The 57671-nt window shown below is 71.5% G+C and carries 49 protein-coding genes (2 of these 49 only partly in view); 30 read left to right on the top strand and 19 right to left on the bottom strand.

Features of this window, described 5'->3' with window-relative positions; translation table 11 throughout:
* Both ACZ6BG_RS01030 and ACZ6BG_RS01025 read right to left on the bottom strand, forming a co-directional pair.
* Nucleotides 1-623, bottom strand: the 5' portion of a protein-coding gene (locus ACZ6BG_RS01030) for a carbohydrate kinase family protein (protein WP_468997816.1). Its footprint begins 403 nt before the window's first position; 623 of the gene's 1026 nt are visible here — the first part of the coding sequence; it begins with the start codon at nt 621-623; its stop codon lies off the left edge, out of view.
* A gap of 98 nt (nt 624-721) precedes the next feature.
* Nucleotides 722-1663, bottom strand: coding sequence for a pseudouridine-5'-phosphate glycosidase (locus ACZ6BG_RS01025; protein WP_468994977.1), 942 nt, complete (start codon nt 1661-1663; stop codon nt 722-724).
* Nucleotides 1664-1709: 46 nt separating this feature from the next.
* Here ACZ6BG_RS01025 and ACZ6BG_RS01020 point away from each other — a divergent pair, with 46 nt between their 5' ends.
* Entirely contained in the window at nt 1710-2078 is a 369-nt protein-coding gene (locus ACZ6BG_RS01020; RefSeq protein ID WP_468994971.1) for a cupin domain-containing protein, read from the top strand.
* A 75-nt stretch (nt 2079-2153) separates the two neighbouring features.
* Here the strand turns inward: ACZ6BG_RS01020 and ACZ6BG_RS01015 are convergent, their stop codons facing one another.
* The 3 genes from ACZ6BG_RS01015 to ACZ6BG_RS01005 all read right to left on the bottom strand — a co-directional run bounded on the left by ACZ6BG_RS01015 (nt 2154) and on the right by ACZ6BG_RS01005 (nt 5346).
* Nucleotides 2154-3452, bottom strand: coding sequence for an MFS transporter (locus ACZ6BG_RS01015; protein WP_468994966.1), 1299 nt, complete (start codon nt 3450-3452; stop codon nt 2154-2156).
* 287 nt (nt 3453-3739) lie between these two features.
* Entirely contained in the window at nt 3740-4321 is a 582-nt protein-coding gene (locus ACZ6BG_RS01010) for a methylated-DNA--[protein]-cysteine S-methyltransferase (protein ID WP_468997814.1), read from the bottom strand.
* 125 nt (nt 4322-4446) lie between these two features.
* A complete protein-coding gene (locus tag ACZ6BG_RS01005; RefSeq protein WP_468994960.1) occupies nt 4447-5346 on the bottom strand; it encodes a glycerophosphodiester phosphodiesterase in 900 nt (299 codons plus the stop codon).
* A 273-nt stretch (nt 5347-5619) separates the two neighbouring features.
* Between ACZ6BG_RS01005 and ACZ6BG_RS01000 the strand changes: the two genes are divergently transcribed.
* From ACZ6BG_RS01000 to ACZ6BG_RS00975, 6 genes are all read left to right on the top strand, one after another.
* The gene (locus ACZ6BG_RS01000; RefSeq protein ID WP_468994954.1) at nt 5620-6510 is read left to right on the top strand and encodes an MHYT domain-containing protein; all 891 of its coding nucleotides are present in this window, start codon (nt 5620-5622) and stop codon (nt 6508-6510) included.
* Nucleotides 6511-6551: 41 nt separating this feature from the next.
* Entirely contained in the window at nt 6552-8720 is a 2169-nt protein-coding gene (gene uvrB, locus ACZ6BG_RS00995; RefSeq protein ID WP_468994951.1) for an excinuclease ABC subunit UvrB, read from the top strand.
* Nucleotides 8721-8845: 125 nt separating this feature from the next.
* On the top strand, nt 8846-9424 hold the full coding sequence (locus tag ACZ6BG_RS00990; RefSeq protein ID WP_030358780.1) for a TerD family protein: 579 nt from the start codon (nt 8846-8848) through the stop codon (nt 9422-9424).
* A 158-nt stretch (nt 9425-9582) separates the two neighbouring features.
* Nucleotides 9583-11583, top strand: a complete 2001-nt coding sequence (locus ACZ6BG_RS00985) for a TerD family protein (RefSeq protein ID WP_468994947.1) — start codon at nt 9583-9585, stop codon at nt 11581-11583.
* Between the two features lie 325 nt (nt 11584-11908).
* Complete coding sequence (locus ACZ6BG_RS00980) at nt 11909-12928, top strand: TerC family protein (protein WP_468994944.1); 1020 nt, start codon at nt 11909-11911, stop codon at nt 12926-12928.
* A 192-nt stretch (nt 12929-13120) separates the two neighbouring features.
* Nucleotides 13121-14221 carry a calcium:cation antiporter gene (locus tag ACZ6BG_RS00975; protein WP_468994941.1) on the top strand — a complete coding sequence of 367 codons (1101 nt, stop codon included), beginning with the start codon at nt 13121-13123 and terminating at the stop codon, nt 14219-14221.
* Between the two features lie 107 nt (nt 14222-14328).
* Here the strand turns inward: ACZ6BG_RS00975 and ACZ6BG_RS00970 are convergent, their stop codons facing one another.
* Both ACZ6BG_RS00970 and ACZ6BG_RS00965 read right to left on the bottom strand, forming a co-directional pair.
* A complete protein-coding gene (locus tag ACZ6BG_RS00970; RefSeq protein ID WP_468997811.1) occupies nt 14329-15597 on the bottom strand; it encodes an MFS transporter in 1269 nt (422 codons plus the stop codon).
* Between the two features lie 183 nt (nt 15598-15780).
* Nucleotides 15781-16815, bottom strand: coding sequence for a S66 family peptidase (locus ACZ6BG_RS00965; protein ID WP_468994938.1), 1035 nt, complete (start codon nt 16813-16815; stop codon nt 15781-15783).
* 83 nt (nt 16816-16898) lie between these two features.
* On the opposite strand from ACZ6BG_RS00965, the gene aroQ reads away from it, so the two are divergent.
* Entirely contained in the window at nt 16899-17360 is a 462-nt protein-coding gene (gene aroQ / locus ACZ6BG_RS00960) for a type II 3-dehydroquinate dehydratase (protein ID WP_468994933.1), read from the top strand.
* 17 nt (nt 17361-17377) lie between these two features.
* Here the strand turns inward: aroQ and ACZ6BG_RS00955 are convergent, their stop codons facing one another.
* Together ACZ6BG_RS00955 and ACZ6BG_RS00950 are read right to left on the bottom strand one after the other, a co-directional pair.
* Entirely contained in the window at nt 17378-18034 is a 657-nt protein-coding gene (locus ACZ6BG_RS00955) for an MBL fold metallo-hydrolase (protein WP_468994930.1), read from the bottom strand.
* Nucleotides 18035-18044: 10 nt separating this feature from the next.
* Nucleotides 18045-18770, bottom strand: a complete 726-nt coding sequence (locus tag ACZ6BG_RS00950; RefSeq protein WP_468994928.1) for a maleylpyruvate isomerase family mycothiol-dependent enzyme — start codon at nt 18768-18770, stop codon at nt 18045-18047.
* A 238-nt stretch (nt 18771-19008) separates the two neighbouring features.
* On the opposite strand from ACZ6BG_RS00950, the gene uvrA reads away from it, so the two are divergent.
* Both uvrA and ACZ6BG_RS00940 read left to right on the top strand, forming a co-directional pair.
* Nucleotides 19009-22092: an excinuclease ABC subunit UvrA gene (gene uvrA / locus ACZ6BG_RS00945; protein WP_468994926.1), complete on the top strand. Its 3084-nt coding sequence runs from the start codon at nt 19009-19011 to the stop codon at nt 22090-22092.
* Nucleotides 22093-22242: 150 nt separating this feature from the next.
* Nucleotides 22243-23034: a crotonase/enoyl-CoA hydratase family protein gene (locus ACZ6BG_RS00940; protein WP_468994923.1), complete on the top strand. Its 792-nt coding sequence runs from the start codon at nt 22243-22245 to the stop codon at nt 23032-23034.
* A 19-nt stretch (nt 23035-23053) separates the two neighbouring features.
* Here the strand turns inward: ACZ6BG_RS00940 and ACZ6BG_RS00935 are convergent, their stop codons facing one another.
* The gene (locus ACZ6BG_RS00935) at nt 23054-23620 is read right to left on the bottom strand and encodes a YceI family protein (protein ID WP_468994920.1); all 567 of its coding nucleotides are present in this window, start codon (nt 23618-23620) and stop codon (nt 23054-23056) included.
* Nucleotides 23621-23733: 113 nt separating this feature from the next.
* On the opposite strand from ACZ6BG_RS00935, the gene ACZ6BG_RS00930 reads away from it, so the two are divergent.
* A complete protein-coding gene (locus ACZ6BG_RS00930; RefSeq protein ID WP_468994917.1) occupies nt 23734-24594 on the top strand; it encodes a helix-turn-helix transcriptional regulator in 861 nt (286 codons plus the stop codon).
* Nucleotides 24595-24697: 103 nt separating this feature from the next.
* Here ACZ6BG_RS00930 and ACZ6BG_RS00925 read toward each other — a convergent pair whose 3' ends face one another.
* Nucleotides 24698-25603 (bottom strand): carbohydrate kinase family protein, encoded by a 906-nt coding sequence (locus ACZ6BG_RS00925; protein WP_468997808.1) that lies wholly within the window; start codon nt 25601-25603, stop codon nt 24698-24700.
* Between the two features lie 399 nt (nt 25604-26002).
* Between ACZ6BG_RS00925 and ACZ6BG_RS00920 the strand changes: the two genes are divergently transcribed.
* Entirely contained in the window at nt 26003-26422 is a 420-nt protein-coding gene (locus ACZ6BG_RS00920; RefSeq protein WP_468994913.1) for a Rieske (2Fe-2S) protein, read from the top strand.
* Between the two features lie 4 nt (nt 26423-26426).
* Here ACZ6BG_RS00920 and ACZ6BG_RS00915 read toward each other — a convergent pair whose 3' ends face one another.
* Entirely contained in the window at nt 26427-27398 is a 972-nt protein-coding gene (locus tag ACZ6BG_RS00915) for a hypothetical protein (protein ID WP_468994909.1), read from the bottom strand.
* 231 nt (nt 27399-27629) lie between these two features.
* Here ACZ6BG_RS00915 and ACZ6BG_RS00910 point away from each other — a divergent pair, with 231 nt between their 5' ends.
* From ACZ6BG_RS00910 to ACZ6BG_RS00840, 15 genes are all read left to right on the top strand, one after another.
* Nucleotides 27630-28277 carry a papain-like cysteine protease family protein gene (locus ACZ6BG_RS00910; RefSeq protein ID WP_385710989.1) on the top strand — a complete coding sequence of 216 codons (648 nt, stop codon included), beginning with the start codon at nt 27630-27632 and terminating at the stop codon, nt 28275-28277.
* Nucleotides 28278-28363: 86 nt separating this feature from the next.
* The gene (locus tag ACZ6BG_RS00905; RefSeq protein WP_468997806.1) at nt 28364-29206 is read left to right on the top strand and encodes a hypothetical protein; all 843 of its coding nucleotides are present in this window, start codon (nt 28364-28366) and stop codon (nt 29204-29206) included.
* A gap of 188 nt (nt 29207-29394) precedes the next feature.
* The gene (uvrC, locus tag ACZ6BG_RS00900) at nt 29395-31551 is read left to right on the top strand and encodes an excinuclease ABC subunit UvrC (RefSeq protein WP_468994906.1); all 2157 of its coding nucleotides are present in this window, start codon (nt 29395-29397) and stop codon (nt 31549-31551) included.
* Entirely contained in the window at nt 31548-32483 is a 936-nt protein-coding gene (gene rapZ, locus ACZ6BG_RS00895) for an RNase adapter RapZ (protein ID WP_468994901.1), read from the top strand. Before uvrC ends, rapZ begins: the two co-directional genes overlap by 4 nt.
* The gene (locus tag ACZ6BG_RS00890) at nt 32480-33496 is read left to right on the top strand and encodes a gluconeogenesis factor YvcK family protein (protein WP_380851383.1); all 1017 of its coding nucleotides are present in this window, start codon (nt 32480-32482) and stop codon (nt 33494-33496) included. Before rapZ ends, ACZ6BG_RS00890 begins: the two co-directional genes overlap by 4 nt.
* Nucleotides 33487-34476 carry a DNA-binding protein WhiA gene (gene whiA, locus ACZ6BG_RS00885; RefSeq protein WP_468448733.1) on the top strand — a complete coding sequence of 330 codons (990 nt, stop codon included), beginning with the start codon at nt 33487-33489 and terminating at the stop codon, nt 34474-34476. The genes ACZ6BG_RS00890 and whiA overlap by 10 nt, the downstream gene beginning before the upstream one ends.
* A gap of 237 nt (nt 34477-34713) precedes the next feature.
* Nucleotides 34714-37674 carry a M14 family metallopeptidase gene (locus ACZ6BG_RS00880; RefSeq protein WP_468994896.1) on the top strand — a complete coding sequence of 987 codons (2961 nt, stop codon included), beginning with the start codon at nt 34714-34716 and terminating at the stop codon, nt 37672-37674.
* 188 nt (nt 37675-37862) lie between these two features.
* Nucleotides 37863-38873 carry a type I glyceraldehyde-3-phosphate dehydrogenase gene (gene gap / locus ACZ6BG_RS00875; RefSeq protein WP_468448729.1) on the top strand — a complete coding sequence of 337 codons (1011 nt, stop codon included), beginning with the start codon at nt 37863-37865 and terminating at the stop codon, nt 38871-38873.
* Nucleotides 38874-38999: 126 nt separating this feature from the next.
* Nucleotides 39000-40211, top strand: a complete 1212-nt coding sequence (locus ACZ6BG_RS00870; RefSeq protein WP_468994892.1) for a phosphoglycerate kinase — start codon at nt 39000-39002, stop codon at nt 40209-40211.
* An 8-nt stretch (nt 40212-40219) separates the two neighbouring features.
* Nucleotides 40220-41005: a triose-phosphate isomerase gene (gene tpiA / locus ACZ6BG_RS00865; RefSeq protein ID WP_468448725.1), complete on the top strand. Its 786-nt coding sequence runs from the start codon at nt 40220-40222 to the stop codon at nt 41003-41005.
* A 141-nt stretch (nt 41006-41146) separates the two neighbouring features.
* On the top strand, nt 41147-41377 hold the full coding sequence (gene secG / locus ACZ6BG_RS00860) for a preprotein translocase subunit SecG (protein WP_030358806.1): 231 nt from the start codon (nt 41147-41149) through the stop codon (nt 41375-41377).
* A gap of 250 nt (nt 41378-41627) precedes the next feature.
* Entirely contained in the window at nt 41628-41963 is a 336-nt protein-coding gene (locus ACZ6BG_RS00855) for an RNA polymerase-binding protein RbpA (RefSeq protein WP_003957010.1), read from the top strand.
* A 222-nt stretch (nt 41964-42185) separates the two neighbouring features.
* Nucleotides 42186-43442: an MFS transporter gene (locus tag ACZ6BG_RS00850; protein WP_468994886.1), complete on the top strand. Its 1257-nt coding sequence runs from the start codon at nt 42186-42188 to the stop codon at nt 43440-43442.
* Between the two features lie 132 nt (nt 43443-43574).
* The gene (gene pgi, locus ACZ6BG_RS00845; protein WP_468994883.1) at nt 43575-45218 is read left to right on the top strand and encodes a glucose-6-phosphate isomerase; all 1644 of its coding nucleotides are present in this window, start codon (nt 43575-43577) and stop codon (nt 45216-45218) included.
* Between the two features lie 136 nt (nt 45219-45354).
* The gene (locus tag ACZ6BG_RS00840) at nt 45355-45492 is read left to right on the top strand and encodes a hypothetical protein (protein ID WP_468994879.1); all 138 of its coding nucleotides are present in this window, start codon (nt 45355-45357) and stop codon (nt 45490-45492) included.
* 64 nt (nt 45493-45556) lie between these two features.
* Here the strand turns inward: ACZ6BG_RS00840 and pgl are convergent, their stop codons facing one another.
* Genes pgl through tkt form a run of 5 tightly spaced genes read right to left on the bottom strand, consistent with a single transcriptional unit; the run spans nt 45557 to nt 52201 of the window.
* A complete protein-coding gene (gene pgl, locus ACZ6BG_RS00835; RefSeq protein WP_468994875.1) occupies nt 45557-46357 on the bottom strand; it encodes a 6-phosphogluconolactonase in 801 nt (266 codons plus the stop codon).
* A complete protein-coding gene (gene opcA, locus ACZ6BG_RS00830) occupies nt 46354-47415 on the bottom strand; it encodes a glucose-6-phosphate dehydrogenase assembly protein OpcA (protein ID WP_468994872.1) in 1062 nt (353 codons plus the stop codon). Before opcA ends, pgl begins: the two co-directional genes overlap by 4 nt.
* A complete protein-coding gene (gene zwf / locus ACZ6BG_RS00825) occupies nt 47412-48935 on the bottom strand; it encodes a glucose-6-phosphate dehydrogenase (RefSeq protein WP_380851358.1) in 1524 nt (507 codons plus the stop codon). Before zwf ends, opcA begins: the two co-directional genes overlap by 4 nt.
* Before the next feature lie 4 nt (nt 48936-48939).
* The gene (gene tal / locus ACZ6BG_RS00820; protein ID WP_468994869.1) at nt 48940-50058 is read right to left on the bottom strand and encodes a transaldolase; all 1119 of its coding nucleotides are present in this window, start codon (nt 50056-50058) and stop codon (nt 48940-48942) included.
* Between the two features lie 34 nt (nt 50059-50092).
* Nucleotides 50093-52201 (bottom strand): transketolase, encoded by a 2109-nt coding sequence (gene tkt, locus ACZ6BG_RS00815; protein ID WP_468994866.1) that lies wholly within the window; start codon nt 52199-52201, stop codon nt 50093-50095.
* A gap of 391 nt (nt 52202-52592) precedes the next feature.
* Here tkt and ACZ6BG_RS00810 point away from each other — a divergent pair, with 391 nt between their 5' ends.
* Nucleotides 52593-53546, top strand: coding sequence for a heme o synthase (locus ACZ6BG_RS00810; RefSeq protein WP_468994863.1), 954 nt, complete (start codon nt 52593-52595; stop codon nt 53544-53546).
* A 69-nt stretch (nt 53547-53615) separates the two neighbouring features.
* Here the strand turns inward: ACZ6BG_RS00810 and ACZ6BG_RS00805 are convergent, their stop codons facing one another.
* Nucleotides 53616-54932, bottom strand: a complete 1317-nt coding sequence (locus ACZ6BG_RS00805; protein WP_468994860.1) for an AMP-binding protein — start codon at nt 54930-54932, stop codon at nt 53616-53618.
* Between the two features lie 126 nt (nt 54933-55058).
* On the opposite strand from ACZ6BG_RS00805, the gene ACZ6BG_RS00800 reads away from it, so the two are divergent.
* Both ACZ6BG_RS00800 and ACZ6BG_RS00795 read left to right on the top strand, forming a co-directional pair.
* Nucleotides 55059-55460 carry a hypothetical protein gene (locus ACZ6BG_RS00800; RefSeq protein WP_468994859.1) on the top strand — a complete coding sequence of 134 codons (402 nt, stop codon included), beginning with the start codon at nt 55059-55061 and terminating at the stop codon, nt 55458-55460.
* 101 nt (nt 55461-55561) lie between these two features.
* Nucleotides 55562-56650, top strand: a complete 1089-nt coding sequence (locus ACZ6BG_RS00795) for an amidohydrolase family protein (RefSeq protein ID WP_468994856.1) — start codon at nt 55562-55564, stop codon at nt 56648-56650.
* A gap of 40 nt (nt 56651-56690) precedes the next feature.
* Here the strand turns inward: ACZ6BG_RS00795 and ACZ6BG_RS00790 are convergent, their stop codons facing one another.
* On the bottom strand, nt 56691-57671 hold the 3' portion of the coding sequence (locus ACZ6BG_RS00790; RefSeq protein ID WP_468994851.1) for a COX15/CtaA family protein. Its footprint extends 42 nt past the window's final position; 981 of the gene's 1023 nt are visible here — the last part of the coding sequence; its start codon lies off the right edge, out of view — the gene reads right to left on this strand; the stop codon is at nt 56691-56693.

The following is a 57671-nucleotide window of genomic DNA, read 5'->3' as shown; positions in this document are numbered from 1 at the left end:
AGTACGTCCACCCCGGCCGCGTCGGCCAGGAAGCGGTCCACCCCGTGCCGGAGGAGGAACCCCGTGGACGCCGGGTCCACGCTCACCGTCACCCCACGCGCGCGTGCCGACGCCAACGCCGCCCGCGCCGCCGCGCGGCTCGACTCGGCGAAGAACAGGTACCCGGACAGGTGGAGCCAGGTCACGCCGTCGAGCAGGGACGGCGTCCAGTCGGCGGGGGACAGGCGCAGGGACGCGCCGCTGTCCGTGAGGAACGTCCGCTCCGCCGTCGCACCCGCCGCGTCGACCAGGCAGATCACCGTGCCCGTGGGCGCTTCGGGGTCGACTGCGATATGAGGGCGTACCGAGGCGCGGCGCAGCGTCTCCTCGTGCCACGCGGCCGCGTCGGCACCGGCCCGCCCGAGGAAACGCACGTCGCGACAGCCCCAGTGGGCCGCCCAGCAGGCGACGTTGGCGCCCGCGCCGCCCGGCACGGTACGGATCGCCGCGGCCGTGTCGGTGCCGGGTGCGAGGGGCGCCCGGTGCCGGGCGACGATGTCCGTGACGACGTCACCCACGACCAGGAGGGCGCCGGTTCCGTTCGGGGAGAGTGCCGAGGGGTGCTCCGGCCCGCCGGGAGCCACGGCGCCGGAGTCCGACGGCTCGCTGGGGGCCGTGGGGTCGGAGTCCGGTGGCTGGCCGGGGGCCGTGGGGTCGGAGTCCGGTGGTTCGCCCGAAGCCGTCACGTTGTCCGCGTCCACGCCGCCGCGATCCGCGCCGCGAGCCGCACGTTCCCGCGCACCGCCGCGAGGTTGGCCTCCAGGGAGGCCCCTTCGGTGTGCCGCATCAGGTGGTCGAGGAGGAACGGGGTCACCGCCTGGCCCTGCACTCCGCGCGCGGCGCACTCCCGCAGCGCCTCGTCGAGTACGCGCGCGTGGAGGGCGGGTTCGAGCTGTTCGGCCTCCGGCACCGGGTTGGCCACGACGAGCGCCGACTCCGGCCCGGCCAGCGCGTCCTGGGCGCGCATGACCGCGGCGACCTCGTCCGGTGTCCGCAGCGTCCAGTCCACGTCGTGTCCGGAGTCGGAGAGGTAGAAGCCGGGAAAGCGGGACGTGCCGTAGCCCGCCACCGCCACGCCCAGGGTCTCCAGGCGCTGGAGCGTCGCGGCCACGTCCAGGATCGACTTCACGCCCGCGCACACGACCGTGATCCGGGTCCGCGCGAGCAGCCCCAGGTCGGCCGACTCGTCCTGGGTACGGGTCCACTCCCGGTGCACTCCGCCGAGCCCGCCCGTGGCGAACACCCGCAGCCCGGCGCGGGCGGCGAGCAGGGCCGTCGCGGACACCGTCGTCGCCCCGCTCGCACCCGCCGCGACGGCGAGCGGCAGGTCCCGGTGGCCCAGCTTGCGGATGCCTTCCTCCCCGGCGACCCGCTCCAACTGGTCCTTGTCCAGGCCGACATGGGGGCGCCCGTCGAGGACGGCGATCGTGGCGGGCACGGCGCCCTCGTCGCGTACGGCCTGCTCCAGTTCGAGGGCGACACGCAGATTGCGGGGCCGCGGCAGCCCGTGCGCGATGATCGTGGACTCCAGGGCCACGACGGGGCGCCGTCGCGCGCGAGCCGCCTGTACCTCGTCGGACACCACCAACACGGTCAGCCTCCTGCCAGTCGGGTCTTCCTTCATCCCTGGCGGGCGGTGCCCCGCGGCAAACCCATTAAGGTGACCGGCCATGACCACGAATGATCAGAACGCGCCCTCTTTTGCCGTGCACATTCCGGACGTCGAGCTGGAGGAGGAGCCGCTCGACCCGCAGCAGATCGTCTCCGGAGAGCCCGTCGTCACCGGCAAGGTCCTCTGGGAGTCCGCCGACGGCAAGCAACTGCGCGGCATCTGGCAGATCACCCCGGGCGTGGTGACCGACACCGAGGCCAACGAGCTCTTCGTGGTCGTCAGCGGCCGCGCCACCATCGAGGTGGAGGGCGGCGACGTCCTGGAGGTCGGCCCCGGCGACGCGGCCGTGCTGCGCGAAGGCGACCGTACGACGTGGACCGTGCACGAGACGCTGCGCAAGGCATACCACATCACCCTCGGCGGCTGAACGCCCGCCGCGGCGGCGGACGTCCGATTCGTGCGGTGCGCCGGGTCAGTCCTGCGGTACGGCGGCGACCCGGCGTCAGTCCTCCGGTGCGGCGGCAGCCCCGGTGTCCGTACGGCCGGGCCCGCGCGTGAACAGGGCGAACGCCGCGAGCGGCAGCAGCAGGAGCGCCGCGATCAGGTTGAGCCAGCCGTAGCTCGCCCGCGCGACCACCAGGCCCGCCACCGCGCCGCCGACGCCCGCCGCCGTGTTCATGGTCAGGTCCGAGAGGCCCTGGGCGGCGGCGCGCGCGGCCTGCGGCACGGAGTCGGTGAGCAGCGCGGACCCCGCCACGAGCCCCGCCGACCAGCCGAGGCCGAGCACGAACAGGCCCGCCGCCGTCTGCCCGTGGTTGCTCCCGGCCGTCCCCGCGAGCAGCGCCGCGCAGGCAAGCAGGCTCACCGACAGGGCGATGACGGCGAGCCGCCCGATCCGGTCCGCGAGCCGCCCCATCACCGGCGAGAACGCGTACATGCCCGCGATGTGCCCGCTGATGACCAGGCCGATCAGATCGATGCTCGCTCCGTGGTGACCGAGGTCGACCGGGGTCATCGACATGATCGACACCATGGCGGTGTGCGCGATGGCGACCGTCACCAGCGCGAGCCGCGCCTGCTGGGACGCGGCCACGGCGGCGAACCCGGCCCGCAGCGATCGGCCCGCCGCCGTCTGGTCACCGCCGGGCTCCAGGGCGCGGGCGGTGAGCAGTGGGTCGGGGCGCAGCAGCAGCGCCACCACGACCGCTGAGATCAGGAAGATCCCGGCCGCCCAGACGAAGGGCCCCGCCTCCTTCGGAATGCCGAGCCCGGAGACGCTGCGGCCCGCGGGCGCCGCGATGTTGGGCCCGAGGACCGCGCCGATCGTCGTGGCCCACACGACGTTGGAGATGGCGCGCGCCCTGGCCCCGGGCTCGGCCAGGTCGGCCGCCGCGAACCGCGCCTGCAGGTTGGCCGACGACGCCGCGCCGAACCCGGCCATGCCCACCAGGAGCAGCGGGAAGTTCCCGACGGCCGCGGCCACGACCACCACTCCCGCGCCCAACGCGCCGATGAGATACGCGAGGACGAGACCGGGGCGGCGGCCCCGCGCGGTCATCAGCGCCGCCAGCGGCACCGAGAGCAGCGCGGTCCCGGCGACGGTCGCGGTGGGCGCGAGCCCGGACAGCGACTCCGTGCCGCTGACCTCCTTCGCGAGCACGGCGGCCAGCGCGATCCCGGTGGCCACACCGAGCCCGCCGAGGATCTGGCTCGCGACCAGGACCGCCGTGATCCGCCGTCGCAGCGCGGGCAGTTCCTCGACGGCGACGGGTGCGAGGGTCGCGTCCCCGGTCGTGCTCATCGGGGACATCGCGGGCTACGGGGGCACCGGGCGGGCGTAGCGGCTACGAGGTCCGCGGCGGCTGCGGGGGACGACGAAGGCGAGGGCGCAGGGGACGGCGAGGGCGAGGGGGATATGGCCACGTCGGAAGTGTGTCAGGACAGGTGCCGTTCATGTACATGCAGTGCGGAACGAAGCCGGTTGCATGCCGTGCGGAACGAAGTCGGTGCCGAGGGCGCGGCGCACGAGGACGCCCTCGCCCCCGGACGCCCCGCCCATGCACGCCGCCGCAGGTCCGAGCCGCCTGGTCAGAACAGCGGCTCGGGAAGCACCCCCTCCAGCGCGAGCAACCGCCGCTTCGTCTCCAGGCCGCCGCCGAACCCGCCGATGCCGCCGTCGCGTTCCACCACCCGGTGGCAGGGCACCACGACCGGCAGGGGGTTGGCGCCCATCGCCATGCCCACGGCCTGGGCCGCGCCGGGCTGGCCGACGCGGCGGGCCAGGTCTCCGTAGCCCACGACCGTTCCGAACGGCACGCCCGCCGCGAGCTCGCGCAGCACCTGGCGGTTGAAGCCGGAGATCAGCGACCAGTCCAGCGGCAGCTCGAAGTCGCGCCGCTGTCCGGCGAAGTACGCCCGCAGCTGGCGTATGGGCTCGGTGAGCAGCGGTGAGCCGGGATCCTCGACCGGCTCGGCGCCCAGGCGGGAGCCAAGGCGCTCCAGGGCCTTGTCGCGCACGTCGTCCGTGGCGTGGAAGACGACCGCGACCAGGCCTACGTCGGTCGCGGCCAGCAGCAGCGGGCCGATGTCGCTTGCGACGACGGCCCACACGGCGCCGGACCGCGCGTCCGGCGCCCGACGCTCGTCCCGGTCCTGCTCGTTGTGCCCCATGGCGTTCATGGAAACCACGGTACGTCCGGGCACTGACAACGCCGCGGGACGAGTCGTCCCGCGGCGCTCGGCAGGCAGGAGACCTGCTGTCGGTCGAGCCGTCGGCCGTGTGGCCGGCCGTCGCGTCAGTCGTTGATCGCCCTGCGTACCACGTCGGGCTTGTTGGTGATGATGCCGTTCACACCGAAGGCCGCCGCCCGCCGCGCCGCGGCGCTCTCGTCCACGGTCCAGGTGAAGATCTCCAGGCGCTTGCCGTGCGCGCCCTTGAGCCGGTGGATCGCGGAGACGTAGCCCGCGGAGATGGACGTGTGCGTCGAGTTGATCTGGTCCGCGAACTTCGCGTACGCCGGGAGGTCGGCGGTCGCGGGCGTACCCAGGAAGCCGGTCTTGATGTCGGGCCGCTGGGCGTGCACCTTCTTGATGCTGTCCGCGCTGAAGCTCTGGACGACCAGCTTGTTCTTGACGTGGTCGCGGTCCAGCCAGCCGGTCTTGCGCAGCACCCGCAGGGTGTCCCGCTCGATTCCCGGGTAGAGCTCGGGCTTCTTGATCTCCAGGACGAGGCTCTGGTGGTTGCGCGAGACACGGTTCATGTACTGCGTGAGCGTCGGCACGCGCGCGCCCTTGTACTGCGCCCCGAACCAGCTGCCCGCGTCCAGCGTGGCGATCTCCGCCGCGGTGAAGTCCTTCACCTTCCAGGGGGAGCGGTGGGGGAAGACCTGCTCGACGTTGGTCGTCCGCTTCAGGGTGTCGTCGTGGACGATCACGAGGACGCCGTCCTTGGTGCGCTGGACGTCGTTCTCGACCCAGCGGAAGCCCATCCGGGCGGCCTTGTCGATCGCGGCGAGCGTGTTCTCGGGGACGTAGGCGGAGGCTCCGCGATGGGCCACGACTGTGGGGGTCCTGTGTGCGGCGGAGGCGGTGACGGCGGTGTCGGCGGGGGCCTCGGCGCTGGCGGTGGAGGGGAGGACGAGTGCTCCTGTTCCCAGGAGAGCGGCGGTCGTGGCGGCTGCGGCGCGTGCGTGCACGGGTTCTCCTCGCGTCATGAGCTCACGGTTCGATTGAGAATGACAGTCCACGGCCAACTACAGACAGGTACAGGATGACCACACGTTGAACACCGGTCTCCCAAGTGGGGACCCCAGGCGCGGAACCCGTGTTTCTTTGCCGGAAAATCGGTCGTGCGTTCACGGCTGAGCCCTACTCTCACCTCAGCCGACGGCCCGTCACCTGGCCGTCGGTCGAGGGCAGACGGGGCGTTCCGGGACATCCAGGTACGACAGGCGGAAGGGCTACCGCTCATGGAGGGCACGGTCGACGGCTTCAGCTACGGATTCGTCACGCCGGTGGTCGCCTATCTGATGGCCTGCCTGGGCGGCGCGCTCGGCCTGCGCTGCACCACGCGGTCGCTCCTGGTCGCGCACTCCTGGCGGCCCGGCTGGCTCGCGCTCGGCTCGGCCGCCATCGGGTCCGGCATCTGGACCATGCACTTCATCGCGATGATGGGCTTCAGCGTCGAAGGGACGCCGGTCCACTACGACCGGGCGACGACCTTCGCGAGCCTGGCCGTCGCCATCGTCATGGTCGGCGTCGGGATCTTCATCGTGGGCTACCGCGGAGCCAGCGGAGCGGCGCTCTTCACCGGAGGCACCATCACGGGCCTCGGCATCGCCTCGATGCACTACCTGGGGATGGCCGGGATGCGCCTCGGCGGCAGGCTCCAGTACAACACCCTGACCGTCGCCGCCTCCGTGGTGATCGCCGTCGTCGCCGCCATCGCCGCCCTGTGGGCCGCGGGCCAGATCAGGGGCTTCCTGTGGAGCCTCGGTGCCAGCCTCGTCATGGGCCTCGCCGTCAGCGGCATGCACTACACCGGGATGGCCGCCGTCACCGTCCATCTGCACGGCCGCTCCACCGCGCCGCCCGGCGACTCGTCCCCCGAGATCCTCGCGCCCCTCATGGTCGGCCCGCTCACCTTCCTGCTGCTGGCGGGCGTCATCGTGATGTTCGACCCGCTGATGATGCTGGGCAAGGCCGACCTGAAGGCCGCGGCGGCCCGCCCGCGCACCGCCACCTACCCCGTGCCCCGCTCCGGCGACCGCCAGACCGGGCGCGTCAGCCGCCGGCCCGCGACGCGCCCCGGCCGCAGGACCCGCCGCAGAACGGGGGCGCGGGCACCGCAGAAGTGGTGAGCGCGGCGGCGTTGTCAGTGGGGGGTCGTACGGTGGGTTCCATGCGGCCCGTATCGAAGATCGAACGCACGGTGGCACCTTTCGAGGTCGTCAGCCCGTACCAGCCCAGTGGCGACCAGCCGACGGCCATCGCCGACCTGGAGAAGCGCATCCGCGCGGGCGAGAAGGACGTCGTCCTGCTCGGCGCCACCGGCACCGGCAAGTCGGCCACCACCGCGTGGATGATCGAGAAGCTCCAGCGCCCCACGCTCGTGATGGCGCCGAACAAAACCCTGGCCGCCCAGCTGGCCAACGAGTTCCGCGAGCTGCTGCCGAACAACGCCGTCGAGTACTTCGTCTCGTACTACGACTACTACCAGCCCGAGGCGTACGTCCCCCAGTCGGACACGTACATCGAGAAGGACTCCTCGATCAACGAGGAGGTCGAGCGCCTGCGCCACTCCGCGACGAACTCGCTGCTCACCCGCCGCGACGTCATCGTGGTCGCCTCCGTCTCCTGCATCTACGGCCTCGGCACCCCGCAGGAGTACGTGGACCGGATGGTCCCGCTCAAGGTCGGCGACGAGATCGACCGCGACCAGCTCCTTCGCCGCTTCGTCGACATCCAGTACACCCGCAACGACCTCGCCTTCACCCGCGGCACCTTCCGGGTCCGCGGCGACACCATCGAGATCTTCCCGGTGTACGAGGAACTGGCCGTGCGCATCGAGATGTTCGGCGACGAGATCGAGGCGCTCTCCACGCTGCACCCGCTGACCGGCGAGGTCATCAGCGACGACGACCACCTGTACGTCTTCCCGGCGTCCCACTACGTAGCGGGTCCCGAGCGCATGGAGAAGGCGATCAACGGCATCGAGAAGGAGCTCGCCGAGCGCCTCGCGGAGCTGGAGAAGCAGGGCAAGATGCTGGAGGCCCAGCGGCTGCGCATGCGCACGACGTACGACCTGGAGATGCTCCGCCAGATCGGCTCCTGCTCCGGCGTCGAGAACTACTCGATGCACTTCGACGACCGCGGCCCCGGCACCCCGCCGCACACCCTCCTCGACTACTTCCCGGACGACTTCCTGCTCGTCCTCGACGAGTCGCACGTCACGGTCCCGCAGATCGGCGCGATGTACGAGGGCGACGCCTCCCGCAAGCGCACCCTCGTGGACCACGGCTTCCGGCTGCCCTCCGCGCTCGACAACCGCCCGCTGAAGTGGGAGGAGTTCCAGCAGCGCATCGGCCAGACCGTCTACCTGTCGGCGACCCCGGGGGCGTACGAACTCTCCCGCTCCGACGGCGCCGTGGAGCAGATCATCCGCCCCACCGGCCTCGTCGACCCCGAAGTCGTCGTCAAGCCCACCGAGGGCCAGATCGACGACCTGGTGCACGAGATCCGCAAGCGCACCGAGAAGGACGAGCGCGTCCTGGTCACCACGCTCACCAAGAAGATGGCCGAGGACCTCACGGACTACTTCCTCGAACTGGGCATCCAGGTCCGCTATCTGCACAGCGACGTCGACACCCTGCGCCGCGTCGAGCTCCTGCGCGAGCTGCGCGCCGGTGAGTACGACGTCCTGGTGGGCATCAACCTCCTCCGGGAGGGCCTCGACCTGCCCGAGGTCTCCCTGGTGGCGATCCTCGACGCCGACAAGGAGGGCTTCCTGCGCTCCGGCACGTCCCTCATCCAGACGATCGGCCGCGCGGCGCGCAACGTCTCGGGGCAGGTCCATATGTACGCCGACAAGATCACCCCGGCGATGGAGAAGGCCATCGAGGAGACCAACCGCCGCCGGGAGAAGCAGATCGCGTACAACAAGGAGAAGGGCATCGACCCGCAGCCCCTCCGTAAGAAGATCAACGACATCGTCTCGGCCATCGCGCGCGAAGAGGTCGACACGGAACAACTCCTCGGCACCGACTACCGCAAGGCGAAGGACGGCAAGAACGCCAAGGCCCCGGTGCCGTCGCTCGGCACGGCGGGCGGCGCGGCAGCCGCCAAGGGCACCAAGGCGGGGACGACGGGCAAGGCCGCCAAGGGCAAGGCCGGGCAGACGGTGCCCACGGACCGGCCCGCCGCCGAACTCGCCGAGCAGATCGAGGAGATGACCGCGCGGATGCGCGCCGCCGCCGCGGACCTGCAGTTCGAGATCGCCGCACGGCTGCGCGACGAGGTGTCGGAGATGAAGAAGGAACTGCGGCAGATGAAGGAGGCAGGCCAGGCGTAGCGCAGTGTTGCAACACCGACACAAAGTGCCCGGCAGGGTGCGGCGCGGTGGACAGGGCTGCATAGGGTGATGGGCAACCGCCGCAACGGGCGGTTGCCCAGGGCAGTTCGAGAAGGGGACAGCGCGTGACGGTCAACATGACCAAGGGCCAGGCCATCAGCCTGCAGAAGGACGACGGGGGCGCTCTGACGTCGGTGCGCATGGGACTGGGCTGGCAGGCGGCCCCGCGGCGCGGCCTGTTCGGCACGCGCACGCGGGAGATCGACCTCGACGCGTCGGCCGTCCTGTTCGCCGACAAGCAGCCCGTCGACGTGGTGTTCTTCCGGCACCTCGTCAGCGACGACGGCTCCGTGCGGCACACCGGCGACAACCTGGTCGGCGGCGTCGGCCAGGGCGGCGACGACGAGGCCATCCTCGTCGACCTGCAGCGCGTCCCGGTCCACATCGACCAGATCGTCTTCACGGTGAACTCCTTCACCGGCCAGACCTTCCAGGAGGTGCAGAACGCGTTCTGCCGCCTGGTCGACGAGACCAACGGCCAGGAACTGGCCCGCTACACCCTCGACGGCGGCGGCCAGTACACCGCCCAGATCATGGCCAAGGTCAACCGCGCGGGCTCCGGCTGGCAGATGACGGCCCTCGGCAACCCCGCCAACGGCCGCACCTTCCAGGACCTGATGCCGTCGATCCTGCCGCACCTCTGAGCACCACCGCACCACTGAGCGGTACCACCCGCTGAACGGCATCGCGTCGCGGCGGCACGGCACCGCTCAGCACCACTGCCCGGCCGAGCACCACCGTCCAGACGGCAGTCCGCACGCAGGCCCGGTGAGGGGGCCGACACCAAGGGGGAACGAACGCGATGACCGCCGAGCTGGTCAGGGGGCAGAACCATCCGGTTCCCGGCACCCGCCTCGAGATCCGGGTGTCGGCCGGCAAGCCGATCATCGCCGGTGCCACCCTCTGCGACGACCACCGCAAGGTGCGCGACACCTCCTGGGTGGCCCACCCCGGCGCTCCCACCCTGCCCGGACTCGAAGTGTCCCGGCAGGCGGCCGCCGACCACCGCCTCGCCGTCGACCTGGGCGCGCTGCCGGACGGCGCGCACCAGGTCAACGTGCTGCTCGCGCTGCCCGTCGGCGTCGCGGGCCCGGTCACCTTCGGCGCCGTCGCCGCGCCCTTCGTGGCCGTCACCGGACTCGACGGCGCCGAGATCGCCAGCTACACGATCACGGACCTGTCCGCCGAGTCCGCCGTCGTCGCCCTGGAGCTGTATCGCAAGCAGGGCGTCTGGAAGGTCCGCGCCGTCGGCCAGGGCTACGCGGGCGGCCTCGCCGACATGCTCACCGACCAGGGCCTGCCCGAGGCCCAGGAACTGGCGACCGCCATCAACGACGCGGTGGCGCGCGGCCTCGCCCGCTCGGTGGCCGCACCCCCGCCCCGCCCCGCGGACGAGACCCGCGTGCGCGCCGCCGCCCAGGGCCACACGAGCCCCGGCCGACAGCCCTCAGCACCCGAGCCGGGCCCCGACGCCGCCCCGCAGCCCGTCACCCCCTCGCCCGCGCCCGGCGAGGGCGGCCAGCCCCCGCAGCCCGTCACGCCCGCGTCCGGGGACGCCACCCCGCCCGCGCAGCCCGGCGACGGCGGCCCCGTGAACTACACCCACCCGCGCCGCCAGACCAGCGCGCCCCCGCCGCCCCCGCCCACCGCGCCGCCCGCCGCACCCGGGCAGCCCGCCCGCCCCGTCGCGGGCGACGCCACGGGCTGGTCCATGGAGGAGCGGCTGTACAACCAGGTGTGGGGCATGTTCGAGGACCTGGCCCGCTCCGCGTCGGCGTACCGCAGCGCGGTGGACTTCGCCGACTCCCGCATGGAGCAGGAGCTGGACAAGGTCCTCTCCGACCCGCGCAGCCGCATCGGCGGCACCGGTGACACCGCGCGCGAGGCCGCCCGCGCCCGCCACGGCGACCTCGTCGACCAGGCCAGGGCCGCCCTCGACCGGGACCTGGCCCAGCTCGCCGCCGAGGCGGAGGTCGTCGAGCCCGCCCTGCCCCCGGCGTTCGCCGACTGGTCGAGCCCGGTCTGGCAGGGCTATCGCGCGCCCATGGAGATCCCGATGGCCCTGCGCCTCGGCGGCCTCCATCTGCCCGAGCGCCCCGACCTGCGCATCCCCATGCTGGTCCGGCTGCCCCTGGAGCGCGGCCTGTGGATCGACAGCGGCCGCTCCGGCACGGACTCCCTCGTGGACGCCGACCAGCTGCGCCGCCTCGCCCTGGACAGCGCCGTCGCGCACGCCGCGCGGCTGCTCGCCTCGTATCCGCCCGGCGCGTTCACCGTGCACGTCATCGACGCCGCCGGCAGCGGTGCGAGCGCGTTCGCCCCGCTGGTGAGCGCCGGGGTCCTGGACGAGCCGCCCGCGACCGGCGCCGCGGGCGCCGCCGCCGTGCTCACCCGGCTCACCCAGCGCGTGGACCTCGTGCAGATGGCGGTCCGCGGCGGCATGGCCGACGCGCTGCCGCAGGACCTGGACACCGGCGAGCACCTGCTGATCGTCAACGACTTCCCGCACGGCTTCGACGACCGCGCGGTGACCCGGCTGCGCTATCTCGCGGACGAGGGCCCCGCCGTCGGCGTGCACCTGATGATGGTCGCCGACCGCGAGGACGCCGCGGAGTACGGCCCGCTCCTCGACCCGCTGTGGCGGGCCCTGCTGCGCCTCACGCCGGTGCCGGAGGACCACCTCGCGGACCCGTGGGTGGGCCACGCGTGGACGTACGAGCCCTCGCTCGCCCCGCCCGGCAGCCAGGTCCTCAGCCACGTCCTGGACCGCGTGGGCGCGGCCCGCCGCACCGGAAGCCGCTGAGCCGCCGGCCCCGCATCGCCAAGTCGACATGTGCCCCACCCACCCCTCGCGTACCGGCGCCGCCAAGTCGACCTAGAGACCGTCAAGCGCCCGCACACCCTTTTGAGCTGGGCATTTGGCGCCCGTTTGCCGGTCCCTTTACCTAACCTTGGTCTTTCGCGTACTCTTCTCAGTGCGGAGGGGAGTACTCCCAGACGCGACGTGCCCGTCAATACGGACCGCCATCGGTCCCGGGGCGTCGGACCGGGGCGCGCGCAGCGCCCGGGTGGAAGAGACCTCCGGCAGCGACGACGCTGATCAGTAGCCGTACGACGCCGGAGGCGCAGTGGACGTTTCTATGACCGTGTGGGTGACGACCGTTCTCGGTCTGTGTGCCCTGATCGCAGTCGACTTCTTCATCGGGCGCAAGCCCCATGACGTGTCGATCAAGGAAGCCGGAATCTGGACCATCGTCTGGATCGTCCTGGCCGCGCTCTTCGGCGTCGGCCTGCTGCTCGCGGGCGAGAGCCAGGCGTCCGGCGAGTTCTTCGCGGGCTTCATCACCGAGAAGTCGCTCTCCGTCGACAACCTCTTCGTCTTCATCCTGATCATGGCGAAGTTCTCGGTGCCCTCCCACCTCCAGCAGCGCGTGCTGCTGTTCGGTGTCCTGATCGCCCTGGTCCTGCGAGCGATCTTCATCGCCGCCGGCGCCGCGGTCATCGCCAACTTCTCGTGGGTCTTCTACATCTTCGGCGCGTTCCTGATCTACACCGCCTGGAAGCTCATCCAGGAGGCGCGTGCCGACGAGGAGGAAGAGGACTGGGAGGAGAACCGCCTCCTGAAGTCGATCGAGAAGAAGTTCGGCGTCTCCGACCGGTACGAGGGCACGAAGCTCTTCATCCGGAAGAACGGCAAGAAGATCATGACGCCCCTCATGGTCGTCATGCTCGCCATCGGTACCACCGACGTCCTGTTCGCCATGGACTCCATCCCGGCGATCTTCGGCCTCACCCAGGACCCGTACATCGTCTTCACCGCCAACGCCTTCGCCCTCATGGGCCTGCGGCAGCTGTACTTCCTCATCGGCGGACTGCTCAGGAAGCTGGTCCACCTCAGCTACGGCCTGTCGGTGATCCTCGGCTTCATCGGCGTGAAGCTGGTCCTGCACGCCCTGCACGAGAACGGCGTACACGTCCCCGAGATCTCCATCCCGGTCTCGCTCGGCGTCATCTGCGGCGTCCTGATCATCACGACGATCACCAGCCTCATGGCCTCCAAGAAGCAGGCGGAGCGCGAGGCGGCCGAGGCCGGCGGCGACGGCCGGTCCGGCAAGGACGACGCCCAGAAGGACAGCATCGAGGCCTGACGGCAGACGTGGGACAGCTCTACGTAGAGCCGGCTCGAAGGCACCACCGGTGAGAACCGGCACGGACCGGCGGGAACCGGCTGTGTGAGAACCACCCCGGAGCGGTGCACGGTCGTCGACCGTGCACCGCTTCCGCATGGAAAGGAACCTATGAAGTCGCGGCCCTCCCGTGAGCGGGGCAGCATCGAAAACATGATCCCTGAGCTCCGGGCACTCGCCGCACGGTGGACAGCCGCCGTGCCCGTGCTCGGAATCGTTCTCCTCGCCCTCACCTGGGGGCGCTCCCTGTCGGGCGTGGTCGTCGCCCTGGTGACGGCGGTACTGGCCGGGGCGGTGCTCGCCGCGGTCCACCACGCCGAGGTCATCGCGCACCGCGTCGGTGAACCCTTCGGCTCGCTCGTCCTCGCCGTCGCGGTCACCATCATCGAGGTCGCCCTCATCGTCACCCTCATGGCCGACGGCGGCGACAAGAGCTCCACCCTGGCCCGCGACACGGTCTTCGCCGCCGTGATGATCACCTGCAACGGCATACTCGGCCTCTGTCTGCTGACCGGCGCCCTGCGCCACCGCGTCGCCGTCTTCAACTCCGAGGGCACCGGCGCCGCGCTCGCGACCGTCGCCACCCTGGCCACGCTCAGCCTGGTCCTGCCGACCTTCACGACCTCCAAGCCGGGACCGGAGTTCTCCACGGCGCAGCTCACGTTCGCCGCCCTGTCGTCCATCGTCCTGTACGGCCTGTTCGTCGCGACGCAGACCGTCCGGCACCGCGACTACTTCCTGCCGGTCACCAAGGAGGGCGAGGTCGTCGACGCCGACGACCACGCCGAAGGCCCCTCCGCCCGCACCGCCCTGATCAGCCTCGGCCTGCTCGCGCTCGCCCTCATCGGGGTCGTCGGGCTCGCCAAGGGCGTGTCGCCCACCATCGAGTCGGGCGTCGAGTCGGCCGGTCTGCCGCACGCTGTCGTCGGCGTGATCATCGCGCTGCTCGTGCTGCTCCCGGAGACCATCGCGGCCGTGCGCGCGGCCCGCCGCGACCGCGTCCAGACCAGCCTGAACCTGGCCCTGGGCTCGGCGATGGCCAGCATCGGCCTGACCATCCCCGCCGTCGCCATCGCCTCCGTGTGGCTGTCCGGGCCGCTCGTGCTCGGCCTCAGCTCGACCCACATGGTGCTGCTCGTGCTGACCGTCCTCGTCGGCACCCTCACGGTCGTGCCCGGCCGTGCCACGCCCCTCCAGGGCGGCGTGCACCTGGTGCTGTTCGCGGCGTACCTGGAGCTCGCGGTCAATCCGTGAGGCGTCGTGTCCGGCCGGGCCGCACTCCGGCCGGACACGACGCCCCAGCGGTCGTACGCGCTGCCGCACCGGCCGTCGTACGGGGACACCCGAGCCCGCCGCCCGCCTCACCCCGTGACCGGCACCACCGCCTTCTCCCGCACGGGCCGCGTCTCCGGAAGCAGCGCGAAGCACCCGAGGCTCAGCACCGCCATGGCCGTCAGATACGCGGCCACACCCCACGGAGTGCCCTCGCCGCGCGCCGCCGCGGTCGCCACCATCGGCGTGAGCGCCCCGCCGAGGACCCCCGCCAGGTTGTAGCCCACCGCCGCCCCCGTGCAGCGCACCCGCGGCTCGTACAGCTCCGGCAGATACGCGGCGACCACGGAGAACATCGCGACGAACGCGAGCAGCGCCACCAGGAAGCCCAGGAACATCAGGAACGGCTCACCCGTGGCCAGAAGGGCGACCATCGGGAACATCCACAAGGCGACCCCCGCACACCCCACCAGACACATCGGCCGCCGCCCGTACCGGTCGCCCAGGAAGGCCGCCACGGGCGTCAGCGCGCCCTTGACGACGACGGCGGCCATGATGCAGGCCAGCATGACGGTACGGCTCACACCAAGGCGCTCCACGCCGTACGAGAGCGACCACGTCGTGACGGCGTAGAACACGGCGTACCCGACGGCGAGCGCGCCCGCCGTGAGCAGCACGAGCCGCCAGTGCCCGCGCGCCACCTCGACGAGCGGTACGCGCGCGTGCTCGCGCACCTGGAGGAAGTCCGGGCTCTCCGTGAGCGAGGCGCGCAGCGCGATCCCGGCAAGGGCGAGCACCCCCGCTCCCCAGAACGGAATCCGCCACCCCCAGGAGGCGAACTGCGCCTCCGTGAGGGTCGCGGACAGCGCCAGCGTCACGCCGTTGGCCAGCAGGAACCCGATCGCGGGCCCGACCTGCGGGAAGCTCGCCCACAGCGCGCGCCGCTCGGGCGGCGCGTGCTCGGCCGTCAGCAGCACCGCCCCGCCCCACTCGCCGCCGAGCCCCACGCCCTGCACGAAACGCAGCACGAGCAGCAGTACCGGCGCGGCCACACCGATCGTCTCGTACGTCGGTACGCAGCCCACGGCGACGGTGGCGAGGCCCGTCAGGAGCAGCGAGATCACCAGAACGGGCCGTCGGCCGCGCCGGTCACCGAGGTGTCCGAAGAGCACGGAGCCGAGCGGCCGGGCCACGAAGCCCACTCCGAATGTCGCGAACGCCGCGAGAGTTCCCGCCAGCGGGGAGAACGTCGGGAAGAACAGCGGCCCGAGCACGAGGGCCGCCGCGGTGCCGTAGATGAAGAAGTCGTAGAACTCGATGGCCGTCCCTGCGAGCGACGCGGCGGCGAGCCGGGGCAGCGAAGGGGCCGTGGAGTGGGGCGGGGTCTGGGCTGCGGGCCGGGATCCTGACGGAGAGTCACTGTTGTGCACGGTGCGTCAACTACCCGGTGTGACAGGCGGTTACGGGGGCGCGCGGAGGTCCGCGGGCGCGCCGGAACGGCCAGGGGCGCGCCCCACCCGCGGGTCCCGTACGCGCGCGTGTCAGTACGTGACCGTGATCCGCCGCTCGTCCCCGTCCACCCGTACGGTGCCGCCGTAGGGGATCACATACTGCGGTTCCGTGTGCCCGAGGTCCACGTCGAAGACGGCCATGGTGGCGGGAGCGTACGCGGAGAGTGCCGCGAGCACGGCTTCGCGCTGCTCGTGGGCGTAACGGGCGCGCTCCTCGGGACCGTTGCGCCGGTCGAGGCTCCAACGCTTGGCGCGGCCCATGAGCAGCGCGGCGAAGCGCGCGAGCAGTCCGCGCTCGCCCAGGGCGCGCAGGATCCGGAAGACCTCGGTGGGGGAGGGGAGTTCCTCCGTCGTCTCCAGGAACAGCACGTGCCCGTCGTAGGCGGCGGGGTCGGCGACCTCGCGGTCGGCCATCAGGAGCCCGGCAAGGACTTCCAGGCAGCCGCCCCAGGAGCGCCCTTCCACGACCCGCTTGGCGCCCTCCGGCAGATGCCAGCTCCAGCCTCTGCCCGGCTCCGTAGGCGGCTCGGCGGCGAGGGATGCCGGGTCGTCCCAGGGGACGTCGATGTCACGGAAGCGCTCGGCGGGGCGCAGCGAGTCGGCGGTCGGGGCGGCCATGGCCCCCGGTCGCCCCAGCTCGCACATCACCGACGCCCCGTGGAAGCTGACGACGCCGGTCTGCCACAGGAAGGCGTGCAGGTTGGTGTTGTCGCTGAACCCGAAGAACGGCTTGGGGTGCGCCCGGATCAACTCCCGGTCCAGGAACGGCAGCACGGTGATCTGGTCGTCGCCGCCGATGCTCGCCATGATCGCCTTGATCCGCGGATCGGCGAACGCGGTGTGCAGGTCGTCGGCCCGCTCCCGCGCCGAGGCGCCCATCCTGCGCGTCGTCGGATACTCCACCGGCTCCAGGAGGAAGTCCGTCCGCAGCCGCCGAAGGCCCAGCTCGTAGGGGAGGGGGAAGAGCTCCGGCAGTCCGGCCGCGGGCGACACGACGGCGATGCGGTCGCCCGGGGCGGGCTTCGGCGGATACCGCGGCGGGTGCGGGCGACCGGGTGGTGTCATGCCCGGCAGCGTACGGCCCGGCTCGGCGCGCCCGCACCGTGATAGACCGGCAGTGAGCAGCAGTCCGACGCACGGAGGTCCCTGTGCCCCACACCCTCGCCACCGCCCCGGTCCTGATCCTGAACGGGCCCAACCTGAACCTCCTGGGCCGTCGTCAGCCGGAGATCTACGGCACCGACACGCTCGCCGACGTCGAGGCGATGTGCGCCAAGGCGGCCGCGGCGCACGGCGGGACGGTCGACCTGCGGCAGTCCAACCACGAGGGCGAGCTGGTCGACTGGATCCACGAGGCACGCGAGCACCACGCGGGCATCGTCATCAACCCGGCCGCGTACTCGCACACGTCGATCGCCCTCCTGGACGCGCTCAACACGTGCGACGGCATGCCGGTGGTGGAGGTCCACATCTCCAACATCCACCAGCGTGAGCCGTTCCGGCACCACTCGTACGTCTCGCAGCGCGCCGACGGCGTCATCGCGGGCTGCGGTGTGCAGGGGTACGTGTTCGGGGTGGAGCGCGTGGCGGCGCTGCTGGGGCGGGGCTAGGCCCGCCCCAGCGGGGGTCACCAGCCGCGGGCGCGCCACTCCGCGACGTGCGGGCGCTCCGCGCCCAGCGTGGTGTCCTTGCCGTGGCCCGGGTAGACCCACGTCTCGTCCGGGAGCGTGCCGAAGATCTTCGTCTCGACGTCCTGGATGAGGCTCGCGAACCGCTCCGGGTCCTTCCAGGTGTTGCCGACGCCCCCGGGGAAGAGGCAGTCCCCGGTGAAGACGTGCGGGTGGCCGTGCGGGTCGTCGTAGACGAGCGCGATCGAGCCCGGGGTGTGGCCCACCAGGTGCCGGGCGGTGAGCGAGATCCGGCCGAAGGTGATGGTGTCGCCGTCGTCCACGAGGACGTCCGTCGGCGTCGGGATGCCCTCGGCGTCCTCGCGGCCCGCGTACGTGCGCGCGCCGGTCGCCGCGACGACCTCCGCGAGGGCCTGCCAGTGGTCGCCGTGCTGGTGGGTGGTCACGACGGCCTTGATGCCGTCGTCACCGATGAGCCGCAGCACCGTCTGCGGCTCGTTGGCCGCGTCGATCAGCAACTGCTCGTCGGTGGCCCGGCAGCGCAGCAGGTAGGCGTTGTTGTCCATCGGGCCGACCGCGACCTTCGAGATCATCAGGTCCTGCAGCTCGTGCACGTCCGCGGCCCCGCCGACCTTCACCACTCCGCTGTACGTCATGCGACTCAGCCTATAGCGGGGGGAGGGCGGGCAGGGGGCCGCCGTCGACGGTCAGCGCGGCCCCGTCGCGGCGCCCGGCGAGCCAGCCCAGGAGGTCCGCCTGACGGCCGCTGACCGTGACGTCGGCCGTGCGCTCGTGGCCCTGCTCGATCTGCTCCGCGGTGACGGCGTCGACGGCGCCCGTGGCGAGCACGCGGCCGTCGTCCTGCCGGATGTCCACGGCGGGCAGGCCCGGGTGGTTCCGGAAGCGCCCGACGAGGAAGTTGATCTCCCGCTGGGTGAACTCCGTGGAGAGGTCCTCCAGCTCATAGCCGACGCCGAGGTCCACGTGGTGCAGCTCCACCTCGATCCAGCGCCGGAAGGGCACGTTGGCGGCCGCGTCCTTGACGCCGTTGCGCAGCTCCACGGTGCGGGACCAGTCCGCGGGGGCCGCGCCCTCGTCCTGGAAGCGGGCCGCGGACTCCCGCAGGTCGGCGAGCTGAACGTCCAGCGGTCGCGGAGCGTCCCGCTCGATGTCGGCGTCCCGTGCCTCCCCGCTCACATACATGGGCCGCCCGGCCAGCACGTTCACCAGGGCGTCGGCGTTCCGCGCGACGTGCGCGAGGACGTGTCCGCGCGTCCAGCCGGGAAGCCGTGACGGCTCGGCCGTCGAAACGTTGTCCAATGCGGTGGCTGCGGCGAGCAGCCGGTCGGTCGCGTCACGTACAGACGCCAGGTCGCGCACATGATCAATCATGGGCCCGACGATAGCTCCGCCACACGTTCGGGTGAAGGCGGTGGACCAGCCCCGCAAATCGAATGTCCGTGCTATAAGGTCGGTTGCGGCATCGGGCATTCTTGGTGGTCCGGGTTTCATCGACCTCCGGGTCCCGCGAACCAGGGAATCCGACCCGGCGTTGTCAGTGGGTCGCCCTAGTCTGTGAACGACGGGGGCCCCGCCCCTGTCACTTCTCTCAAGAAAGGTGCGGACCGGCGTGGCCGACCGTCTCATCGTCCGTGGCGCGCGCGAGCACAATCTCAAGAACGTCTCGCTCGACCTCCCGCGTGACTCCCTCATCGTCTTCACCGGTCTGTCCGGGTCCGGCAAGTCCTCGCTCGCGTTCGACACGATCTTCGCCGAGGGCCAGCGTCGCTACGTCGAGTCCCTGTCGTCGTACGCCCGCCAGTTCCTCGGTCAGATGGACAAGCCGGACGTCGACTTCATCGAGGGACTGTCGCCCGCGGTCTCCATCGACCAGAAGTCGACCTCGCGCAACCCGCGCTCCACGGTCGGCACCATCACCGAGGTGTACGACTACCTGCGCCTGCTGTTCGCGCGCATCGGCAAGCCGCACTGCCCCGAGTGCCGCCGCCCGATCTCCCGCCAGTCCCCGCAGGCCATCGTCGACAAGGTCCTCGAACTGCCCGAGGGCAGCCGCTTCCAGGTCCTCTCGCCGCTGGTGCGCGAGCGCAAGGGCGAGTTCGTCGACCTCTTCGCCGACCTCCAGACCAAGGGGTACAGCCGCGCCCGGGTGGACGGCGCGACCATCCAGCTCTCCGAGCCGCCCACGCTGAAGAAGCAGGAGAAGCACACCATCGAGGTGGTCGTCGACCGCCTCACGGTGAAGGACTCCGCCAAGCGCCGCCTGACCGACTCGGTGGAGACCGCCCTCGGCCTCTCCGGCGGCATGGTCGTCCTGGACTTCGTCGACCTCCCCGAGGACGACCCCGAGCGCGAGCGGATGTACTCGGAGCACCTCTACTGCCCGTACGACGACCTGTCCTTCGAGGAGCTCGAGCCCCGCTCCTTCTCCTTCAACTCGCCCTTCGGCGCCTGCCCCGACTGCACCGGCATCGGCACGCGCATGGAGGTCGACCCCGAGCTGATCGTCCCGGACGAGGACAAGTCGCTCGACGAGGGCGCCATCCACCCCTGGTCCCACGGCCACACCAAGGACTACTTCGGCCGCCTGGTCGGCGCCCTCGCCGACGCGCTCGGCTTCTCCACCGACATGCCCTGGGCGGGCCTGCCCCAGCGCGCCAAGAAGGCCCTGCTGCACGGCCACAAGACCCAGATCGAAGTGCGCTACCGCAACAGGTACGGCAGGGAGCGGGTCTACACCACCGCCTTCGAAGGCGCCGTCCCCTTCGTCAAGCGGCGGCACAGCGAGGCCGAGAGCGACGCCAGCCGCGAGCGCTTCGAGGGCTATATGCGCGAGGTGCCCTGCCCCACCTGTGAGGGCACCCGCCTCAAGCCGATCGTCCTCGCCGTCACGGTCATGGGCAGGTCCATCGCCGAGGTCTCCGCGATGTCGATCAGCGACTGCGCGGACTTCCTCGCCGAGCTGCGGCTCGACGCCCGCGACAAGAAGATCGCCGAGCGGGTCCTGAAGGAGGTCAACGAACGACTGCGCTTCCTGGTCGACGTCGGCCTCGACTACCTCTCGCTCAACCGCGCCGCGGGCACCCTCTCCGGCGGCGAGGCCCAGCGCATCCGCCTGGCCACCCAGATCGGCTCCGGCCTGGTCGGCGTGTTGTACGTCCTGGACGAGCCGTCCATCGGCCTGCACCAGCGCGACAACCACCGCCTCATCGAGACGCTGGTCCGGCTGCGCGACATGGGCAACACCCTGATCGTCGTCGAGCACGACGAGGACACCATCAAGGTCGCCGACTGGGTCGTGGACATCGGCCCCGGCGCGGGTGAGCACGGCGGCAAGGTCGTGCACAGCGGCTCCCTGAAGGAACTGCTCGGCAACGACAAGTCGGTCACCGGTCAGTACCTCTCGGGCAAGAAGGCCATCCCCGTCCCCGACGTCCGCCGCCCCGCCGACCCCACCCGCCGCCTCACGGTGCACGGCGCCCGCGAGAACAACCTCCAGGACATCGACGTCTCCTTCCCGCTGGGCGTCCTCACGGCCGTCACCGGCGTGTCCGGGTCCGGAAAGTCCACGCTGGTCAACGACATCCTCTACACCCACCTGGCCCGCGAGCTGAACGGCGCCAGGTCCGTCCCCGGACGGCACACGCGCGTGGAGGGCGACGACCTCGTCGACAAGGTCGTGCACGTCGACCAGTCGCCCATCGGCCGCACCCCCCGGTCGAACCCGGCGACGTACACCGGAGTCTTCGACCACGTCCGCAAGCTCTTCGCGGAGACCACGGAGGCGAAGGTCAGGGGCTATCTCCCCGGGCGCTTCTCCTTCAACGTCAAGGGCGGCCGCTGCGAGAACTGCTCCGGCGACGGCACCATCAAGATCGAGATGAACTTCCTCCCGGATGTGTACGTCCCCTGCGAGGTCTGCCACGGCGCGCGGTACAACCGCGAGACCCTGGACGTGCACTACAAGGGCAAGTCCATCGCCGAGGTCCTCGACATGCCCATCGAGGAGGCGCTCGACTTCTTCGAAGCGGTGCCCGGCATCGCCCGGCATCTGAGGACCCTCCACGACGTGGGCCTCGGCTATGTCCGGCTCGGCCAGTCCGCGCCCACGCTCTCCGGCGGCGAGGCCCAGCGCGTGAAGCTGGCCAGCGAGCTCCAGAAGCGCTCCACGGGCCGCACGGTCTACGTCCTCGACGAGCCGACCACCGGTCTGCACTTCGAAGACATCAGCAAGCTGATCACGGTCCTGTCGGGCCTGGTCGACAAGGGCAACACGGTCATCGTCATCGAGCACAACCTCGACGTGATCAAGACCGCCGACTGGGTCGTCGACATGGGCCCGGAGGGCGGCAGCGGCGGCGGCCTCGTCATCGCCGAGGGCACCCCCGAGCAGGTCGCCGGGGTGCCGGCCAGCCACACCGGCAAGTTCCTGCGCGACATCATCGCCGCGGACCGCATCAGCGACGCGGCGGTGCCCCCGGCCCGCCGCAGCACGAAGAAGACCACCGCCAAGAAGACGGTGGCCTCGAAGTCGGCTCCCACGAAGACAGCCGTCACCAAGTCGACGGCCACCAAGTCGGAGCCCAAGAAGCCGTCGGCCACGAAGTCGTCGGCCACGAAGAAGACGGCGACCAAGAAGGCGCCAGCCAAGAAGGCGCCCGCGAAGAAGACGGCCACGCGGACGCGCAAGGCCTGAGGCCAAGCGCCCGTCCGGCCGCCGACCCAGTCACGCAGCGCGCCACCTCGCACAGGGGTGGCGCGCTGACGTCTCTTCCGCCGCCCAACTGGCGTACCGTCCCACGCATCCACCGCCCGACGCACCACCGCGACCCAGGAGGCGCCCGAGATGTCAGCCGCAGCCGTCCCGTCCGTGCGGAGCGAACGGAAGGGGGCCGTCACCACTGTCGTTCTGGCGCGGCCCGATGTGCGCAACGCCGTCGACGGCCCCACCGCGCGGGCCCTCGCTGAGGCATTTCGGGACTTCGAGGCCGATCCGGAGGCGTCGGTCGCCGTGCTGTGGGGGGAAGGGGGCACCTTCTGCGCGGGTGCCGATCTGAAGGCGCTGGGGACGCCGGAGGGGAACGAGGTCGCCGAGGTCGACGGGGAGAACGACGGGCCGATGGGGCCCACGCGCCTCAGCCTGTCCAAGCCCGTCATCGCCGCGATCTCCGGGCACGCCGTCGCGGGCGGTCTGGAACTCGCCCTCTGGTGCGACCTCAGGGTCGCCGAGGACGACGCCGTGCTCGGGGTGTTCTGCCGCCGCTGGGGCGTGCCGCTCATCGACGGCGGGACGGTGCGGCTGCCCCGGATCATCGGGGAGGGGCGCGCCCTGGACCTCATCCTCACCGGCCGCCCGGTCGACGCGGCGGAGGCGCTGGGCATGGGCCTGGTCAACCGGGTCGTGGCGAAGGGCAGCGCCCGCGCGGCGGCCGAGCAACTCGCCGCCGAGATCGCCGCGTTCCCCCAGACCTGCCTGCGGCACGACCGGCTCTCCGCCCGCGAACAGCACGGGCTGCCCGAACAGCAGGCGCTCGCGGGAGAGTTGGCCCACGGCCTGCACGCCCTCGGCGAAGCAGCCGAAGGCGCCGCGCGGTTCGCCGCCGGAGCGGGACGGCACGGCGCCTTCGGGACGAGCTGAACCTCCCCGGCCCGGGGCCCTACGCCTCGCCCTTGCCCGGCTCCAGGAACTGCATGTCCAGCTGGATCTTCACGGCCTCGCCGAGCATGCCGGGGGCGAACGTCAGGCCGTACTCGCTGCGGCGGATCTCACCCGTCGCCTCGAAACCGGCGTGGCGGGTGTCGCCGAACTCGCCGAGGCCGCCGAACTCCACGGCCAGCGTCACCGGGCGGGTGACATCGCCGATGGTCAGCTCGCCCGCCATCGTCCAGTCCTCACCGGCACCGGAGATCCCGGCGGAGCGGAACACCATCGTCGGGCGCTTCTCCACGTCGAGCAGGTCGGAGGCGCGGACGTGCGCGTCCCGGTCCGGGTTGCCGGTGTCGATCGACGCGAGGGCGATGGTGGCGCTCACCGCCGTGTCGTCGAGGGTCTCGCCCACCACCAGCTCCGCGTCGAACTCGGTGAAACGGCCACGCACCTTGGAGATGCCCAGGTGGCGGATGGTGAAGTTCACGGCGGAGTGCAGCGGGTCCAGCGCCCAGCGGCCCGCCGGCAGCGGCAGGGCGGTGGTGGCAGCGTCAGTGGTGTTGGTCTCGGTGGTCATGCCGTCCACTCTGGGGCGGCCGCCGGACCCGAGGAAGGCCGGGCGGAGACTGGTAGTGGCAGGGCCACGATCAGGGGCGGCGGCCCCAGGAGCCGCCCTGGTACGTTCGAACGGTGAGCGAGAACGAGCTGGGAGCCTTCCTCCGTGCCCGCCGCGAGGCCATCACCCCCACCGAGGTGGGCCTGCCCGGCGGCCCGCGCCGCCGCACCCCCGGACTGCGCCGCTCCGAAGTCGCCACCCTCGCCGGCATCAGCGTCGAGTACCTCACCCGCCTGGAACAGGGCCGCGACCGCAACCCCTCGCCGTCCGTGCTCGGTTCGCTCGCCGACACCCTGCGCCTGACCGTGGAGGAGCGCGTCCACCTGCGCCGCCTGGAGAAGGCGAGCAACGGCGCCGACAACCCCTGCTGCTCCGCCGCCCCGCCCCCGGCGCTCTCCGTGCGGCCCACCGTGCGCGCCCTGGTCGACCGCCTCGAACCCACCCCGGCCGTGCTGCTCAACCGGCTCAGCGACGTCCTGATGTACACGACGGGATACGAACAGCTCGCCCGCCCCCTCGGCCTGCTCGACGGCGACCGGCCCAACCTGCTGCGGTTCGTCTTCACCGATGAGCGGGCCCGTACCGTCTTCCCCGAGTGGGACCGCGTCGCCGACGAGCAGATCGCGCACCTCAGAAACGAATCGCCGATGATCGACCCCCATGCGATGCAGTTCGTCGACGAGTTGACGGTGCTCGCCGGGGCGCCGTTCGCCGACCGCGTCGAGGCCGTGCCCGGCCTGCCGCGCCGCAGCGGCGTGGAGCGCCTCGCGCACCCGCAGGTGGGCGCGCTGCGACTGTCGTACGAGACGCTGGCGCTGCCCGACGTCGACGGCCAGCGCCTCCTCGTCCACCTCCCGGCCGACGACGCCACCTCGGCGGCGCTCGACCAGCTCAACGGCCGCCAGCCGGGCGGTCTGCGCGCGGTCAGCGGCTAGGGCCCGCCCAAGTAGTCCAGAGGCCAGAGTCCAGAGGCCCGTGGGGCCCCGAGAAGTCCCGAGGTCCGTATGGGGCGGCCCCGGCGCTCCCGAGAGGTCTGCCCTAGCGATCCGTCCCCGCGCCCCCGGTCAACTCCCGTGCGTACGGCGGCTCAGCCCCCGCCCGCGAGCAGGTGATCGCCGCCGCGCGGGCCGCGAACCGCAGCACCTCGGCCCAGGCGTCCCCGCCGAGCCCCGCCGCCGCCCGCGCGGACAGGGCGTCCCGCGCGGCCAGGGAGTGCAGCAGCGCCGCGTTCACGGTGTCGCCCGCGCCGATCGTGTCCACGACGTCGACCGGAACGCCGGGCACCGAGACCTCGCCGCCCTCGTGTGTGAAGACGGACAGGCCGTCGCCGCCCCGCGTCACCACCACGGCCGCCGGGCCCGACGCCAGCCACTCCTCGGGCGTGCCGCCCAGCCAGCGGGCGTCCTCCTCGGACAGCTTCAGGAGCGCCACCGACGGCAGCCAGCTCTTGAACCGGGCACGGTAGGCGTCCGCGTCGGCGATGAGGCCGGGGCGGATGTTGGGGTCGAGCGCTGTGAAGACGCCGCGGGCCGCCTCGCGCCGCATCAGCTCCTCGTACGCGCTCGCGCCCGGCTCCAGGACGAGCGAGCAGGTCCCGAAGGACATCGCGCGCACGCCGTCCGGGACCCGGCGCGGCACGGCGAAGAGACGGTCGGCGGTGCCGTCCACGTAGAAGGAGTACTCGGCCGAGCCGTCGGCGTCGATCGAGGTGACGGCCAGGGTCGTCGGCTCGGCGCCGCGCTGGACGTACGACACGTCGACGCCGGCCGCCCGCAGGCCCGCGAGCAGCGCCTCGCCGAACGCGTCGAGCGAGACCCGGGAGCAGAAGGCGGCGGGGGAGCCGAGGCGGCCGAGCGCGACCGCCGTGTTGTACGGCCCGCCGCCGAGGCGCGGCGCGAGGGCGGGCAGCGCGGGGGCGGGGGAGCCCTCGGCGGCGCTGCTCACGGCGGTTCCGCCGCTGTGCGGCGCGTCCCGGTGGGTGCCCTCCCGCGCGTCCTCCTGCGTGCCTTCCCGAACGTCCCGCGTGCCTTCCCGCGAGTCCTCCCGCGCGCCCCGCGAGTCCCGCAGCGCCTCCTGCGGCACCAGGTCGATGAGGGCCTCACCTGCGACGACTATCACTGACGGTTCCTTCCCGGCGTACGGCTCCGGCGGTCGGGCGGCTGGGCGTTCCGGCGTCCCGACATCCTGGAGCCCCGGCCTCCGCCTGCGGACAGGCTAAAGCCAGAACCGGCGGACGCGACCGATGCGGGCGGCACTCGGGCACCCCGGTGCCCCACCCGGTCACGCGACCTCCCACCGGTAAGGTCGATTCGTCGCCGAACCAGCCTGACCTGTGGAGACTTCATGCCCGGCACGTCCCCCGCCCGCCGCACCGTGCTGCGCGCGGCCGCCCTCGCCCCGGCCGTCGGGCTCGGGCTCACCGCCTGCTCCTCCGGCGGCAACGGCAACCGCTCCGCGCCGACCGAGCCGGTGGACCTGGGCGCGGCCGACGAGGTGCCGGTGGGCGGATCGAAGCTCTACACGGACAAGAACGTGGTGGTCAGCCGGATAGCCGACGACGAGTACAAGGCGTTCAGCAGCATCTGCACGCACGCCCGGTGCCCCATCAAGAACCTTCAGGGCGCCAAGCTGACCTGCCAGTGCCACGGCAGCCAGTTCGACGCGAGGAACGGCAAGGTGCTGCGCGAGCCCGCCGTAGCACCCCTGGAGGAACTGCCGGTGAAGGTCGCGGGCGGCAAGATCGTGGCGGGCCCGGGGGCCTGAGAGGTCACTCCCAGTCCCATCCGATCCCGATGATCCCGGCCCGCACCTGCGGCTCCACGAGGTGCACCGACCGATGGCTGCCGCTCAGCGTCAGCTCCCGCAGGCCGAGGCGTGGCGCGGCCGCCGACCGCTGTGTGAAGCGGTGGCAGCGCACGGGCAGGGTGCCCTCGGCGAAGCGGACCTGGAGGGCGTACTGGCCGCCGGTGAAGCTGAAGCCGCGTACGTACTCGGCGCTCGCCCCGGCCGTGCCGTCCTCGAAGCCGTAGCAGAACAGATGGGTGTCGCCCGCGCGCAGCCGGGCGTCGAACAGCAGCTCCGCGACCAGGACACCGGTGTCGTGGTGCCAGCGCACCCGCCCGGTGCGGCAGTTCTCCAGGGCCCGCACCTCCATCCGCTCCGGGGCGCAGCCGGGGTCCCCGTGGTGGATGGCCAGATAGCGGTCGATCCCGTCCGTGTGGGCGCGGACGACATGCTGGGAATCGCGGCCAAGCAGCTCACGGTCCGCGCCGATGCGTATGCGCTCATGGTGGCCGACGGTGTGCAGGCCGCCGTCGAGGGGGGACTCCAGGTCGGCGAGGAGCGACTGCAGGACGTCGGACGCCTCCACCAGGGAACGGTACGAACGGGCGGCGGGGCGTTCGGCGTTGATACGCTCCTCTGCCTGGGCGAGCAGCCGGATGAGTGATTCCTCCGGCAGCCGCAGGATCTCCTCCAGGGCGCGTACGGCCCGTAGCGACTCGGCGCGCTGGGGGCGGCGCGCACCCTGCTGCCAGTAGCTCAGACTGGTCACGCCGACGTGGACGCCCGCGCGTGCGAGATGGTGGCGCACCCGTTGCAGGGGCAGGCGCCGGGCGGCGATGGCGGCGCGCAGGGCGACGTGGAACGGGCCGGTGCGCAGGGCGGTGGCGAGGTCCGCCGGGGTGTCGTCCGCGAGGGGCGTCGCGTGGGGCGGTGTGTGGGGGGTGACGTTCCGCACCGCAGGTCCTTTCTGTGAACGTTCACTCCGGCCGCGCGGGTATACGCCCCGGTCGAAGCGGGTGGCCAGGTGAGCGTGCGACCGGCGTTCACAGACGTACGCCGTTGTTCACGCTTCAAACCATGCCGCATTGAAGCGTGTTGACCTGCACCGGACAACACCTGATGCTCAATCGCAGCGTCCGGACGCGCTCCTCCACATCCCACCCCCACTCCGCTCGGGAGGAACGCGATGCACCACTCCACCCGCGGGTTGAGCCGTCGCAGACGGCTGTCCGCACTGGCCGTCGCCGCGGCGGCCTTCCTCGCCGTACCGGCGGCCACCGCCGCCGCGGCGCCGCACGACACGTCGTCGACCGTCGCTCCGGCCGCCTCGGGAGCGGCCGACCCGTCGGTCCTCGCCGCCAAGCGCCTGAACATCACGATGCAGGCACAGCAGAAGACCAACTGGTGCTGGGCCGCGGCGGGCAACACCATCGCCACGTACCTCGGCAAGAACTACAGCCAGAACCAGTTCTGCAACGCCGCCTTCGGCCGCAACCAGAACACCGAGTGCCCCAACAACCAGGCCACCCTGGGCAACGTCCAGACCGGCCTCAGATGGGCGGGCATCAACTCCGGCTCGTACGTCACCGGCTGGCTGCGCTACCCCACCGTGCAGTCCGAGATCAACGCGAACCGGCCCGTCGAGACCCGCATCCAGTGGTCCAACGGCGGCGGCCACATGCACGTCATCTACGGCTACGACACGGCCAACAGCTGGGTGTACTGGGGCGACCCATGGCCCTCCAGCGACCGCTACAACTGGGCGTCCCACGACTGGTACGTCAACAACAACACCTTCTCCTGGACCCACTCGCTGTACCGGATAGGGGCGTGAGAGCGATGACCCGTCCCATTCCTTCCGCTTCCTCCGTGTCTCGTGCCTCCGGTCCGTCCGGCTCCTTCGGTACGTCCGGGCGCGTGCTGAAAGCCGTGCTCGCGGGCTCGGCCGCCGCGCTCCTCCTCGGCCTCGCGGCCCCGCACGCCTCCGCCGACTCCGGTCCGGCCGCGCGACCCGCGCCGCCCGCGCCGTCGGCACCCTCGGACGCCTCTCGTGGTGCCGCCCACGACGCGGCCGAGGCCCCGAAGACCCTCGACACGCTCTCCCGCTTCTTCGCCCGCGAGGGAGCCGTCACGAAGGCCGCGGCCGAGCCGCGCGTGGCGGGCGACAAGGCCGTGCCCGTCTACTACTTGTCGCCCGACTTCGTCGCCGGCAAGAAGGACGCGCCCGTCGCCCGCATGGAGTTCCTGGCCAGCAAGGCGGTTTCCTCCGACGGCCAGGAGGCATCGCTCTGGTCCGTCCGGCAGGAGGGCTCCTGGAAGATCGTGAACATCGCCACCGGGGACGACGAGACCCACTACGCGCGCGTGGGTGCCGACAAGCTCCCCGGAGGCACCGTTTTCCACGAGCCGCAGATCAACGGCTGGTACGTCACCAAGGGCGCGCGCGTGCTGCCCCTCGACAAGGACGCGGTGCGCGCGGTCGGCGCGGAGGGGACCTCGACCGACGCCTACCGCAAGCGGGTCCAGAAGGCGTACGGGGACAAGCTGCCGGGGTCGGCGTACGCCAAGTCCGGCAAGGCGGGCGGGTACGCCGAGGAGCCCGCGGCCACCTCGGCCAAGGCGGGCGGGGCGCCTGAGTCCGCGTCGTCCTCGTCCGACGGGGCGGTGACCGTCGCCTCCTCGGTCGCCGGAGCCGGGGCCCTGGTCGCCCTCGGCCTGTCCGGCGCAGCCCTGCTCCGGCGCCGCTCCCGCCGCCTGAGCTGACCCGGCCCCGGCCCCCGGCCGGGACACCCCCCCCACCCGTCCGCTCTCCAGGGCGGACGGGTGGGGACTTTCAGCGGGAGGCTCGGCACGCCGAGCCGGGGGAGGGCGTCCAGGGCGGGATGCCCGCCCTGCCCGTGCCACCCGGCCGCAGACACTGACTGTCACCCCCCGCCAGTAGGCTGTCCGACATGGCCGACCCTTCCAGCTACCGCCCCAAGCCGGGACAGATCCCCGACTCGCCGGGGGTCTACAAATTCCGCGACGAGCACCGCCGGGTGATCTACGTCGGGAAGGCCAAGAGCCTGCGCCAGCGCCTGGCGAGCTACTTCCAGGACCTGGCGAACCTGCACCCGCGCACGGCCACGATGGTGACGACGGCGGCGTCCGTGGAGTGGACCGTCGTCGCCACGGAGACCGCGGCGCTCCAGCTGGAGTACACCTGGATCAAGGAGTTCGACCCGCGCTTCAACGTCAAGTACCGCGACGACAAGAGCTACCCGTACCTCGCGGTGACGATGAACGAGCAGTTCCCGCGCGTGCAGGTGATGCGCGGTCAGAAGAAGAAGGGCGTGCGCTACTTCGGTCCGTACGGCCACGCGTGGGCGATCCGCGACACCGTGGACCTGCTCCTGCGCGTGTTCCCCGTCCGCACCTGCTCCGCCGGGGTCTTCAAGAACGCCGCCCGCACCGGCCGCCCCTGCCTGCTCGGCTACATCGGCAAGTGCTCGGCGCCCTGCGTGGACCGTGTCTCCGCCGAGGAGCACCGTGAACTGGCCGAGGACTTCTGCGAGTTCATGACCGGCCGTACGGGGACGTACATCCGGCGCCTGGAGCGGCAGATGACGGACGCCGCCGAGGACATGGAATACGAGCGCGCGGCCCGGCTGCGCGACGACATAGACGCCCTCAGGAAGGCGATGGAGAAGAGTGCCGTCGTCCTCGCCGACGCCACCGACGCCGACCTGATCGCCGTCGCCGAGGACGAGCTGGAGGCCGCCGTCCAGATCTTCCACGTGCGCGGCGGACGCGTGCGCGGCCAGCGCGGCTGGGTCACCGACAAGGTCGAGGCGGTCACCACGGCCGACCTCGTGGAACACGCCCTCCAGCAGCTCTACGGAGAGGAGACGGGCGACGCCGTCCCCAAGGAGGTGCTCGTCCCCGCCCTGCCCGACCCCGTCGAGCCGGTCCAGGACTGGCTCGCCGAGCGCCGCGGGTCGAACGTGTCGCTGCGCATCCCGCAGCGCGGCGACAAGAAGGCCCTCATGGAGACCGTCGCCCGCAACGCCCAGCAGTCCCTCATGCTGCACAAGACCAAGCGCGCCTCCGACCTCACGACCCGCTCCCGCGCCCTGGAGGAGATCGCCACCGCCCTGGAGCTGGACAGCGCGCCCCTGCGCATCGAGTGCTACGACATCTCGCACCTCCAGGGCGACGACGTCGTCGCCTCCATGGTCGTCTTCGAGGACGGCCTCGCCCGCAAGAGCGAGTACCGCCGCTTCCAGATCAAGGGCTTCGAGGGCCAGGACGACGTCCGCTCCATGCACGAAGTGCTCACCCGGCGCTTCCGGCGGTATCTGAATGAGATGGCGAAGACCGGGAACGGGGTCTCCCCTGCTCGAGCGGAGCCGAGAGCTTGGGGAAGGTCCCCGGACGAGGCGCAGGAGAGCCTCACCGAGGAGGACGGGCGGCCCAAGAAGTTCGCGTACCCGCCGCAGCTCGTCGTCGTCGACGGCGGCCAGCCGCAGGTCGCCGCCGCCCAGCGGGCCCTGGACGACCTCGGCATCGATGACATCGCCGTCTGCGGCCTCGCCAAGCGCCTCGAAGAGGTCTGGGTGCCCGGCGAGGACGACCCGGTGATCCTGCCGCGCACCAGCGAGGGGCTCTATCTGCTCCAGCGCGTGCGCGACGAGGCGCACCGGTTCGCGATCACCTACCAGCGGTCGAAGCGGACCAAGCGTTTCAAGGCGAGCCCGCTGGACGCCGTGCCCGGCCTGGGCGAGGCTCGCAAGCAGACATTGATCAAGCACTTCGGTTCGGTGAAGAAGCTCCGGTCCGCGACCATCGACCAGATCTGCGAGGTCCCGGGCATAGGCCGCAAGACCGCGGAGGCCGTCCTTGCGGCCTTCGCCCGGGCCGCCCCGGCGGCGCCCGCGGTGAACACCGCGACTGGAGAGATCATGGAGGAGGAGGAACCCGCGACGGCGGGTGACTCCGGCCACGGCGAGCAGCCTGCGCACGCGGGAGACTCGCACGGCGACGGGCCCGACACGACCGGGGCCCCGAGCGACAGCGAGGCGCCCACGCGCGTGGGCGCCGCACGGACACGACGGGGGATGGAGACATGAGCGAGCACGACGAAGGCGGAGAACAAGTGAGTACGGGCACGACCATCGAACCGGGCGAAGCCGCGGAGGCGGCCATCCCCGAGCTGGTGATCATTTCCGGGATGTCCGGCGCGGGACGCTCCACGGCCGCGAAGTGCCTGGAGGACCTCGGCTGGTTCGTCGTCGACAACCTGCCGCCCGCGCTGATCCCCACCATGGTGGAGCTGGGCGCCCGCTCCCAGGGCAACGTCGCGCGCATCGCGGTCGTCGTCGACGTCCGCGGCCGCCGCTTCTTCGACAACCTGCGCCAGTCCCTCGCGGACCTGGAGTCCAAGCACGTCACCCGGCGCATCGTCTTCCTGGAGTCCTCCGACGACGCCCTGGTGCGCCGCTTCGAGTCGGTGCGCCGCCCGCACCCGCTGCAGGGCGAAGGCCGCATCGTCGACGGCATCGCGGCCGAGCGCGAGCTCCTGCGCGAGCTGCGCGGCGACGCCGACCTGGTCATCGACACCTCCAGCCTGAACGTGCACGAGCTGCGCGCCAAGATGGACGCCCAGTTCGCGGGCGACGAGGAGCCCGAGCTGCGGGCCACGGTGATGTCCTTCGGGTTCAAGTACGGCCTGCCGGTCGACGCCGACCTCGTCGTCGACATGCGCTTCCTGCCCAACCCGCACTGGGTCCCGGAACTGCGTCCCTACACCGGGCTCAACGAGGAGGTGTCGGCGTACGTCTTCAACCAGCCCGGCGCCAAGGAGTTCCTCGACCGCTACACCGAACTGCTCCAGCTGATCGCCGCGGGCTACCGCCGCGAGGGCAAGCGGTACGTGACCATCGCCGTCGGCTGCACCGGCGGCAAGCACCGCTCCGTCGCCACCTCCGAGAAGCTGGCCGCCCGCCTCACCGCCGCCGGGATCGAGACCGTCCTCGTCCACCGGGACATGGGGCGCGAATGAAGCCCAACCGCCGGGTGCTCCGCCTGAACCGCCTGGGCCGCAAGCGGGGCACCCAGCCCAAGGTCGTCGCCCTCGGCGGCGGCATGGGCCTGTCCGCGTCGCTCGCCGCGCTGCGCCGCATCACCGGCGACCTCACCGCCGTGGTGACGGTCGCCGACGACGGCGGCTCCAGCGGACGCCTGCGCGCCGAGCTGGGCGTGCTGCCGCCCGGCGACCTGCGCAAGGCGCTCGCCGCGCTGTGCGGCGACGACGACTGGGGCCAGACCTGGTCCCGTGTGATCCAGCACCGCTTCCAGTCCCGCGGCGACCTGCACGAGCACGCGGTGGGGAATCTGCTGATCGTCGCCCTGTGGGAACAGCTCGGCGACCACGTCCAGGCCCTGGACCTGGTCGGCAGGCTGCTCGGCGCGCACGGCCGCGTGCTGCCCATGTCCGCCGTGCCGCTGGAGCTCCAGGCCCTGGTCAAGGGCCACGACCCGGACCGCCCCGACGACGTGGACACCGTCCGCGGCCAGGCCACCGTCGCGCTCACCCCGGGCGAGGTGCAGTCCGTGCACGTCGTCCCGCAGGACCCGCCGGCCGTGCCGGAGGCCGTCGCCGCCGTCCTCGACGCCGACTGGGTGGTTCTCGGCCCCGGATCCTGGTTCTCCTCGGTGATCCCGCACCTGCTGGTGCCCGAGCTGCTCGACGCGCTCACCGAGACCAAGGCCCGCCGGGTCCTTTCGCTCAACCTCGCGCCGCAACCCGGAGAAACCGAAGGGTTCTCTCCGCAGCGTCATTTGGAGGTTTTGGCCCGACACGCCCCTAAACTCGCCCTGGACGTGGTGCTGGCCGACGAGGCCGCCGTGCCCGACCGTGGATCCCTGACCGATGCCGCCAAGCGGTTCGGCGCCACGGTGGAGCTGGCGCCGGTGGCCCGCCAGGACGGCAGCCCCAAGCACGACCCGGAGCTGCTGGCCGCCGCGTACGACCGTATTTTTCGGATGCATGGAAGGATCGGCCCATGGCGATGACGGCAGCGGTGAAGGACGAGATCTCCCGGCTCCCCGTCACCCGGACCTGCTGCAGAAAAGCAGAGGTCTCGTCGATCCTGCGGTTCGCGGGCGGTCTGCACCTGGTGAGCGGCCGCATCGTGATCGAGGCGGAGCTGGACACCGCGATGGCGGCGCGCCGCCTCAAGCGGGACATCCTGGAGATCTTCGGGCACAGCTCGGAGCTGATCGTGATGGCCCCCGGCGGCCTGCGCCGCGGCTCGCGCTACGTCGTTCGGGTGGTCGCGGGCGGCGATCAGCTGGCCCGCCAGACCGGCCTGGTGGACGGCCGCGGGCGGCCCATCCGCGGCCTGCCCCCGCAGGTGGTCTCGGGGGCCACCTGCGACGCCGAGGCGGCCTGGCGCGGCGCCTTCCTCGCGCACGGCTCGCTGACCGAGCCCGGCCGCTCCTCCTCCCTGGAGGTGACCTGCCCGGGCCCGGAGGCGGCGCTCGCGCTGGTCGGCGCGGCCCGGCGGCTGCAGATCGCCGCGAAGGCCCGGGAGGTGCGCGGTGTGGACCGCGTCGTCGTCCGGGACGGGGATGCCATCGGCGCCCTGCTGACCCGGCTCGGCGCCCATGAGTCGGTGCTCGCCTGGGAGGAGCGGCGGATGCGGCGCGAGGTCCGCGCCACCGCCAACCGCCTGGCCAACTTCGACGACGCCAACCTGCGCCGCTCGGCCCGTGCCGCCGTCGCCGCGGGCGCCCGGGTGCAGCGCGCCCTGGAGATCCTCGGCGAGGAGGTGCCCGAGCACCTCGCGGCCGCGGGCCGGCTGCGCATGGAGCACAAGCAGGCCTCCCTGGAGGAGCTGGGCGCGCTCGCCGATCCGCCGCTGACCAAGGACGCCGTCGCGGGCCGCATCCGCCGCCTGCTCGCCATGGCCGACAAGCGGGCGCAGGACCTCGGCATCCCCGGCACGGAGTCCAACCTGAGCGAGGAGCTCGCCGACAACATGGTCGGCTGAGGCGTGGTGGTCTGACACCGCCGCACACCCCGGAAGCCGCCGGTGCCCGCAAAGGCCCCGGCGGCTTCTTCGTACGCCCGTGCGCCACGCCCCCGGGGAGCCCGGGCCCGCCCCCGCCGCCCTTGGGAAGCCCGGCAGGCCGCCCAGGACCGCTCACCCGCCGTATTGACATGATCATGAAGCGTGACGAGCCTGGCGTTCGCGCACAAACGTGCCGGACAACTGCAAGGGGGGCTCATGAGACGAAGAGCGAGCGCGAGATCGATCCTCGCCGCGAGCGCACTGCTCGTCGGCGGACTCGTCGCCGCACCGCACGCCCAGGCGAGCGGACCGGCCAAGTCTCCGGCCGACGACGACCCGGCGGCCGTCAAGGTCTACCAGGCCGACGTCACCAAGAAGCAGATACCGATCCTGGTCGAGGCGGGGCAGGACGCCCATGAACTCGCCGGACAGGCACCCGAGCGCGGCACCGGCCGCGTCGAGCTGTACCTGACCGAGGGCCAGGCCGAGGCGATCGAGCGCAAGGGCATCGACCTCACCGAGCACCGCGTGTCCGCGGCGACCGCGAAGAAGCTGAAGGCCGCGGGGGACGGCGTCTTCAGGCCGTACAGCGGAAAGGGCGGGCTCCAGGAGGAGATCGTCAAGACCGGGCAGGCCCACCCCGGCCTCACCAAGGTCGTCTCCATCGGCAAGACGGTCCAGGGCAAGGACATCCTCGCGCTCAAGCTCTCCAAGAACGCCAAGAAGTCCAAGGACGGCTCCAAGCCCGCCACGCTGTACATGTCCAACCAGCACGCGCGCGAGTGGATCACCCCCGAGATGACCCGCCGCCTGATGCACCACTACCTCGACAACTACGGCAAGGACAAGCGGATCACCAAGCTCGTGAACTCCACCGAGCTGTGGTTCGTGCTCTCCGCCAACCCCGACGGCTACGACTTCACGCACGCCGCCGGCGGCGACCGCCAGTGGCGCAAGAACCTCCGCGATGTCGACGGCGACGGCAAGATCGCCCCGGGCGACGGCGTCGACCTCAACCGCAACTTCGCCTACAAGTGGGGCTACGACAACGAGGGTTCCTCGCCCGAGGCGTCCTCGGAGACCTACCGCGGCACCGGACCGATGTCCGAGCCCGAGACCAAGGTGATCGACCGCTTCCAGAAGCGCATCGGCTTCGCGTACGGCATCAACTACCACTCCGCCGCCGAACTGATCCTCTACGGAGTGGGCTGGCAGGTCGCCACCCCCACCCCGGACGACGTGCTCTACAAGGCGCTCGCCGGCACCCCCGAGAAGCCCGCCGTCCCCGGCTACCACCCGCAGGTGTCCTCCGAGCTGTACACCACCAACGGCGAGGCCGACGGACACGCGGGCAACGTCAACGGCATCCCCATGTTCACGCCGGAGATGTCCACCTGCCAGACCGCGTCGAACGTGGACCCCAATGACGCCTGGCGGCCCCAGGACTGCGCGTCCATCTTCACCTTCCCCGACGACGAGAAGCTGATCCAGCAGGAGTTCGCGAAGAACGTCCCGTTCGCGCTCGCCGTCGCCGAGACCGCGCTCCACCCCGACCAGCCGGTGTCCGTCACCGGCATCGAGGCCCCCGACTTCACGCCCGACACCTTCAGCACGTCGTACGCGCGCGGAGCGGACCAGGAAGTCGCCGTCACCGCCCGCAAGTCCGTGCGCGACAAGGAACTCAACTACCGGATCAACGGCGGCCGTACCCAGGACGAGAAGCTCAAGGCCTGGAAGGGCGGCGAGACCTACGGCGGCGAGGACAACCTGCACTTCGACCAGTACCGCGCCGACGTCGAGGGCGCCCGCGCGGGTGACAAGGTCGAGGTGTGGTTCACCGGCCGTACGAAGAAGGGCCGCACGCAGAGCGAGCACTTCACGTACACCGTCGCCGAACGACCCAAGGCGAGCACCCTCGTCGTCGCCGAGGAAGGCGCCCCCGCCACCCAGACCCAGAAGTACGTCGACGCCCTGAAGGCAGGCGGCCGCTCGGCCGCCGTGTGGGACGTCGCCAAGCAGGGCGCCCCGCACCCGCTCGGCGTCCTCTCGCACTTCTCCGCCGTCGTCCACCACACCGGTGACCCCGTGCCCGGCGCACCCACCCAGCTCGCCCTGCGCGCCTACCTCAACGAGGGCGGCAAGCTGATCGAGTCCGGCGAGCGGACCGGCAGCGACGTCGACCTCGGCGAGGCCCTCACCGACGACTTCGCGCAGTACTACCTGGGCGCCTACGAACGCCTCTTGGCGCCCGACGCCAAGAGCTTCAGCGGCACCGGCGCACTCGCCGGCGCGGACGGCGCGCTCGGCGCGGCCGACACCAACCCGCTCGACAAGGCGGGCCGCTTCACCGTCACCTCCGACACCCTGCCCGCCAAGGAGTTCCCGCAGTTCAAGAGCGCGGCGGGAGGCTCCTACCCCGGCCTCAGCAACCCCTACGCGCCCTTCGAGGGCCAGGGCATGGCCTCGGCGACCCACGCCGACCGGGACTACAAGCGGCTCACCCGCACCTTCGACCTGACCGGCGTCGCGGCCGCCGACAAGCCGGAGCTGCGGCTCGCCCTCAACTGGAACCTGGAGCCCGGCTTCGACCACGGCCTGCTCGAAGCGCACACCACGGGCGCCGACGACTGGACCACGCTGCCCGACACCAACGGAGCCTCCTCGGCCACCGTGCCCGCCCAGTGCGCGGCCGGGTTCTTCATCAACGGCCACCCCTTCCTGAAGCACTACCTGACGCAGGGCGCGGCGGGCTGCGCGGCGAGCGGCAGCAGCGGCTCCTGGAACAGCTTCACCGGCTCCTCCGGCGGCTGGAAGCAGGTCGCCTTCGACCTCAGCGCCTACGCGGGCAAGAAGGTGGAGGTGTCGCTCAGCGCCGTCACCGACCCCGGCAGCGGCGGCCGCGGTCTGTTCGCCGACAACGCGCGTCTCGTCGTCGGCGGCAGCGCCACCGAGACCGAGGGATTCGAGTCCTCGCTCGGCTCCTGGGCCGTCGCCCCGGCCCCGGCCGGAAGCCCCAATATCACGGGCGACTGGGCGCGCACCGGCGAGCTCTACAAGTCCCACGCCGCGGTCACAACACGTGACAGTGTGTTGCTCGGCTTCGGCCTCGAACACCTCCCCGCGGCGGCCGACCGGGCCAGGTTGCTGGGCAAGGCACTGGACCACCTGCGCCGCTGACGCTGCGTAGTCAGGACCAAGGTCCCGGCGGCCCGTGTCCCTACTGGGGGGTACGGGCCACCGGGCCGCGCAGGGCTCCTGTCGATGTCACCCCGGAGCCGCCGGAGAGGTAGGGTCGGAGGCGGTCGGGGACATCCCATACAACTCGCCGGCGTCTCAGACCGGCGTACCAACGAGGAGATCGGTTCGTGACGATCCGCGTAGGCATCAACGGCTTTGGCCGCATCGGGCGCAACTACTTCCGCGCGCTCCTCGAGCAGGGTGCGGACATCGAGATCGTGGCTGTCAACGACCTGGGTGACACCGCCACGACGGCTCACCTGCTCAAGTACGACACCATCCTGGGCCGCCTCAAGGCCGAGGTGTCGCACACCGAGGACACCATCACCGTCGACGGCCACACCATCAAGGTGCTGTCCGAGCGCAACCCCGCCGACATCCCGTGGGGCCAGCTCGGCGTCGACATCGTGATCGAGTCCACCGGCATCTTCACCAAGAAGGCGGACGCCGAGAAGCACATCGCCGGTGGCGCGAAGAAGGTCCTCATCTCGGCTCCGGCCAAGGACGAGGACATCACCATCGTGATGGGCGTCAACCAGGACAAGTACGACCCGGCGAACCACCACGTCATCTCCAACGCCTCCTGCACCACCAACTGTGTGGCGCCGATGGCCAAGGTTCTCGACGAGAACTTCGGCATCGTCAAGGGCCTGATGACGACGGTGCACGCGTACACCAACGACCAGCGCATCCTGGACTTCCCGCACTCGGACCTGCGCCGCGCCCGCGCCGCCGCCGAGAACATCATCCCGACCACGACCGGTGCCGCGAAGGCCACCGCCCTGGTCCTGCCGCAGCTCAAGGGCAAGCTCGACGGCATCGCCATGCGCGTGCCGGTCCCGACGGGCTCCGCCACCGACCTGGTCGTCGAGCTGCAGCGCGAGGTCACCAAGGACGAGGTCAACGCCGCGTTCAAGAAGGCCGCCGACGACGGCGACCTCAAGGGCATCCTCTACTACACCGAGGACCCGATCGTGTCGTCCGACATCGTCAGCGACCCGGCCTCCTGCACCTTCGACTCCTCCCTGACCATGGTCCAGGAGGGCAAGTCGGTGAAGATCCTCGGCTGGTACGACAACGAGTGGGGCTACTCCAACCGCCTCGTCGACCTCACGGTCTTCGTCGGCGGCCAGCTCTAAGCGGTCCACGTCTCAGAGCCAGGCATCTCGATGTGAGCACAGGGTCCGGACAGCGCAGCGCCGCGCCGTTCGGACCCTTTGCGCGTGAGCACCCCTCAAGAAGTCCCAGTCACGGAGTCCTATTACATGAAGACGATCGACGAACTTCTCGCCGACGGTGTCGCAGGCAAGCGGGTCTTCGTCCGCGCCGACCTCAACGTGCCGCTCGACGGCACGACCATCACCGACGACGGCCGCATCCGCGCGGTCCTGCCCACCGTGAAGGCGCTCGTCGAGGCCGGTGCCCGCGTGGTCGTCGCCTCGCACCTGGGCCGCCCCAAGGGCACCCCGGACCCGGCGTTCTCGCTGGCCCCGGCCGCCGCGCGGATCGGTGAACTCCTGGGCGCCGACGTCCGGTTCGCCACCGACACCGTCGGCGACTCGGCCAAGGCCACCGTCGCCGACCTCGCCGACGGCCAGGTCGCTGTCATCGAGAACCTGCGCTTCAACGCCGGCGAGACCTCCAAGGACGACGCCGAGCGCGGCGCCTTCGCCGACCAGCTCGCGGCCCTGGCCGATGTCTACGTAGGCGACGGTTTCGGCGCCGTGCACCGCAAGCACGCCTCCGTGTTCGACCTGCCGGGCCGGCTGCCGCACTACGCCGGTTACCTCATCGCCACCGAGGTCGGCGTCCTGAAGAAGCTCACCGACGACGTCAAGCGGCCCTACGCCGTCGTCCTCGGCGGCGCCAAGGTCTCCGACAAGCTCGGTGTGATCGACCACCTCCTGGAGAAGGCCGACCGCATCCTCATCGGCGGCGGCATGGCGTACACCTTCCTCAAGGCGCAGGGCCACGAGGTCGGCATCTCCCTCCTGCAGGAGGACCAGATCCCGGCGGTGCTCGGCTACCTCAAGCGCGCCGAGGAGAAGGGCGTCGAGTTCGTGCTCCCCGTCGACGTCCTGGTCTCGACGGACTTCCCGGACCTGAAGACCAAGGCTCCGGCCCACCCCACCACGGTCGCCGCGAACGCCATCCCGGCCGACCAGGAGGGCCTCGACATCGGCCCCGAGACCCGCAAGCTGTACGCCGCGAAGCTCGCCGACGCCGCCACCGTCTTCTGGAACGGCCCCATGGGCGTCTTCGAGCACCCCGACTACGCCGAGGGCACCAAGGCGGTCGCCCAGGCCCTTCTCGACTCGTCGGCCTTCACGGTCGTCGGCGGCGGCGACTCCGCCGCGGCCGTGCGCATCCTGGGCTTCGACGAGAACGCATTCGGTCACATCTCGACCGGCGGCGGCGCCTCCCTCGAATACCTCGAGGGCAAGACGCTCCCCGGTCTCGCCGCACTGGAGAACTGACACCCCTCATGACGAATCAGACCACCCGCACGCCGATCATGGCGGGCAACTGGAAGATGAACCTCAACCACCTCGAGGCCATCGCGCACACCCAGAAGCTCGCGTTCGCGCTGGCCGACAAGGACTACGAGGCCGTCGAGGTCGCCGTCCTGCCGCCCTTCACCGATCTGCGCTCCGTGCAGACGCTCGTCGACGGTGACAAGCTCAAGATCAAGTACGGCGCCCAGGACATCTCGGCGCACGACTCCGGCGCCTACACCGGCGAGATCTCCGGCCCGATGCTCGCCAAGCTGAAGTGCACGTACGTGGCCGTGGGCCACTCCGAGCGCCGTCAGTACCACAACGAGACCGACGACCTCTGCAACGCCAAGGTCAAGGCCGCCTTCAAGCACGGCATCACGCCGATCCTGTGCATCGGCGAGGGCCTGGACATCCGCAAGGCGGGACAGCAGGTCCAGTACACGCTGAACCAGCTCGACGGCGGCCTCAAGGACGTCCCGGCCGAGCAGGCCGAGTCCATCGTGATCGCCTACGAGCCGGTGTGGGCCATCGGCACCGGCGAGGTCGCCACCCCCGAGGACGCCCAGGAGGTGTGCGGCGCGATCCGCGGCCGCCTCGCCGAGCTGTACTCGCAGGAGCTCGCCGACAAGGTCCGCATCCAGTACGGCGGCTCCGTGAAGGCGAAGAACGTCGCCGACATCATGGCGCAGCCCGATGTCGACGGTGCCCTGGTGGGCGGCGCGGCGCTCGACGCGGACGAGTTCGTCAAGATCGTTCGCTTCGGCGACCAGTGACGAGACCAGTGAGTATGCGCTAGCGGCGATACGTCGTACCCTTGCGGGGTCCGAGGCTTGTTCTCTGAGCCACTGTGCTCACCGAAGAGCTTCGGGCCCCGTCGTCGATTCAGATCCGAGGAAGTTGGTCCAGCCGTGGTTATGGGGTTCTCGATCGCCCTGATCGTCTTCAGCCTGCTGCTGATGCTGCTGGTGCTGATGCACAAGGGCAAGGGCGGCGGCCTTTCCGACATGTTCGGTGGCGGAATGCAGTCGTCCGTCGGCGGCTCCTCGGTCGCCGAGCGCAACCTCGACCGCATCACGGTCGTGGTCGGTCTGCTGTGGTTCGCGAGCATTGTCGTGCTCGGCATCCTGATGAAGGTCAACAACTGACAGCAGCCGGGTGCCGCCCGCCCTTTCGGCGCGGTCCTGTTCGCTGTCCCGCTCATAGCCCCATGTTCAGTACGCGCCCCCGTGCGCGGCTTATCATGGGGCTTGCGTGTCGGGGTGGGGTGTAACTCCCAACACTGGACGCGCGTTGGGCCTTACGTAGACTGAGGCACCCGCAGCGGAGCCGGCAGTCGACCCCGCGGCGCAGCCGCCGTTCGACACAGGCAGCACCATCACGCAGGGAGTTACGACCGTGGCAAGTGGCAACGCGATCCGGGGAAGCCGGGTCGGGGCGGGGCCGATGGGCGAGGCCGAGCGCGGCGAGTCCGCGCCGCGGCTGCGCATCTCCTTCTGGTGCTCCAACGGGCACGAGACGCAGCCGAGCTTCGCCAGCGACGCGCAGGTCCCCGACACCTGGGACTGCCCCCGCTGCGGCTTTCCGGCGGGCCAGGACCGGGACAACCCCCCGGACCCGCCGCGCACCGAGCCGTACAAAACACACCTCGCGTACGTCCGCGAGCGGCGCAGCGACGCGGACGGCGAGGCCATCCTCGCGGAAGCGCTCGCCAAACTGCGGGGCGAGATCTAGGACTTGAGAACCGGCCGGACACCCACGGGTGCCCGGCCGGAGCTGTCTGCCCTCCTGCGCCGAAGTCGCTGGCCGGCCTCCTGAGGCGAAGCTGCTGGTCAGTGGCGCGCCCGACCCGATGTCAGTGGTGGCGTCTACGGTTTGATCGTGGCTCGGTGAACCCTGGGAGACCTCGGGAATCCACCGTGCCGCGGGGGAACCACGGGGTGGGGAGGGGGAGTTGTGACGGCTGCGGTCCAAGTGAGCGGGACGGGCGAGCGAAGTGTCGCCTGGCGCGGTGGGTTCGGGCGGCTGTGGGGCGCCGCCGTGCTCTCCAGCTTCGGGGACTCGCTGCGCAAGGCCGCGCTGCCGCTGCTCGCCGAGTCGCTCACCGACGACCCGCTGCTCATAGCGTCGGTGACCGCCTGCGGCTATCTGCCGTGGCTGGTGTTCGGCCTGGTCGGCGGGGCCGTCGCCGACCGCGTGGACCAGCGGCGCGCCATGTGGACGGTGGATGTGGCGCGCGGCCTGCTCGTCGCGGCCTTCGCCCTCGCCGTGGCGCTCGGCCATGCCTCGATCGGCCTGCTCATCGCGCTCGCCGTGGTGCTCACGACGCTCCAGACGCTGTTCGACAACGCCGCCACGGCCCTGCTGCCCGCCCTCGTGGACCACGCGACGCTGGGCAGCGCGAACGCGCGGCTCCTCACCGGCCAGCAGTTCGCGGGCGGCCTCCTCGCCGCGCCCGTGGTGCCCTTCCTGATAGCCGCGGGCACGGGCGTTCCGTACGCGGTGGACGCGGCGACCTACCTGGTGGCGGCCGTCCTCGTGGCCTCCCTGCGGGTGCCCGCGCCCGAGCACCCGCCCAGACCCGCCGGGGCCACCCTGCGGTCCGACATCGCGCACGGACTGCGCGCGCTGTGGCGGGACCGGGTGCTGCGGCGCCTGTGCGCGGCGACCGCGCTGGGCAACGTCGGCATAGGCGCGCTCCTCGCCACCTTGGTCGTCCTCGTCACCGGCTGGCTGGACGCGGGCAGCGGGGGGTACGCGGCGGCGATAACGGCGTACGCGGCCGGGAGCCTCGTGGGCGGGGCGCTCGCCGGGCGGCTCGCGCGCACGCTCGGCCGCGTCCGCAGCGTGCTCGCCGCCGGAACGGCCCAGATCGTCGCGCTGGTGGCGATGGGCACGATCCGTGACCTCGTGGCGCTGGTCGTGAGCATGGCGATCTTCGGGGCCATGGGGATGGTGTGGAACGTCAGCACCCACACGCTCATGCAGCAGCGCCCGCCCGCTGCCGCGCTGGGGCGCGTCAGCTCGGCGTTCCGGACCCTCGCTGTCGCCGGGGCGCCGCTCGGGGCGGTCCTCGGCGGGGCCGTGGCCGCCCTGTGGGGCCCCAACACCCCGATGCTGCTCGCCGCCGCCCTGTTCGCGCTCTCGGTCACCGCGCTCACACCCGCGCTTAAGTCGGCCGACAGCGGACAGACAACTCAAACCGCTCGCTGATCAATTAGGTTGGGAGGGCAGCGGGGCGAACGCAACGGTACTCAGGTGTACGAGAGAAGGCTGAAGTCCGAGATGAACGCAACTGAGAGGGACGCGCGAAGCGCTCAAAGCAAGGGCGGTGGCGGGCAACGGGTGGGACGCACCAAGCTGAATCAGACGCCTGAATGGACGGCGCTGGCCAAGCACAAGGAGCAGCTGGGGGAGGTGCGGCTGCGGGAGCTGTTCGACGCTGACCCGGCGCGCGGCACCGGCTACACCCTCCGGGTGGGCGACCTGCACATCGACTACTCCAAGCACCTGGTGACCGACGAGACCCTGACGCTGCTGCGGGACCTCGCGGTGGCGACGGACGTCTTCGGGCTGCGCGACGCCATGTTCCGCGGCGAGAAGATCAACACCACCGAGGACCGCGCGGTCCTGCACACCGCGCTGCGCGCCGACCGGGACGCCGTCGTCGAGGTCGACGGCGAGAACGTGGTGCCGGGCGTGCACGCAGTGCTCGACAAGATGTCCGCCTTCGCCGACCGGATCCGCTCCGGCGAGTGGACCGGTCACACCGGCAAGCGCATCAAGAACGTCGTCAACGTCGGCATCGGCGGCTCCGACCTCGGCCCCGCCATGGCGTACGAGGCGCTGCGGTCCTTCACCGACCGCGACCTGACCGTCCGCTTCGTGTCGAACGTGGACGGTGCCGACCTGCACGAGGCGATCCGGGACCTGGACGCCGCCGAGACGCTGTTCGTCATCGCCTCCAAGACGTTCACCACGATCGAGACGATCACGAACGCGACCTCCGCGCGGAACTGGCTGCTCACCCAGCTCCAGGCCGACGAGAGCGCCGTCGCCAAGCACTTCGTGGCCCTGTCGACGAACACCGAGAAGGTCGCCGACTTCGGCATCGACACGGCCAACATGTTCGAGTTCTGGGACTGGGTCGGCGGTCGGTACTCGTACGACTCGGCGATCGGCCTCGCCCTGATGATCGCCATCGGCCCGGACCGCTTCCGCGAGATGCTCGACGGATTCCGGCTCGTCGACGAGCACTTCCGCACGGCGCCCGCCGAGGAGAACGTGCCGCTGCTGCTCGGCCTGCTCGGCATCTGGTACGGCAACTTCCACGACGCGCAGTCGCACGCCGTCCTGCCGTACTCCCACTACCTGTCCAAGTTCACGGCGTATCTCCAGCAGCTCGACATGGAGTCCAACGGCAAGTCCGTGGACCGTGACGGCGAGCGTGTGCAGTGGCAGACCGGTCCGGTGGTGTGGGGCACGCCGGGCACGAACGGGCAGCACGCGTACTACCAGCTCATCCACCAGGGCACGAAGCTCATCCCGGCCGACTTCATCGGCTTCGCCAAGCCGGTCGACGACCTGCGTCCCGGCCTGGTCGCCCAGCACGACCTGCTGATGGCCAACTTCTTCGCCCAGACGCAGGCACTGGCCTTCGGCAAGACGCCCGCCGAGGTCCGCGCGGAGGGCGTGCCGGACGAACTCGTGCCCCACAAGACGTTCCAGGGCAACCACCCGACGACGACGATCCTCGCGACCGAGCTGACCCCGTCGGTCCTCGGCCAGCTCATCGCCCTGTACGAGCACAAGGTGTTCGTACAAGGGGCCGTCTGGAACATCGACTCCTTCGACCAGTGGGGCGTCGAACTGGGCAAGGTCCTCGCCAAGCGCGTGGAACCCGCCCTGACGGAGGGCGCGGACGTACCGGGCCTGGACGCGTCGACCAAGGCCCTGGTCGCCAAGTACCGGGAGCTGCGCGGGCGTTGATCCCACGCCCCGCGAGGGTCGACCGGGTGGGCGCGGACCCCGCGTTCACCCGGACGGCCGGCCGTGCGGCGCTGATCGTGGGTGCCGTAACGAGGTCGACAAGGAGACCAGGCGGGGGATCACGGTCAAGTACGAGGTGACCGGTGATGCCAAGGGCGTTACGGTCACCTACTCGACCGGCGGCACGGTGCACTGCGAGGTCACCGCCGACGGGACCACCCGCACCGCCACGGCCAGCGGTACCTTCGCCACCGCCACCTGCGACGGCTTCTGACAGCAGGACGCCGACGGGCCCCGGTCCAAAGAGGACCGGGGCCCGTCGGCGCGTGCGGCCGGGGTCAGGGGGACGCCGGTGGGTACAGGTCCCGCGGCAGTTGTGAAGCCGCTGCCGCGTCCAGGAGCCACAGCGTGCGCGAGCGGCCGTAGGCGCCCGCTGCCGGGGCCTGGACCTCGCCCGCCCCGGACAGGGCGATCGCCGCGGCCTTCGCCTTGTCCTCGCCTGCCGCGAGCAGCCAGACCTCGCGGGCCGAGCGGATCGCCGGGAGGGTCAGCGAGACGCGGGTGGGCGGCGGCTTGGGCGCACCGTGCACGCCGACCACCATGCGCTCCGTCTCCCGTACCGCGGGCGACTCCGGGAAGAGCGACGCCACATGCGTGTCCGGGCCCACGCCCAGCATCAGGACGTCGAACGCCGGGACCGGGCCGTGGTCTTCGGGGGCGGCGGCCGCCGCGAGCTCCGCCGCGTACGCCTCCGCCGCAGCGTCCGCGCCGTCCCCGTCGGCCCCCTTGGCGTACGGGCCGTCCGACGCGGGCATCGGGTGCACCCGCGCCGGGTCGAGCGGCACCGAGTCCAGCAGGGCCTCGCGGGCCTGTGTGTAGTTGCGCTCGGGGTCGCCGTCCGGCAGGAACCGCTCGTCGCCCCACCACAGGTCGAGGCGGGACCAGTCCACGGCGTCGCGGGCGGGCGCCGAACTGAGCGCCGCCAGCAGGCCGTTGCCGTTGCGGCCGCCCGTGAGGACGACGGACGCGGAGCCGCGGGCCGCCTGGGCGTCGACGATCTTCGTGATCAGCCGGGCCGCGGCGGCCTGTGCCATCAGCTCCTTGTCGCGGTGCACGACGAGCTGCGGAGCCACCGTCACTTCGCGGCCGCCTTCTTGGCCGGAGCCTTCGCCGAGGCCTTCTTCGCGGCCCCGGAACCGGCACCGGACTCCGCCTTGGCACCGGCGCCGTCCTTGGCGCCGTCCCCGGCCGACTCCCCGGCCGCGGCCGCCGCCTCGCCGAGCCGGTCCACGCCGAAGCGCAGCGCCGCCGCGTACGTGTCGTCCGGGTCCAGACGCCGCAGCTCCTCCGCGATCAGCTCGGACGTCTCACGGCGCTTGAGCGCGACCGCGCGGTCCGGCTGGCCCTGGATGGACAGCGTGGCGAGGGAGCCGTCGGCCCGGTCGAGCACGATCGGGCCGCAGTTGGTCTCCATGCGCACGCCGGTCAGGCCGGGACCCGGCGACACCGTGCGCTTGACCGGCACGGAGAGCCGCTCCGCCAGCCACATCGCGAGGAGTTCGACGCTCGGGTTGAACTCCTCGCCCTCCACCGCGGCCGCGGTGACCTCGCACGAGACCTGGTCCAGGGCCGCGGCCAGCATCGAGCGCCACGGCGTGATGCGGGTCCAGGACAGGTCCGTGTCGCCGGGGTGGTAGGCGTCGGCACGGGCGGTCAGCTCGTGGATGGGCTGCTCGGCGGCGTACGTGTCCGTGACGCGGCGCTGGGCGAGCGCGCCGAGGGGGTCCTGCGCCGGGTCCAGCGGCGCGTTCACCGGCCACCAGGCGACGACCGGGGCGTCGGGGAGCAGCAGCGGCAGGACCACCGACTGGGCGTGGTTGAGCACCTCGCCGTAGAGACGCAGAATGACCGTTTCTCCGGTGCCCGCGTCCGCGCCGACCCGGACCTCGGCGTCCAGGCGCGAGGTCGTACGGTCGCGCGGCGAGCGCGAGACCCGCTTGATGACGACCAGCGTGCGCGAGGGGTGCTCGCGCGAGGCCTCGCTCGCGGCCTTCAGCGCGTCGTAGGCGTTCTCCTCGTCGGTGACGATGACGAGGGTGAGCACCATGCCGACGGCCGGCGTGCCGATCGCGCGGCGGCCCTGCACAAGGGCCTTGTTGATCTTGCTGGCCGTGGTGTCCGTCAGGTCGATCTTCATGGCCGACGCCAGCTCCGTCCGTCTTGTGCGAGCATTTCGTCCGCCTCGACCGGGCCCCAGGTACCGGCCGGGTACTGCGCGGGCTTGCCGTGCCGGTCCCAGTACTCCTCGATCGGGTCGAGGATGTTCCAGGACAGCTCGACCTCCTCCGTGCGCGGGAAGAGGTTGGCGTCGCCCAGCAGCACGTCCAGGATGAGGCGCTCGTAGGCCTCCGGGCTGGACTCGGTGAAGGACTCGCCGTAGGCGAAGTCCATCGACACGTCCCGGATCTCCATGGACGTGCCCGGCACCTTCGAGCCGAAGCGGACCGTGATGCCCTCGTCCGGCTGGACGCGGATGACGATCGCGTTCTGCCCGAGCTCCTCGGTCGCCGTGTGGTCGAAGGGGGAGTGCGGCGCGCGCTGGAAGACGACCGCGATCTCCGTGACGCGGCGGCCGAGGCGCTTGCCGGTGCGCAGGTAGAACGGGACGCCCGCCCAACGGCGGTTGTCCACCTGGAGCTTGATGGCGGCGTAGGTGTCGGTCTTCGACTTGGGGTCGATGCCGTCTTCCTGGAGATAGCCGACGGCCTTCTCGCCGCCCTGCCAGCCCGCGGAGTACTGCCCGCGCACGGTGTCCTTGCCGAGGTCCTTGGGCAGCTTCACCGCGCCGAGGACCTTCGCCTTCTCGGCGACCAGGGCGTCCGCGTCGAAGGAGGCGGGCTCCTCCATCGCGGTCAGCGCCATCAGCTGGAGCAGGTGGTTCTGGATGACGTCACGGGCGGCGCCGATGCCGTCGTAGTATCCGGCGCGGCCGCCGATGCCGATGTCCTCGGCCATCGTGATCTGGACGTGGTCGACGTACGACCGGTTCCAGATCGGCTCGAACATCTGGTTGGCGAAGCGCAGCGCCAGGATGTTCTGGACGGTCTCCTTGCCGAGGTAGTGGTCGATCCGGAACACCTGGTCCGGGGCGAACACCTCGTGCACGATCGCGTTCAGTTCCTTGGCGGACTTCAGGTCGTGCCCGAAGGGCTTCTCGATGACCGCGCGCCGCCAGGACCCCTCCGGGGCGTCCGCCAGCTCGTGCTTCTTGAGCTGCTGGACGACCTGGGGGAAGAACTTCGGGGGCACGGAGAGATAGAAGGCGAAGTTGCCGCCCGTGCCCTGCTTCTTGTCCAGGTCCTCGATGGTCGCCTTGAGCTGCTCGAAGGCATCGTCGTCGTCGAAGTTGCCCTGGACGAAGCGCATGCCCTGGATGAGCTGCTGCCAGACCTCCTCGCGGAAGGGCGTGCGCGCGTGCTGCTTGACGGCGTCGTGCACCTCCTGCGCGAAGTCCTCGTCCTGCCACTCGCGACGGGCGAAACCGATGAGCGAGAAGCCCGGCGGCAGCAGCCCGCGGTTGGCCAGGTCGTACACGGCGGGCATCAGCTTTTTACGGGACAAATCGCCCGTGACGCCAAAAATGACCAGGCCCGACGGCCCCGCGATACGCGGGAGCCGTCGGTCCGCGGCGTCACGCAGCGGATTGCTGCTTGACAAGTTCTTAGCCCTCCGAAGGTGCGAGGCGCTTGAGCTCCGCCTCGGTCGACTTGAGCAGGTCGTTCCAGGACGCCTCGAACTTCTCGACGCCCTCGTCCTCGAGGAGCTGGACGACCTCGTCGTAGGAGATCCCGAGCTTCTCGACGGCCTCGATCTCGGCGCGCGACTGGTCGTACGTCCCGGCGATGGTGTTGCCGGTGATCTGGCCGTGGTCGGCGGTGGCCTGGAGGGTGGCCTCCGGCATGGTGTTCACCGTGCCCGGGGCGACCAGCTCGTCGACGTACAGCGTGTCCTTGTACGCCTTGTCCTTCACGCCCGTCGACGCCCACAGCGGGCGCTGCTTGTTGGCGTGCGCCTTGTCGAGCGCGGCCCAGCGGTCGGACGAGAAGACCTCTTCGTACGCCTCGTACGCCAGGCGGGCGTTGGCCAGACCGGCCTTGCCGCGCGCGGACTTGGCCTCGTCGGTGCCCAGGGCGTCGATGCGCTTGTCGATCTCGGTGTCCACGCGGGACACGAAGAACGACGCCACCGAGTGGATCTTCGCCAGGTCCAGGCCCGCGGCCTTCGCCTTCTCCAGGCCCGCGAGGTAGGCGTCCATGACCTCGCGGTAGCGCTCGAGCGAGAAGATCAGCGTGACGTTCACGCTGATGCCCTTGCCGATGACCTCGGTGATCGCGGGCAGGCCCGCCTTCGTCGCCGGGATCTTGATGAGCGTGTTCGGCCGGTCCACCAGCCACGCCAGCTGCTTGGCCTCGGCGACCGTGGCCTGCGTGTGGTGCGCGAGCCGCGGGTCGACCTCGATCGACACCCGGCCGTCCTGGCCCTCGGTCGCGTCGAACACCGGCCGCAGGATGTCGGCGGCGTCGCGGACGTCCGCCGTCGTGATCATGCGGATCGCCTCGTCGACGGTGACCTTGCGGGCGGCGAGATCGGCGAGCTGCTGCTCGTACCCGTCGCCCGACGAGATCGCCTTCTGGAAGATCGACGGGTTCGTCGTGACGCCCACGACGTGCTGCTCGTCGAGGAGTTCGGCGAGGTTGCCGGACGTGATCCGCTTGCGCGACAGGTCGTCCAGCCAGATCGCGACGCCTTCGTCGGAGAGGCGCTTGAGTGCGTCTGTCATGGAATTACATCTCCTACTTGGTCGTATATGGGCGTCAGCGCTGAGCGGCCGCGATCGATTCCCGCGCCGCGGCGGCCACGGCTTCGGCAGTGAACCCGAACTCGCGGAAGAGGACCTTGCCGTCCGCCGAAGCCCCGAAGTGCTCCAGCGAAACGATGCGTCCCGCGTCCCCGACGAACCGGTGCCAGGTCAGGCCGATGCCCGCCTCGACCGCGACGCGCGCCTTGACCGACGGCGGAAGCACCGAGTCCCGGTACCCCTGGTCCTGCTCCTCGAACCACTCGACCGACGGCATCGAGACCACCCGCGTGGGCACGCCGGCCGCCTGCAACTGCTCGCGCGCCTCGACGGCGAGGTGCACCTCGGAGCCGGTGCCGATGAGGACGACCTCGGGCTCCGCCTTCTGCCCGTCGGCGCCCGCGGCGTCGAACAGGACGTATCCACCCTTGGCCGCGCCCTCGGTGACCTCGCGGTCGTACGTCGGCACGCCCTGACGGGTCAGCGCCAGACCGTGCGGGGCGCCCTTGCCGAACACCTTGGTGTAGCGCTTGAGGATCTCGCGCCAGGCGACGGCCGTCTCGTTCGCGTCGGCCGGGCGGACGACGTTCAGGCCCGGGATGGCGCGCAGCGTGGCCAGGTGCTCCACCGGCTGGTGCGTCGGGCCGTCCTCGCCGAGACCGATGGAGTCGTGCGTCCACACGTACGTCACCGGCAGGTGCATCAGCGCGGACAGGCGCACGGCGTTGCGCATGTAGTCGGAGAACACCAGGAAGGTGCCGCCGAAGATACGGGTGTTGCCGTGCAGCGCGATGCCGTTCATCTCCGCGGCCATGGAGTGCTCGCGGATGCCGAAGTGGATCGTGCGGCCGTACGGGTTCGCCTCCGGCAGCGGGTTGCCCGCCGGGAGGAACGACGACGTCTTGTCGATCGTGGTGTTGTTCGAGCCCGCGAGGTCGGCGGAGCCGCCCCACAGCTCGGGGATCACTCCGCCGAGCGCCTGCAGGACCTTGCCGGAGGCGGCACGCGTCGCGACGCCCTTGCCCGCCTCGAAGACCGGGAGCTTCTCCTCCCAGCCCGCCGGCAGCTCGCCCGCGGCGATCCGGTCGAACTCCGCGGCGCGCTCGGGCTGCTGCGTGCGCCAGGCCGCGAAGCCCTTCTCCCACGTCGCCTTGGCCTCCTGGCCGCGGTCGAGCGCCTGGCGGGTGTGCGCCAGGACCTCGTCGGCGACCTCGAAGGACTGCTCCGGGTCGAAGCCGAGGACGCGCTTGGTGGCCGCGACCTCCTCGTCGCCGAGCGCCGAGCCGTGCGCGGCCTCGGTGTTCTGCGCGTTCGGGGCGGGCCAGGCGATGATCGAGCGCATCGCGATGAACGACGGCTTGTCGGTGACCGCCTTGGCCTCCTGGATCGCCGCGTACAGCGCGGCCGGATCCAGGTCGCCGTTCTCCTTCGGCTCCACGCGCTGCACGTGCCAGCCGTAGGCCTCGTACCGCTTCTCGGTGTCCTCGGAGATGGCGGTCTCGGTGTCGCCCTCGATCGAGATGTGGTTGTCGTCCCACAAAAGGATCAGATTGCCGAGCTTCTGGTGCCCGGCCATCGAGGACGCCTCGGCGGAGATGCCCTCCTGGAGGCAGCCGTCACCGGCGATCGCGTAGATGAAGTGGTCGAAGGGAGACTCGCCCGTCGCGGTGTCCGGGTCGAAGAGTCCACGCTCGTACCGCGCGGCCATCGCCATGCCCACGGCGTTGGCGACGCCCTGGCCGAGCGGGCCCGTCGTCGTCTCCACGCCCACCGTGTGCCCGTACTCCGGGTGGCCCGGGGTCTTCGAGCCCCAGGTGCGGAAGGCCTTCAGGTCATCGAGCTCCAGGCCGAAACCGGCCAGGTACAGCTGGATGTAGAGCGTGAGGGACGAGTGGCCCGCGGACAGCACGAAACGGTCGCGCCCGGTCCAGTCGGCGTCCGCCGGATCGTGCCGCATCACCTTCTGGAAGAGGGTGTACGCGGCGGGCGCGAGGCTCATGGCCGTACCCGGATGGCCGTTGCCGACCTTCTGTACGGAATCCATGGCCAGGACGCGGACGGTGTCGACAGCCCGCTGGTCCAGTTCGGTCCACTCGAGGTCTGTGGTGGTCGGCTTGGTGCTCACCCTGAGTCAGGGCTCCTCTCCACATGTCGAATGCCGGCGGCGTATGAATCGCACCGGCCGCTGTCGAGCCTACCGCTGCGAGAACGTGCATTTTTTCGAGTCATTCCAGACTGCCGGGACACGTCCGGATCCGCCTCCTGAAGGGGCTCCGCCGTATTCACCATGTGAATGCGGCACTGCTCATCTGGTCGACTCATCCGCTTACCGCACCGGCGTCCACACCGGGGCGAACCCGCCCACGAACTCCGCTCGTCTGGCCCCTCAACACGAACCCACCCCCGCGAAGGGCGAGGTATGGGCAACGTCTACAGTGGCGTGGTACGCGCGAGCCTTTACCGGATCTTCATGTCCGAACGTCCGACGCAGGGCTTGCTGGGAGTCTCTGTCAGGGGTGTGCGTGACGGCCGTTGAATCCCGTCCAGCGGGGGTTATCGGGACGAGCCAGAACCCGAGCAACCGGCCGTTCGGGGCCCGAGTCAAGGCGTTCGTGGCGCTGACCAAGCCGCGGATCATCGAGCTGCTGCTGATCACCACCGTTCCGGTGATGTTCCTCGCCGAGCAGGGGGTGCCCGACCTGACGCTGGTGTTCGTCACCTGCCTCGGCGGCTACCTGTCCGCGGGCGGCGCCAACGCGTTGAACATGTGGTACGACCGCGACATCGACGCGCTGATGGAGCGCACGTCGCAGCGGCCGCTCGTCACCGGCATGGTCAGTCCTCGTGAGTGCCTGGCCTTCGGCATCACACTCGCCGTGGTCTCGACGCTGCTCTTCGGGCTCGCCGTCAACTGGCTGTCCGCCTGGCTGTCGCTCGGGGCGCTGCTCTTCTACGTGGTCGTCTACACGATGATCCTCAAGCGCCGCACCTCCCAGAACATCGTCTGGGGCGGCATCGCGGGCTGCCTGCCCGTCCTCATCGGCTGGTCGTCCGTCACCAACTCGATGTCGTGGGCGCCGATCGTCCTCTTCCTCGTCATGTTCTTCTGGACGCCGCCGCACTACTGGCCGCTGTCCATGCGGGTCAAGGAGGACTACGCGCGCGTGGGCGTCCCCATGCTCCCGGTGATCGCCTCCAACAAGGTGGTCGCGCGCCAGATCGTCGTCTACAGCTGGGTCATGGTCGCCGTCTCCCTGCTGCTCCAGCCCCTCGGCTACACCGGCTGGTTCTACACCGCGGTCGCCCTCGCCACCGGCGGCTGGTGGCTGTGGGAGGCCCACGGGCTGCAGAACCGCGCGAAGGCCGAGGCCACCGGCGGCAAGCTCAAGGAGATGCGCCTCTTCCACTGGTCCATCACCTACGTCTCGCTGCTGTTCGTGGCGGTCGCGGTGGACCCCTTCCTGCGCTAGCCCCCGCGTCTTCCGAGTACGGCCCCCTTCGCCCCGACGGCGAGGGGGGCCGCTCTCATTGCCGCGCACCTACGGGGCGCCCACGGACAGATGACCGTCGGCGTGGGCCTGCGCGGGCCGGCCCGTGGGATACCAGCCGTCCCGCAACACGCCGTTCGTGGCCGGTTCGCCGCCCCCGGCGTCCGCGTACCCGTCGAAAAGCAGCGGCCCCCGCACCCACAGCTCGCCCGCGTCCACCCGCACCTCGCTGCCCGGCGCGGGCAGCCCGCAGCTGTCCGGCCGCAGGCGGACGTCGGCGTGGTCCAGGACGGCCACGTCACCCGTCTCGGGCGAGGTGAGGAAGGCGCGCACCCGGGCGTGCGGGGTCGCGGTCCGGATGTCCTCCAGGAGCCCGGGCGCGACGGGCGGGCCGCTCGCCTCGACGTCCGCGAAGCGCAGCGTGGCCAGGTGGTGCGGCGCCGTGTCCAGGACGCCCTGCCAGGTCTCGGGCGCGCACACCAGGCGCTCCGCGCGGTGCCCCCGCACGGCCGCGCAGATCGCGACCGGGTCCGGGCGCTCCAGGAGCACCGCGGTGCCCCGGGCCTGCCACTGCCGCAGCAGGGTGGCCCACGCGGACCACTGCCCCAGGGGGAATCCGCAGACCAGCACGGTGCGGGGCTCGGGACGGCAGCCGGGGTGGGTGCGCAGCACGCACACCCGGTGCGAGAGGACGACGCCGCGGGGGCGGCCGGGGCCGGTGACGACGATCACGCAGGGGTCGTCCTCCTGAGGCGGCGGCTCGCCGGGGCGCGGGTGCTTCCCCGGGGCGCCGTTCGCACCCGACGGCGCGTGATTCCGCACGTCCGGGAGCGCGTCCCGCCGTACGTCGGGGAGCACGTCCGGACGCGCGTCCTGCCGTACGTCCGGGCACACGTCCCGCCGTAAGTCGGGGAGTGCGTCCGGGCCCACGTCCTGCCGTACGTCCGGGCCCACGTCCTGCCATACATCCGGGAGTACGAGGAGACGTACCCCCGCAGCGTCAGTCAGCCGCGCCCCACCCGCCCCACCCGCCGCACCGCCCCCGTCCGCCAGGAGCAGGCGAGCCCCGACCGCGCGCACGACCTCCCTCAGTCGCGCTTCCCCGGCGTCCGGGTCGACCGGCACGAACACCGCTCCGGCCCGCGCGGCCCCCGCGAACGCGGCCAGGGTCCGGGACGAGGCCCACGCCGGGCAGACGACCCGGTCGCCCCGCCGCACACCGTGGCCGGTGAGACACCCGGCGGTCCGGTCGGCCGCCGCGTCCAGCTCCGCGAAGGTGAGCGCGCGGTCGCCGATCAGCGCGGCCACGCGGTGCGGGACGGCGCGGGCGGCGGACCGGAAGACCTCACCGATCAGCAGTCCGGTCATGGCCCCTGGTCCTACCACGGGGCGGCACCGGGCGGAACGGACGCGCACGCCCCCGGCGCGACCGTGGCCGAGACCACGCCACCCGGGCGTCGCCGAATGATCTACCCGTCGGTAGCATCCTGTGCCATGGCAGACACGGAGCAGGAGACGGAGCAGGGCACCCCGGGCCCGGGCAGCGGCGACGGCGACGGCGCGGCGGCGAAGGCCGCCAAGGAGGCCGCCCGCGCCGAGCGCAGGGCCGCCAAGCTGGCCAAGGAGATCGGCGCGTTCGCGCGGGCGCACGGGGGCGCGGAGGGTCAGGTCGCGTACATCGGTGAGCGGGGCGCGCGCATCGTCCTCGTCGGCGCGGACGGCGGCTGGGGCGACCTCGTCGCGCCGAGCCACGCCATCGCGACGAGCGCCGTGGAGAAGGCCGGGATCACCGTCCACGAGGACTTCGACGGCGACTTCGCGGCCAAGGTGACGACCGGACCCTACGAGTGGAAGCGCATGGCGGGCATCCAGATCGGCGGCCCGACGGGCGGCTGACGACACGCGCGGGACGGGCACGGAGTGACACGGTGAGCAACACCTGACACCGGGGTCACCCGTTAGGACCGTAGGAACACGGTCCACGTCTGGGAGCCAGGATGATCGAAACCCCGTCCCTGGTGGACCAGCACTGCCACGGCGTCCTGCGCACGGAGCTGGGGCTCGGCACCTTCGAGGCCCACCTCGGCCGGGGCGAGGGCCCGCCCGCCCCCGGCACCACCTTCTTCGACACCCAGACCGGCTTCGCCGTGCGCCGCTGGTGTCCGCCGCTGCTCGGCCTCGAACCGCACTGCCCGCCCGCCCGCTATCTGGCGCGCCGCCGTGAACTCGGCGTCCTGGAGGCCGGGCGGCGGCTGCTGCGCGGCAGCGGGATCACGACGTACCTCGTCGACACCGGCCTGCCCGGCGACCTGACCGGGCCCGGCGAACTCGCGTCGACCGGCGCCGCCGAGGCCCACGAGATCGTCCGCCTGGAATTACTGGCCGAGCAGGTCGCCGACACCTCGGGGACCGTCGACTCCTTCCTCGCCAACCTCGCCGAGTCCGTGCACGGCGCCGCGCACGGAGCCGTCGCGTTCACCTCCGTCGCCGGGGTGCGCGCGGGCGAGGCCCTCGCCTGCGCACCGCCGGGTCCCGGCGAGGTGCGCGGCGCGGCCGGACGCTGGCTGGCCGGGCGGCAGGTGGGCGGCGAACTCGCCGACCCGGTGCTGCTTCGGCACCTGCTGTGGATCGCGGTCGCCTCCGGCCTGCCCCTGCAACTGCACACCGGCGCCGCCGACCCGCAGTGCTCCTTCGGCGACTTCGCCCGCGCCACCGCGGGGCTCGGCACCGACCTGGTGCTCCTGCACGGCTATCCGCACCACCGCGCGGCGGCCCACCTCGCGGGTGTCTTCCCGCATGTGTACGCCGACTTGGGCTCCGCGCTCGTCCGGACGGGGGCGCGCGCCGCCGCCGTACTCGCCGAGATCCTGGAGCTCGCGCCCTTCGGCAAGCTGCTGTTCTCCAGCGGCGCGCAGGGGCTGCCCGAACTGCACGTGGTGGGGGCCCAGCTGTTCCGGGAGGCGCTGGGGCGGGTGCTCGGGACGTGGGTCGCGGAGGGCGCGTGGTCGCTGACAGACGCGCAGCGGGTGGCGGGGTTGATCGCGGCGGGGAACGCGCGGCGGGTCTATGGGCTGGTGGACGGCTGACGCCCCACGGCAGCCCTGGTCGACCCGGCGAGAGCCGCGATCAGACCGACGACAGCTGGGAGTCGTCCACCTGCGTCGGTACCTCCGCCTTGGGCTGCGGCCGCTCCCGCAGGGACAGCACCACCCGCAGCACCCCGATCCACACCAGGCACGAGCCCAGCATGTGCGTGGCGACCAGGACCTCCGGCAGGTCGGTGAAGTACTGGACGTAGCCCACGAGCCCCTGCGCCAGCAGGATCAGGAACAGGTCGCGGGTGCGGTTCAGCGGGCCGCGCGGGGCGTCCACCGCCTTCAGGACGAACCACAGCGCGAACGTCAGCGTCACCACGATCCACGCCAGGACGGCGTGCAGCTTCGTGACGCCCTCCCAGTCCAGGCCCACGGCGCCGACGTTCATGCGGGGTACGTCGCTGGAGTCGCCCGCGTGCGGACCCGCGCCGGTCACGACCGTGCCGACGGCGATGAGCAGCACGGTCACGCCGGTGAGGACCCACACCAACTGGGCGACGGCCCTGCCGACGAGGGGGCGGGGCTCCGCGTCGCCCTCCCGGGTGCGCTGCCACATCATCGTGGCGACCGCGATCAGGGCGGTGGAGAGCAGGAAGTGCGCCGCGACGGTGTACGGGTTGAGGCCGACGAGCACGACGATGCCGCCGAGCACCGCGTTGCCCATGACGAGCCAGAACTGGGCCCAGCCGTACCGGGTCAGGCTCCGTCGCCACGGCTTCTGCGAGCGCACGGTGATGATGGCCCAGCCGACGGCGGCACAGAGCACGTACGTCAGCATGCGGTTGCCGAACTCGACGACCCCGTGGAAGCCCATCTCGCTGGTCGCGGTGAGGGACTCGTCGGTGCACTTGGGCCAGGTCGGGCAGCCGAGGCCTGAGCCCGTCAGGCGGACGGCACCGCCGGTGACCACGATGACGCAGGTCATCACGAGCGAGATCAGCGCCGCCTGCCGCACGGTCCGCTGCGTCGGGGTCCAGCGCTCGGCGATGAAGGCGAGCGGATTGCGCACGAA

Source organism: Streptomyces sp. NPDC041205 (assembly GCF_055591765.1).
The sequence above is the reverse complement of the archived record's forward strand: the minus strand, read 5'-3'. Positions and strand labels throughout refer to the sequence as shown.

What these genes read in the sequence shown, in the direction of transcription:
- ACZ6BG_RS00985 (WP_468994947.1), top strand. Translation starts at nt 9,583, where the DNA reads ATGACCGCCGAGCTGGTCAGGGGGCAGAACCATCCGGTTCCCGGCACC.
- ACZ6BG_RS00800 (WP_468994859.1), top strand. Translation starts at nt 55,059, where the DNA reads ATGGCAGACACGGAGCAGGAGACGGAGCAGGGCACCCCGGGCCCGGGC.
- uvrC (WP_468994906.1), top strand. Translation starts at nt 29,395, where the DNA reads ATGGCCGACCCTTCCAGCTACCGCCCCAAGCCGGGACAGATCCCCGAC.
- ACZ6BG_RS00965 (WP_468994938.1), bottom strand. Translation starts at nt 16,815, where the DNA reads ATGACACCACCCGGTCGCCCGCACCCGCCGCGGTATCCGCCGAAGCCC.
- ACZ6BG_RS00920 (WP_468994913.1), top strand. Translation starts at nt 26,003, where the DNA reads ATGCCCGGCACGTCCCCCGCCCGCCGCACCGTGCTGCGCGCGGCCGCC.
- ACZ6BG_RS00890 (WP_380851383.1), top strand. Translation starts at nt 32,480, where the DNA reads ATGAAGCCCAACCGCCGGGTGCTCCGCCTGAACCGCCTGGGCCGCAAG.
- opcA (WP_468994872.1), bottom strand. Translation starts at nt 47,415, where the DNA reads ATGAAGATCGACCTGACGGACACCACGGCCAGCAAGATCAACAAGGCC.
- ACZ6BG_RS00795 (WP_468994856.1), top strand. Translation starts at nt 55,562, where the DNA reads ATGATCGAAACCCCGTCCCTGGTGGACCAGCACTGCCACGGCGTCCTG.
- ACZ6BG_RS00940 (WP_468994923.1), top strand. Translation starts at nt 22,243, where the DNA reads ATGTCAGCCGCAGCCGTCCCGTCCGTGCGGAGCGAACGGAAGGGGGCC.
- ACZ6BG_RS00880 (WP_468994896.1), top strand. Translation starts at nt 34,714, where the DNA reads ATGAGACGAAGAGCGAGCGCGAGATCGATCCTCGCCGCGAGCGCACTG.
- ACZ6BG_RS00975 (WP_468994941.1), top strand. Translation starts at nt 13,121, where the DNA reads ATGATCCCTGAGCTCCGGGCACTCGCCGCACGGTGGACAGCCGCCGTG.
- tal (WP_468994869.1), bottom strand. Translation starts at nt 50,058, where the DNA reads ATGACAGACGCACTCAAGCGCCTCTCCGACGAAGGCGTCGCGATCTGG.
- ACZ6BG_RS01010 (WP_468997814.1), bottom strand. Translation starts at nt 4,321, where the DNA reads ATGGGGCACAACGAGCAGGACCGGGACGAGCGTCGGGCGCCGGACGCG.
- whiA (WP_468448733.1), top strand. Translation starts at nt 33,487, where the DNA reads ATGGCGATGACGGCAGCGGTGAAGGACGAGATCTCCCGGCTCCCCGTC.
- ACZ6BG_RS00935 (WP_468994920.1), bottom strand. Translation starts at nt 23,620, where the DNA reads ATGACCACCGAGACCAACACCACTGACGCTGCCACCACCGCCCTGCCG.
- tpiA (WP_468448725.1), top strand. Translation starts at nt 40,220, where the DNA reads ATGACGAATCAGACCACCCGCACGCCGATCATGGCGGGCAACTGGAAG.
- ACZ6BG_RS00950 (WP_468994928.1), bottom strand. Translation starts at nt 18,770, where the DNA reads ATGATTGATCATGTGCGCGACCTGGCGTCTGTACGTGACGCGACCGAC.
- ACZ6BG_RS01015 (WP_468994966.1), bottom strand. Translation starts at nt 3,452, where the DNA reads ATGAGCACGACCGGGGACGCGACCCTCGCACCCGTCGCCGTCGAGGAA.
- secG (WP_030358806.1), top strand. Translation starts at nt 41,147, where the DNA reads ATGGGGTTCTCGATCGCCCTGATCGTCTTCAGCCTGCTGCTGATGCTG.
- ACZ6BG_RS00805 (WP_468994860.1), bottom strand. Translation starts at nt 54,932, where the DNA reads ATGACCGGACTGCTGATCGGTGAGGTCTTCCGGTCCGCCGCCCGCGCC.
- ACZ6BG_RS00870 (WP_468994892.1), top strand. Translation starts at nt 39,000, where the DNA reads ATGAAGACGATCGACGAACTTCTCGCCGACGGTGTCGCAGGCAAGCGG.
- uvrB (WP_468994951.1), top strand. Translation starts at nt 6,552, where the DNA reads ATGCGGCCCGTATCGAAGATCGAACGCACGGTGGCACCTTTCGAGGTC.
- ACZ6BG_RS01020 (WP_468994971.1), top strand. Translation starts at nt 1,710, where the DNA reads ATGACCACGAATGATCAGAACGCGCCCTCTTTTGCCGTGCACATTCCG.
- ACZ6BG_RS01000 (WP_468994954.1), top strand. Translation starts at nt 5,620, where the DNA reads ATGGAGGGCACGGTCGACGGCTTCAGCTACGGATTCGTCACGCCGGTG.
- ACZ6BG_RS01025 (WP_468994977.1), bottom strand. Translation starts at nt 1,663, where the DNA reads ATGAAGGAAGACCCGACTGGCAGGAGGCTGACCGTGTTGGTGGTGTCC.
- rapZ (WP_468994901.1), top strand. Translation starts at nt 31,548, where the DNA reads ATGAGCGAGCACGACGAAGGCGGAGAACAAGTGAGTACGGGCACGACC.
- ACZ6BG_RS00955 (WP_468994930.1), bottom strand. Translation starts at nt 18,034, where the DNA reads ATGACGTACAGCGGAGTGGTGAAGGTCGGCGGGGCCGCGGACGTGCAC.
- ACZ6BG_RS00910 (WP_385710989.1), top strand. Translation starts at nt 27,630, where the DNA reads ATGCACCACTCCACCCGCGGGTTGAGCCGTCGCAGACGGCTGTCCGCA.